The sequence below is a fragment of the Pseudoalteromonas sp. S4741 genome, from assembly GCF_005886135.1.
GTDB classification, from domain to species: domain Bacteria; phylum Pseudomonadota; class Gammaproteobacteria; order Enterobacterales; family Alteromonadaceae; genus Pseudoalteromonas; species Pseudoalteromonas tetraodonis.
This window is the reverse complement of the sequence record NZ_PNCN01000035.1, coordinates 1-49,764: the sequence shown is the minus strand read 5'-3', so window position 1 is coordinate 49,764 and position 49,764 is coordinate 1. Positions and strand designations below refer to the sequence as shown.

Genomic DNA, 49,764 nt, shown 5'->3' with positions numbered 1-49,764 from the left:
TAAAGGGTTAAAACTAAAAAGCCTAAAGTTATGCTATTTGCTTAACCTTTAACCTTTAACCTTTAACCTTTAACCTTTAACCCTAACTTTTTAACTTCTTCTTTCCTAAAACAATTATTACTATGATCGTTAACCATACCGCACGCCTGCATGTAGGCATACACTGTGGTTGGGCCTAAAAACTTAAAACCGCGCTTTTTTAAATCTTTTGCAAATAACGTTGATGCTTCAGTAACTGCAGGGTAGTCGGCCAGTGTTTCTAAATCGTTTACCTGAGGTTTATTGCCAACAAACCGCCACTGGTAATCACTAAAGCTGCCAAACTCTTTTTGAATATCAATAAAGCACTTTGCATTATTAATTGCTGCGGCTATTTTTAAGCGGTTGCGAACAATTCCCTCATTTTGCATTAATGTTTCTAGGTCCTGCTCAGTAAAGGCCGCTACTTTATTTACATCAAAGTTTGCAAAGGCGTTTTTATAATTAGCGCGCTTTTTTAATATGGTGTACCAACTTAACCCTGCTTGTGCCGATTCTAACGTTAAAAACTCAAAAAGTAGGTGATCGTCATACACAGGTACGCCCCATTCATGGTCATGATAAGCCACATAGTCTGGTTTTGAAGTATCTAACCATGGACAGCGACACTGAGCTTCTTCTTTCATGCTTATTCCTTAGCGCGTCATTTTTACGGCACGTATTTTAACTATTTAAATTGTTGATATTATTATGAAATAATTTTGGTACATATTGTGCATTAGCCAGTGTATCTACATTATTTTAGAGAGTTGATTATGGCCCTTGCAAGTGTGCTAAAACCTCAGTTTATTTCTGCTAATCAGTATAACCCATGTTTACTGCAAGAGGAGTATGTTGGTGAGTTGAGTGATTTGCGTCAACAAGCAAGTTGGCTCTCTCATCTGGTTGATACCATGCCTGCGGGCGTGATTGTACTCGATGGTAAAGGAATGATCGCTAAGGCAAACCAAATAGCTATCGATATGCTCGGCGAGCCATTAGAAGGAGAGAAGTGGTTTAGCGTTATTCAGCGCTCATTTCGTCCTCATCAAGATGATGGTCATGAAGTGTCGTTAAAAGATGGACGCTTAATAAAGCTCGATATTACTGCACTTGCGCCAGAGCCTGGGCAACTTATATTAATGACCGATTTAACCGAAACCCGACGCTTACAAAAGCGAGTCGCGCATATGCAGCGTTTAAGTGCCTTAGGTAAAATGGTGGCGTCTTTAGCTCATCAAGTACGCACACCGTTATCAGCGGCTATGTTGTATGCCGCAAATTTAGGCTCAAAACGCTTACCCGAAGCGTCTCGCGGCAGTTTTCATACTAAATTAATGTCACGTTTAAAAGATTTAGAAACCCAAGTAAACGACATGCTGTTATTTGCTAAAAGTGGTGATCAGCAAGTGGTTGAGCAAGTGTCGATGCAACAGCTACTAAGTGAAGTTAAAGCCGGTGCCGATGCTATGGTAGCGCTCAATGATAGCGAATTAAATGTGAGCTTACCTGAACCCGATATTGAAATTATGGGTAACAAAACAGCATTGGCAAGCGCAATTCAAAACCTAATTCATAATAGTATTCAAGTCATTGGCAGTGGTGCACAAGTACATCTTAGTGCTTTGCGTGATACGCAAGACCCTGATTATGTCCGCATTAGTGTTAGTGATAACGGCCCTGGGCTTGATTTAGCTCAAAGTGAAAAAATATTTGAACCCTTTTATACCACTAAAAGCCAAGGTACTGGTTTAGGACTTGCCGTTGTAAGTTCAGTGGCCAGTGCACATCAGGGACGTGTTGAAGCAAACAACAACCCACAAGGGGGAGCAATTTTTAGTATGTTGCTACCTATTAGTGTCACATCTAAATTAGGGGAGTCACAATGAGTAACACTATTTTAGTTGTAGAAGATGACGCCGGACTTCGTGAAGCATTAATTGATACGCTTGAAATGTCAGGTATAGCCTGTATGGCCGCCAATAGTGCCGAGCAAGCCATGGTGCTACTAAAAAAAGAAGTATTTTCATTGGTGGTCAGTGATGTACAAATGGGCGCAATGAGCGGCTTGGATTTATTACGTAGTATTAAATTAAATTACCCTGATTTACCCGTACTAATGATGACGGCCTACGCCACTATTGATGATGCTGTAGAGGCAATGCGTTTAGGCGCGATTGATTATATGGCTAAGCCATTTGCACCAGAAGTACTATTGAATATGGTGAGTCGTTACTTACCAGAAAAAGAAAAAGAAACAGACGGGCCCATTGTCGCCGACCCTAGTAGTATTCAATTACTCGAACTTGCTAATAAAGTTGCTCGATCAGATGCCAGTGTGATGGTGCTTGGCCCAAGTGGCTCTGGTAAAGAAGTACTGGCGCGTTATATTCATGATAAATCAAAACGCTGTAATGAACCGTTTGTTGCGATTAACTGTGCGGCTATTCCTGAAAATATGCTCGAAGCCACTTTATTTGGCTACGAAAAAGGCGCGTTTACCGGTGCTATTCAAGCTTGCCCTGGTAAGTTTGAACAAGCACAGGGCGGTACTATTTTACTTGATGAAATTACCGAAATGGATTTAGGCCTGCAAGCCAAGCTGTTACGTGTACTACAAGAGCGTGAAGTTGAGCGTTTAGGTGGTCGTAAAACCATTGCACTGGATGTACGTGTGCTTGCCACAAGTAACCGAGAGTTAAAAGAAGCGGTTGCTGAAAACCAGTTCCGCGAAGATTTATACTATCGACTCAATGTTTTCCCACTGCTGTGGCGACCACTGTGTGAGCGCCCAGGGGACATTATTGTGTTGGCTAAACATTTGATTGAACGTCACTTAAGTAAAAGCAAAGAGCCAATGGCGTATTTAGATAGCAGTGCAGAGCAAAAACTGCTTAGCCATAGTTGGCCCGGTAACGTACGCGAACTAGATAACGTTATTCAACGAGCATTAATTTTACGCAGTGGAAATAGTATTGATGAACATGCTATTTTTATCGAAAATCTAGCCCCAACGCATTTTGTAGCAGAAACTAAAGCTGACATTGAGCCTGTAAAAAGTAGTCTCAGTAACGCTTATTATGATGAAAAAGCAGCGCCTGTAGATGAGCAAAAAAATGATTTGTTAGCCGTCGATACCGGCAGTTACAAAGATGAGCTTAAAGATAAAGAACATCGCATAATTTTAGAAACCTTGGCACGCTGTCAAGGAAAGCGTAAAGAAGTAGCCGAAACCTTAGGTATTAGCCCACGTACTTTGCGTTACAAATTAGCACAAATGCGCGATTTAGGTATTTCCCTCCCAGCATAACCCCCATAAGCCCTAAGTTCAATCACTTGAATTTAGGGCTGTCAAAACTCTGACTGCTTAATTATTTTACTTAAAGCATTGTTTTAATTGGTTTTAATTTTTGGCATGTTTTGTGCTTTATTCTCTTTAAGAGTTTACTGCATTATCAGAGACAATTATGAAAATTCAAAACAGTGCTTTATTTCAAGAAATGCAATCAATGGCTGCAGAGGCCACACGTAGTAATCAAGTTAATAACTTGCCAACGCAAGTGCAATCAACCTCTACAGCACAGTTTGGTGACATGTTGAGTAATGCCCTTAATACAGTGCATGAACTTCAGCAAGACACAGGGCAAAAAGTAAAAGCGGTAGAGAATGGCGACAGAAGCGTATCACTTGCCGAGGCTATGATTGCTTCGCAAAAGTCTTCTGTGGCATTTGAAGCTACGGTACAGGTTCGTAATAAGCTTGTTGAATCTTATAAAGAAATTATGAATATGCCTGTTTAACTAGGTAGTGGAGAATTATAGTGGCGCAATCTAATCAATCTACAGATCTGGCACTTGCTGATGGCATGATGGAGCAAAGTGAAAACGAAGATCAACAAGAGCAAAAATCAGGCTATTTCAGTGCCCTTGGCGGTGTTGATGTTTTACGTCAAATTACCCTGATTGTTGCATTAGCTATTTGTTTAGCCATTGCTATTTTCGTTATTATTTGGGCTCGTCAGCCAGATATGCGCCCTTTAGGTAAAATGCAAACTGAAGAGTTAATAGAAACACTCGACTTTTTAGATGCACAAAAAATTGACTACCAACTTGATGGCAATGTGGTCTCGGTGGATGAAACTGAATATCAAAATATCAAGTTATTGATGACCCGTGAAGGTTTAGATCAAGGGCCTACATCAGGTAGCGACATTATTATGCAAGACATGGGGTTTGGGGTAAGCCAACGTTTAGAACGTGAGCGCCTTAAACATGGCCGTGAGCAACAACTTGCCCGTACTATAGAAGAGCTAAATAATGTTACTCGCGCCAAAGTATTGTTAGCGATTCCCAAAGAAAATGTATTTGCCCGTAGAGAGAAAAAACCCTCTGCGACTGTTGTACTTACTCTTAAACGCGGTCGCTCTCTAGATGGCGAAGAAGTTGACTCGGTTGTTGATATGATAGCTTCAGCAGTACAAGGGCTTGAGCCTTCGCGCGTTACTGTGACCGATCAAAATGGTCGTTTATTAAATTCAGGCTCGCAAACCTCTTTAGCTGCACGCTCACGTAAAGAATACGATATTGAACGTAAACGTGAGCAAGAATACCTAGAAAAAATCGACAGTATTTTGATCCCCGTGGTTGGATTAGGTAATTACACCGCACAAGTAGATTTAAGTATGGACTTTAGTGCGGTAGAAGAAACACAAAAACGTTACAACCCAGACTTACCTGCGGTAAGAAGTGAAACAACCTTTGAAGAAAATAATATTGGTGGTCTAGCGGTTGGTATTCCAGGCGCGCTGACTAATCAGCCACCAGTTAACTCAACTATTCCTGAAGATGCGATGGCGGGCGGTGCAGGCACTGCAACCTCACCGAGTAGAACTCACAAAGAAGCCACTCGTAACTATGAACTCGATACCACTATTTCACATAAGCGTCAGCAAACCGGTGTGATCCGCAGAATCAGTGTGTCTGTAGCGGTTGATTACCTGCCTACGGTGGGTGAAAATGGTGAAACAACTATGACGCCACGCTCGGTAGAAGCTTTGTCAAATATTCGTCGCTTGTTACAAGGTGGCGTAGGCTTTGATATGCAACGGGGTGATGCTCTTGAAGTAGTAACCGTACCATTTGTTCGTGAAGACTCAGCGCTTGATTTTGAATTGCCTTTATGGGAACAAGACTGGTTTATGAAAATGTTGCGCTTAGTGTTAGGTGCGCTGGTTATTATTGTACTGATATTAGCTGTTGTTAAACCTATGCTTAAACGCTTAATTTACCCAGATAATACACTTGAAGAATACGATGAAGACTCTCTTAGTTCAGGTGTTGACCTTGGTGACAGCACATTAGATATGCTAAATAATGACTTTGATTCTGCTTCTGTTGGCTTCTCTAGCGATGGTACACTACGCTTACCAGACCTACATGGCGACGAAGACTTGCTCAAAGCGGTTCGTGCGCTTGTAGCCAATGAACCAGAACTATCATCACAAGTAGTGAAAGCGTGGTTAACAGAAGATGACTGATCAAGAACAAAAACAACTACCAGCGGCGTTTGATGTTGATAAGCTCGATGGTGTAGATAAAGCGGCGATATTATTGCTGAGCTTATCTGAAGAAGATGCAGCGCAAATCCTAAAGCACTTAGAGCCAAAACAAGTGCAAAAGGTAGGTATGGCTATGGCGGCAATCGATGATTTGTCGCAAGCTAAAATTAGCGCAGTTCATAATTTATTTATTGAACAAATTCAGAGCTTTAGTACGATAGGTTTTCAGTCTGAAGATTTTATCAAAAAAGCACTTACTGCTGCATTAGGTGAAGATAAAGCCGCCAGCTTAATAGACCAAATTGTTATGGGCTCAGGCGCTAAAGGTCTTGATTCATTGAAATGGATGGACTCAAAGCAGGTAGCTAATATTATTCGTAATGAGCATCCGCAAATTCAAACAATTGTGCTTTCTTATTTAGAGCCTGAACAATCAGCTGAAATTTTAGCGCAATTTACTGAAAAAGTGCGCCTAGATTTAACCATGCGTATTGCCAATTTAGAAGAAGTACAACCAGCAGCTTTACAAGAATTAAACGAAATTATGGAAAAACAATTTGCTGGTCAAGCAGGCGCACAAGCTGCGAAGATGGGGGGCTTAAAAGCGGCTGCAGATATTATGAACTACCTCGATACCAATGTTGAAGGGCAGTTAATGGATTCTATCCGTGAGCATGACGAAGAAATGTCGCAACAAATTCAAGATTTAATGTTTGTCTTCGAAAACTTAATGGATGTAGACAACAGAGGCATTCAAGCAATCCTGCGTGAAGTGCCGCAAGATGTATTAATGAAAGCCATTAAAGGGACCGACGATGCCCTTAAAGAGAAAATTTTGGGTAACATGTCAAAACGTGCCGCTGAAATGCTCGCTGATGATTTAGAAGCTATGGCTCCTGTGCGCATTAGTGAAGTAGAAGCGGCGCAAAAAGAAATTTTATCAACAGCACGTCGCCTTTCTGATTCAGGTGAAATTATGCTTGGTGGTGGCGGTGGTGAGGAGTTCTTATAATCTATGAGTCACTCTAAAGGTCGCCCATTACATGCAGATGAAGCTGATGAGTTATTAAAAAATTGGCCAATTCCTGATGTTTCTCCCGATGAGCGTAGCTTTCGCAATCGCTCTACAGCTTATGGCACACCCTTAGCCGAGCTATACCGTAAAGAAATAGCAAAAGAACAAGTAGAAGAACCGGAAGAACCAGAGCTGCCTTCATTAACTATGGTAGAGCTGGAGCGTATTCGCCAAGATGCCTACGAAGAAGGCCTTAAACAAGGGCACGAACAAGGCTATATAGATGGCTTTGACAAAGGCGTAACTGAGGGTAAAGAGGCGGGTTACAAAGAAGGTGTAGAGCTGGGTAAAACACAAGGCCAAGAAGACGTTAAACCATTAATTGATGAGCAGTTGAGCAGCCTGCGTGGCTTACTAGATAGTTTAAGCGACCCGCTTAAAAAAGTGGACGAGCAAGCAGAAAGACAGCTGGTACAGCTAGCCACTATGCTCAGTGAAGCGATTATTTATCAAGAAGTAAAAACATCACCTGATATTATTTTACATACTTTGAAAAAAAGTATTGATGCACTCAATGCAGAACAACAGAAAGTTAAAATTCATCTTCATCCAGATGACTTAACGCTAATAAAAACCAGTTATGGTGAGCAAGCTATTGAAGATAATCATTGGCAACTAATTGCAGAACCCACTCTAGAGCGGGGCGGTTGTGAAGTTAAAACAACGTTATCATCTTTAGATATGACCTTGAAAACCCGTATCAAAGAAACATTGGATAGCTTTTTGCATAACAGTGGTATCTAACTTTTTATTGGCGTGTCATGTCTGTGAGCGATACTTCATTAAGCGAACGCTTATCTCAATACCAACGGCATATTAAAATTCCAACGCCTGCGGTTGCGGGCGTTTTAACCCGTGTGGTTGGTTTAACACTGGAAGCCAAAGGTTTGCGCGCTCCGGTAGGCAGCCAATGTAAAATTGAAACAATGAACGGCTTTGTTGACGCTGAAATTGTTGGTTTTAACGATCAAACTTTGTATTTAATGCCTAACGACCACATTTCAGGCGTACTGCCTGGTGCGCGAGTTATCCCCCAAGTTAATGACACAGGTTTGCCTGTTGGCATGAGTTTACTTGGTCGAGTGGTAGACGGCTTAGGCAGACCTTTAGATGGCTTAGGTAAAATTAATGCAGAACATACACTCAAATTTGCTCAAAATGCAATAAACCCACTGGCACGGCGCCCCATTAGTAAACCTATGGATGTGGGGGTGCGGGCTATTAACTCGGTAATTACGGTAGGCCAAGGTCAGCGTATGGGTTTATTTGCAGGCTCTGGTGTGGGTAAATCAGTATTATTAGGCATGATGACCCGAGGCAGTGAAGCCGATGTGATTGTGGTGGGTTTAGTCGGTGAGCGTGGTCGAGAAGTAAAAGAATTTATTGAAGAAATACTGGGTGTTGAAGGGCGTAAACGTTCAGTTGTTGTTGCAGCCCCCGCTGATGCCTCACCATTAATGCGATTAAAAGGCTGCGAAAGTGCGGTAACCATTGCAGAGTATTTTCGAGATCAAGGTTTAAACGTGTTGTTATTACTCGACTCGGTGACGCGTTATGCTATGGCACAGCGTGAAATCGCGCTGGCTGTGGGTGAGCCCCCTGCAACAAAAGGCTACCCACCTTCAGTATTTGCTAAATTACCTGCGCTGGTGGAAAGAGCGGGTAACGGCGGGGAAGGGCAAGGTTCTATTACTGCCTTTTTTACCGTACTGAGTGAAGGCGATGACATGCAAGACCCGATTGCTGATGCTGCACGTGCCATACTTGACGGGCATATTGTTTTATCGCGTGATTTAGCCGACAGCGGCCATTATCCTGCCATTGACATAGAAAAATCGATTTCTCGAGTTATGCCTCAAGTGGTGTCTGAATCGCACATGCAACAAGCTCGGGTGCTTAAGCAAGTGTATTCAATGTATCAACAGAACAAAGACATGATCACCTTGGGCGCTTATCAAAAAGGCAGTGATCAAATGCTCGATCAGGCAATAAACATGATGCCAAGAGTGAACGCATTTTTACAACAAGGGATGCGTGATGTGATTAGCTATGATGATGGCCTTCAAGGGCTAGCGCAATTATTAGGACAAGCATAATGGCAAAAAATAAACTGCATTTGTTGCTCAGGCTTGAAAACGAAAAAGAAGAAACGTTACGCATGAGCTACTTGCAAGCTAATCAAAATTTGCAAGTAAATCAGCAAAAGCTGCAGGGTTTAAATGACTTTCGACTTGAATACACGCAGCAACTTCATATTAAGGGGCAGTCGGGTTTATCAAGTGCCGGATTTAGTCAGTATCATGCATTTATTGCTAAGATTGAAGAAGCGATACGTCAACAAGCAAGCACTGTTAACACTGCAAAGCAGGTGGTTAGCCAGCGTAAAACCTTGTGGTTAAAGCAACAAGTAAAAGCAAAAGCGGTTGCTAAGTTAATTGAAAAACAACAGATAAAAGCGGATATGTTGGCCGCTAAAAGTGAGCAAAAAATGCTCGATGAATTTTCCTCTAATCAGTTTTATCAAAGGCATAAAGCACTATAAGGTAGGCATGCTAATTGCTTATATTCTACAAGAGCAATGATTTTTAGGATTGTGCGGTGGGCTGTTGCCGCTTTTATTAGGTGATTTATGGCGATAAATGATATTTCAATGTTAGCGGTATCTGAGCAAGACTCATACTTAGTTAAAAAAGACAGTGATAAAACAAAGCTAGATAGCAGTAATGATGCTGGCTTTTTTGATCAATTAGCCCTTGCTAACCAAGCTTCTGAAACACACAGTACGCAAGCTAAAGCGCCAAACAAACAATCAGCAGATGAACAATCCGATCTAAAAGGGCAAAGTAGCGAAGAAAAGCCTTTGAGCGGTGAAGATATGCTGGCGCAAATTAATGCGGCACAAGTCATCGATACCTCAGTAAAAAATAACCCCCATGGTGGTGCGCAGTTAATAGACAAAGACGCTGTTAAAATAAACGCTAAGCCTGAAGATAAGCTGGCACCTATTGTTATTAATTTACCAAGTGATGAAATTGTTGATGATACGGTCATTGTGCAGTCACAAAAGACTGTAGGTTCTGAATCAGCAAGCAAAACTGCAGCTGAGTCTTCACAGCTTGACACGAAACCTTTAGCTACAGCTGCCCCAACCGGACAGTATGAGGCTGTTACAAATGAACTCGCGGCTGCTAAACCATCGGATAAGCCGACCGAGACTATGAACATTAAAGCATCGCTAGATGCTTCCGTTTTGGCGCTGTTATCAAAAGATGATAATGCCATTAAAGCAGATAAATTATTGGCAAATTTAACACCTGCTCAGCAAGGTGAATTAGCTACTGAGCTTAATGCGATGAGCAAGCCAATTAATAAAGATAACCTAGCGGATTTAAAGCTATTACTCAGTAAGTATGTGAGTGAAAGTGAGAAGCCGCAAACACCTCAGCAGATCATTAATGCACAAATAAGTACGCTAACTACCCTAGAAAAACAGGCCTTACTCAATCAGTTGCAGGGTTACGTTAAAAATGAATCTTTATCAGCGAAAGAACTTACCTCACTAAAAGGAGTAATCAGTGATTTAGAAACCGCGATTAACGCGGATAGCTTGTTTAGTGCCAAAGATAAGCCACTATTTTCAAATAATGCTTTAGCGGGAGCAGTAACGGCAAAAGCACAGACTGGTACTGAATCAGCCAATGTAAAACCTGAGCTAAAATTAGAGAGTTCAAAATCGGTAGCTGATAACCCTGAAGAGCTTGCCAAACAGTTAGACGCATTACAAAAAGAGAGCATGCGCGGCACTAATGCTGAGCAAATGCCACCGCGTGCAGCACTAATTTTCTCTCAGATCATTAATATCTTTGACAAACAGTCGCTTAGTAGTCTCGCTAAATACGATACTTTAGGGTACGAACAAGCTATTATTGAAGCGCAAAGCTTGCAAGCAGGACAGTTACAAAGTACAGCACAAGCGAAACAAGTAAGCATTGATCCTGCCACGTTACAGGCTTTAAACATTATTAAAAGTGATGCGGCAAAAATGCTACAAGAGCGGGTTAGCTCAATGTTAAGTATTAATAATAAAGAAGCTGAAATTCGCCTAGATCCGCCAGAAATGGGCAGCATGCAAATTCGTATTAGAAGTGATGCTGAGCAAGCACAAATCAACTTTGTAGTGCAAAACCAGCAAGCCAAAGAAGCGCTGGAGCAGTCGTTACCTAGGCTTAGAGAAATGCTGATGCAGCAAGGTTTAGAACTAGGTGAAAGCAGTATTTCTTACGGTGATTCCTCAGGTGAGCAAGCACAGCAACAAGAAGGTGATGCACAAGGGCAAATGGCCAATAATCGCTCTACAGATGAGACAAATAGTGAGCAACCAGATAAGCAAATACAGGGTTCTGGACAACAAACGTCATCATCAATAGATTACTATGCCTAAGTCCTGCTATTATAATAGTTAAAACAAGCAAATACCTTTGCAAATAAAGGAAATACAATGGCTGAAGATACTAATTTAGAAATAGAAGAAGTAAGTAAAAGTAAAAGCAAACTCATAATAATTATTGCCGCTGTATTACTTATTGTTGGCGCTGTGGCAGGGTACTTTTTGTTATCAGGTGGTGATGGGCCAGTAGAAACCCTTGCAGGTGATGCTGCCAATGGTGAGGTAGCTGCTGCGCCAACAAGTTCTTCGGCAACGATTGGCAGTGCTTTATATGTTGCTATGCCTAGACCGTTTATTTTTAATGTGCCAGGGGCTAGTCGCGATAGAATTGTACAGATTAAAGTGCAATTATTAGTGCGCGGCGATGGTAATGAAGAAACGGCTAAAAAACACATTCCACTGATTGAAGGCACACTCCTGAGTGTATTTTCCATGACAACGGCTGATGAACTTAGCACCAGTGTAGGCAAAGAAACACTGCGTTTTACTGCACTTGATAAAGTACAGGCCGCTATGATGAATGTTGAAGGCAACAAAGTAATTGAGCGGGTACTATTTACCAGCTTTGTGATGCAATAAGGGGCCAGTGTGAGCGATTTATTATCCCAAGACGAAATTGATGCGCTATTACATGGTGTCGATGAAGTCGAAGAGGAAGATATACACGACGGTGAAGATGGTGAGGGAAGTACACTTCAGTACGACTTTTCTTCGCAAGATCGCATCGTGCGTGGTCGCATGCCGACACTTGAAATTGTTAACGAGCGATTTGCCCGTCATATGCGAATTAGCTTATTTAACATGATGCGCCGCACCGCTGAGGTGTCAATTAACGGCGTGCAAATGATCAAGTTCGGTGAGTACATACATACCTTGTTTGTACCAACGAGTTTGAATATGGTGCGTTTTCGCCCATTAAAAGGCACCGGCCTTATTACCATGGAAGCACGCTTAGTATTTATACTGGTAGACAACTTCTTTGGTGGCGATGGCCGTTATCATGCCAAAATTGAAGGACGTGAATTTACCCCAACAGAACGCCGAATCGTACAAATGCTGCTGAAAATAATCTTTGAAGATTACAAAGAAGCATGGGCACCGGTGATGGATGTGTCGTTCGAGTACCTCGATTCTGAGGTAAACCCTGCGATGGCTAATATTGTTAGCCCAACCGAAGTAGTGGTTATAAGCTCTTTTCACATTGAACTTGACGGCGGTGGTGGTGACTTCCATATTGCGCTGCCGTATTCAATGCTCGAACCTATCAGAGAGCTATTGGATGCGGGTGTTCAGTCTGATACTGAAGATACCGATTTACGTTGGAGTAAGGCGCTTCGTGACGAAATAATGGATGTAGAAGTCGATTTATCGACCCAGCTACTTGAAGTTGATTTAAGCTTAAGACAAATAATGGAGCTCAAAGCTGGGGATATAATTCCAGTTGAAATGCCTGAGCATATTACCGTATTTGTGGAAGAGTTACCTACATTTAGAGCTAAAATGGGTCGTTCACGCGATAACGTTGCGCTACAAATTAGTGAAAAAATTAAACGCCCTGATTCAGTTAAATCTGAGCTGCATGTCTTTACCAAAGGCGGCAAAAAAATTGATTCAGATGCAGAATTAGCAGAACTAGAAGATGATTTACACCTTTCAAACGGTGTAGACTTAGACTGGTAATTGATTAAAAGGTTAAAAGTATGAGCGATGATCAAGATACAATGGACGAATGGGCCGCAGCACTTGCTGAAGCTGAAGGCACTGACGATAGTTCTGAGGTCAAAGTAACCGAGCTTGATGAGCTTGATGATTCAAAGCATGAACTCAGCGGTGAAGAAAAACGTAAACTCGATACTATTTTAGATATTCCCGTTACTATTTCTATGGAAGTAGGGCGTTCTAAAATTAATATTCGTAATTTATTACAACTTAACCAAGGTTCGGTCGTTGAGCTTGACAGGGTTGCCGGAGAACCGCTTGACGTTTTAGTTAATGGTACTTTGATTGCGCATGGCGAAGTGGTTGTGGTGAACGATAAGTTCGGTATTCGTTTAACGGATGTAATTAGCCAGGTTGAACGGATCAAAAAGTTGCGATGATAGCACTAGCTAGTTTAAGCAATTCGGTGTTTGCAGCAACCGATGCTGCAACACCGACCACAGATATCGTATCCATGGTGTTATCTTTGGGTATGGTTGTGGTGTTAATTTTAGTGTTGGCTTTTTTTGTAAAAAAGCTCAATCCAAATTTAACCAATAACGATGAGTTTAAAGTGATCCGCAGTCTTCCGTTGGGATCACGTGAGCGCTTAATGGTGGTTGAAATAGATAATGCACAGCACCTATTAGGGGTTACTCCACACAGTATTAATTATCTACACAAGTTAGAAACACCCCTAACAGAAAAAGAGTTACCAGAATTAGCGAAGCGGTTTGGCAAAATGTTGAATCCGCAACTTAATCAAAATAAAAAGAACTAATATTATGACTAAATGGCTGCTTTTCCTATTTGCCATGGTGTTCGTCCCAGGGGTCAATGCCGAGGGGATTGACGCGCTGACGATCACCACTAATGCCGATGGCACCCAAGACTACTCAGTGACGCTACAAGTGTTGGCGATCATGACGGCTATGAGCTTTATTCCAGCCGCCATTATCATGATGACCTCTTTCACTCGAATTATTGTTGTTTTAGCTATTTTGCGCCAAGCCATTGGTTTGCAGCAAACGCCTTCGAACCAAGTATTACTAGGTATGTCGCTGTTTTTAAGTATTTTTATTATGGCGCCAATTTATGAGCAAATAAATGAGCGCGCTATCGAACCGTATTTAAGTGAACAAGTAACGTCACTTGAAGCACTTGATTTAGCCAAAGAGCCAATGAAAGCGTTTATGCTCTCACAGGTACGTATAAAAGATTTAGAAACCTTTGCTAAAATAGCAGGTTACGATCAGCTTGACTCGCCTGAAGCAACGCCAATGGTTGTGCTTATTCCTGCGTTTGTGACCAGTGAGCTACAAACTGCTTTTATTATTGGTTTTATGTTTTTTATTCCCTTTTTGATTGTCGATTTGGTGGTTGCATCGGTATTGATGGCCATGGGTATGATGATGTTATCGCCCATGATTGTGTCGCTACCGTTTAAGATTATGTTGTTTGTATTGGTTGATGGGTGGAGCTTGGTGATGGGTACACTCGCTAAAAGCTTTGGCTTGGGTACGTAGTTGTGCACTCTTCATTGAACCAACCACACTAGGAGTCGTCCATGGAACCTGAAGTATTTGTTGATATTTTAAGTGGAGCCCTATTTTTAGTGATTAAGCTGGTGTCTGCCATTGTGGTACCTGGCTTAATTATTGGGTTGGTTGTGGCTGTGTTTCAGGCAGCAACCTCAATTAACGAACAAACACTGAGTTTTTTACCGCGTTTATTAATCACCATCAGTGCCCTGATTGTGGGAGGACATTGGTTTACTCAAGAGCTAATGGACTTTTTTAATCGCTTAGTGCTGCTTATCCCCGAAATTGCAGGTTAACAATGGAATTTCCATTTTCCGTTGTCATTCAATGGTTAAGTGATTTTTTACTGCCCTTAGTGCGCATCAGCTCTATGATCATGATCATGGCGGGTATTGGCGCAAAAAACGTACCTGCTCGAATAAAAATGGGCTTGGCTGTTGTGGTCACCTTCTTAGTTGTTCCTGTTCTTCCTGCTGCTACATTTACTAATCTATTTTCTTTTGAAATGATTTTAGTGGTACTCCAACAAATGTTGATTGGTGTCGCAATTGGTTTTGCGTCCACACTATTACTCAATACGTTTGTGTTAGCCGGTCAAATTCTTGCTATGCAAACCGGTTTAGGTTTTGCGTCTGTTGTTGACCCCTCAAATGGAATGAGTGTGCCTGCTGTAGGGCAGTTCTACCTCATTTTAGCTACCTTGTTATTTTTTGTATTTAATGGCCACTTAATGATGATTCAAATGGTGGTACATAGTTTTCAGGTATTGCCCATTGATGGTAATTGGTGGGCGGTTGATCATTATTGGGACATAGTGACATGGGGTGGTTGGATGTTTACCACTGCACTAGTGCTTTCGTTAGCGCCATTAACGGCCATGCTTGTAATTAATATGTCATTTGGCATCATGACCCGTGCTGCCCCACAGTTAAATATATTCTCTATAGGCTTTCCGTTTACCTTAGTGGCAGGGCTCGTTATTATTTGGGCTACCCTCGGTAACTTTATCACTCAGTTTGAGTTCCAATGGCTAAAAATGGTTGAGCTAATGTGTACTCTAGTTGGTTGTTCCCCTTAGGAGAGTGTAATGGCTGAAGATTCAGGACAAGAAAAAACCGAAGAACCCACGCCCAAAAAAGTTGATGATGCCAAAAAGAAAGGCCAAATAGCGCGCTCTAAAGAGCTAGGTACTATGTTTGTACTTATTTTTTCTGCTATTTCTCTATTAATGTACGGCCCTGAAATTGGCAAAGGCTTGTACCGAATTATGGGCAGAATGCTTAGTCTTAATCGCAATGAAACCTACGACACCACAAAAATGTTTGCGGTGTGGGGGGAGGTGGCCGACGTACTGTTATTTCCTATGTCGATGTTTGTACTTATTATTGTACTCGCTGCGTTTATTGGTAACACCATGCTTGGCGGCTTTAATTTTAGCTGGCAGGCAGCTGCGCCCAAAGCCAGTAAAATGTCGCCAATGAAAGGTTTTACTCGGATGTTTGGCCCGCAAGCGGCTATTGAACTACTTAAGTCATTATTAAAGTTTGGCCTAGTGGCAACTTTCGCTATCTTTTTAATTAATGTTTATTTTGATGAAATATTACATTTAAGTATAGAAAGTGCGCCGGGCAATATCGTGCATGCTTTAGAAATATTAGCCTGGATGTTTTTAGGGTTATCTTGCACCTTAATTATTATTGCTGCTATTGACGCCCCATTTCAAAGCTATAGTCATAACAAACAGCTTAAAATGACTATGCAAGAGGTAAAAGACGAATATAAAAACTCAGAAGGTGATCCGCAGATTAAAGCGCGCATAAGGCAAACCCAACGTCAAATGTCGCAAAAGAGAATGATGCAGGATGTGCCAGACGCCGATGTTATTGTTACCAACCCTACTCACTATTCCGTAGCTTTAAAATACGATACAGAGCGAGCAGGCGCGCCTATTGTATTAGCCAAAGGTGTGGATGAGCTCGCCATGCAAATTCGTAAAATTGCATTGGGTAATGAAGTGCCTATTGTTGAGTCTCCAACTTTAACCCGAGCGCTTTATCATACTGCAGAAGTGGGTGAGCAAATCCCCGATCAGCTTTTTACTGCGGTTGCTCAAGTGCTTGCTTATGTGTTTCAGCTTAAACGGTTTAAAAAAGGCCGTGGAAAACGCCCTGTTGCCCTTAATAAAAAGCTGCCTATCCCCGATGAATTTAAGTATTAACTGCTAACCAACTAACTTGGAATAGTTATTGCAGCTTCAGCGTAGTGTCAATTTTTTGAAATTGTAGAGTTATGGAATTTAAAGCGGTATTACAACAACTTAATAAAGATAAAAAAGAATATGCGAAGGGCGTTGGTACACCGCTTTTGGTGTTGGCTGCGCTGGGCATGGTTATTTTACCACTGCCTCCATTCCTGCTTGATATATTATTTTCGTTTAATATCGCGCTTGCGTTAGTTGTATTACTGGTCACCGTATACACCATGAAGCCGCTTGAGTTTGGTATGTTCCCAGCGGTGCTGTTAATCGCAACCATAATGCGCTTAGCACTCAATGTGGCCAGTACCCGGGTGGTACTGCTTGAGGGCCATAACGGTGGGGATGCCGCAGGTAAAGTCATTGAAGCATTTGGTTCAGTGGTAATCGGTGGTAACTACGCCGTGGGCTTGGTGGTGTTTTTAATTCTGATCATCATTAACTTTGTGGTAATCACCAAAGGTGCTGGTCGTATTTCTGAAGTGTCAGCACGCTTTACCCTTGATGCCATGCCGGGTAAGCAAATGGCGATTGATGCAGATATGAATGCTGGCTTTATTAGTGCAGAGCAAGCCAGAGAGCGTCGTGAGGAAGTAACCCGTGAAGCCGACTTTTATGGTTCTATGGATGGTGCCAGTAAATTTGTAAAAGGCGATGCTATCGCGGGTATCGTCATTTTAGTGATCAATATTGTGGGTGGTTTATTTGTTGGCATGATCCAGCATGACTTGAGCTTTTCACGTGCTATGGAAGTGTACACACTATTAACCATTGGTGATGGCTTAGTCGCGCAATTACCTTCATTACTACTTTCAATTGGTACTGCGATTGTTGTAACGCGTCAAAATGAATCGCACAATATGGGCGATCAGTTTAAGCAGCAATTAGGTAACGAAAAGTCGTTATTTATTGCCTCAGGTATCCTTATTACTATGGGCTTAGTCCCAGGTATGCCACACCTTGCATTTTTAAGCTTAGGGGCGCTTTTAGGTTACCTTGCATACTATACTCAGCAAAATAAACTGAAATTAGCCGCTGCAGAAGCAGAAGAAGCCGAAAATGCCGCCTCAGGTACCGGAATTGCGGCTAAACAAGAGCAAAAAGAACTGGGTTGGGATGATGTTCAACAAGTTGATGTTATTGGTCTAGAAGTCGGTTACCGACTCATTCCTCTCGTTGACCAATCACAAGGTGGCGAGCTGTTAAACCGTATTAAAGGAGTGCGTAAAAAACTATCTCAAGAGCTGGGCTTTTTAGTGCCGCCGGTGCATATACGCGATAATCTAGAACTCGACCCAAATGCATACCGCATAACCATGATGGGTGTATCAAGTGGTGAGGGGGAACTTAAACATGGTGATGAATTAGCGATTAACCCAGGCCAAGTATTTGGCCCGCTAAAAGGAATTGAAACTAAAGATCCTGCGTTTGGTTTAGATGCAGTTTGGATAAAACCTGATCAAAAAGATGAAGCACAGTCTTTAGGTTACACGGTGGTTGATTCGGCGACCGTGGTGGCAACCCATATTAGTCAGTTACTCACCAATAGCGCCGCATTATTACTCGGACATGAAGAAGTACAAAACTTATTAGATATGTTAGGTAAGAGTCACCCTCGCTTAGTTGAAGGACTTGTACCTGAAGTATTACCGCTGACCACCATCGTGAAAGTACTACAAAATTTATTAAATGAAGGGGTAGCAATACGAGATATGCGCTCAATTGTTCAAACCCTTGTTGAGTATGGCCCTCGGAGCCAAGACCCAGATGTATTAACGGCTGCAGTGAGAATATCGTTGCGTAGATTAATCGTTCAAGATGCTGTTGGTATGTCTTCTGAAATCCCTGTCATAACCTTGGCGCCTGAGTTGGAACAGATGTTGCATCAGTCACTTCAAAATGCAGGTGATGAAGGTGCCGGAATAGAACCAGGGCTTGCTGATAGACTTCAAACATCATTGAATGAAGCGCATCAAAATCAAGAAATGGCCGGTGAACCTTCAATATTGCTAACGTCAGGAATGTTACGCACTGTGTTATCTCGATTTGTTAAATACACCATTCCAGGATTGCGGGTGATGTCTTATCAAGAGATACCAGATGAAAGACAGATCAAGATTGTCAGCTCTGTAGGCCAACAATAAGATTTTAAAGGGGTTTGAATTATGAAAATTAAACGTTTTTTTGCTAAAGACATGCGCACTGCACTAAAAGAAGTCAAAGAAGAGTTGGGTGTTGATGCGGTTATTATGTCAAATAAAAAACTAGCTAATGGCGTTGAAATTGTTGCTGCAGTTGATTACGACAAAGCAGCGACAAAACCGCCAGAGCAGCCTCAAAGTCAACCTGCTGCAAGCGCTTCATTTGCACATACTGAGCAAAGTTCACATAATTTTGTTAAACCAGAACCGCAACGCGCTCAACCTAAGCCACAAGCAAAGGTTGCAGATAGCTTACAAGCCTTATTAGAGCGTCAGTCTCCACGTCCTCGTTCAGCGGAGCTTGCTTCAATGTTTTCACACTCTGGTATTGACACATCTGGCCACTATCAAGAACAAGAGCTTGTGCAATCACGACCTAAAAATATGTTTGAACGTGAACAAAGCGCGCCAGTGCGTCCTCGCACTCAAGCCGATAGCTTAGGTTTTGACGACTTAGACAGTGGCTTTGACGATTTAGATTCACCTAGCGCACCGGGTCAGCAAACAATGCATAAAGAATCCAGTGACATCAGCACAATGCGTGAAGAAATGAACGCAATTCGTCAACTATTAGAGCACCAAGTATCAGGTTTAATGCAGCAAGATATGGCACGTCGCGATCCGACCCGTGCATGTATGATTGACCGCTTAGTCGGTATGGGGATAGAGAAAAATGTTGCTGAGCAAATGGCATGTTTTGTACCAGACGACGTGTCTCGCCAACAAGGCTGGAAAGCTTTATTGAACATAGTTGAAGATCAAATGCAAACCACGAACAACGAAATACTTCGCCAAGGCGGTGTTTTTGCGTTAGTCGGGCCTACTGGCGTGGGTAAAACCACCACAGTTGCAAAACTGGCAGCATTGGGTGCACAAAAATACGGTGCCGATAAAGTAGCGCTTATTACTACCGATACCTACCGTATTGGTGCTTATGAGCAGCTAGCAACGTATGGTCGTATTATAGGTTGTGGCGTTAAACAAGTTAAAGATGCAAATGAATTAGCAGAAGTTTTATATCATTTACGAAATAAACGTCTAGTTTTAATTGATACAGCGGGAATGAGTCAACGTGATTTACGCTTAACCGAGCAGTTAAACACCTTGATGCGTAATCAGCGTGTTGATATACGTAGTTATTTAGTATTAAGTGCGACAGCGCAAATTAATGTATTGCAAGAAACAGTAAGGCACTTTAAAAAAGTACAGCTAAGTGGATGTATTTTTACTAAACTTGATGAGTCATTGAGTTTAGGTGAGATTATTAGTATTGCGATTCAAAATCGTCTCCCAATAGGGTATCTTACTAACGGTCAGCGAGTACCAGAAGATATTAGAGTGGCAAATGCCGAAAAACTAGTAAAAAAAGCTGAGCAATTGTATTTAAAAAGAATAAAAGCACAACAATCACGACACCAATCAGTGGCGTCGAGCACAGTAGAGATGTATGATTAACACAGTTTTAGATCAAGCAAGCGGCCTTCGCAAAATGAGCAAGAATAATAATAACGGCGTAAAAGTTATCGCTGTCACCGGCGGCAAAGGTGGAGTGGGTAAAACGAACGTATCCCTTAATACAGCAATCGCGTTAGGCCAACAAGGCAAACGTGTGCTTGTACTAGATGCTGATTTAGGATTAGCGAATTGTGATGTGATGCTTGGACTGCGCGTTGAGCGTAATTTATCTCATGTTTTATCGGGCGAATGTGAACTTGATGATATTTTAGTCGAAGGTCCCGCAGGCATAAAAATAGTGCCTGCAACATCGGGTTCGCAAAGTATGGTTGAGTTATCACCCTCAGAGCACGCTGGACTTATTCGTGCATTTAGTGAACTTAACACCGACTTTGATATTTTAATTGTTGATACCGCTGCGGGTATTTCCGATATGGTGCTGAGTTTTTCTCGCGCAGCGCAAGATGTGCTTGTGGTGGTATGTGATGAGCCTACATCAATTACCGATGCCTATGCTTTAATTAAAGTACTTAGCCGTGAGCACGGCGTTTATAAATTTAAAATTGTTGCCAATATGGTGCGCAGTTTACGCGAAGGGCAGGAATTGTTTGCAAAACTTTCAAAGGTTACCGACCGATTTTTAGATATATCAATGGAGTTGGTTGCAACGGTTCCATATGATGAAAATATGCGCAAATCAACGCGCCGCCAAAAAGTAATTGTTGAGATTTTTCCTGGGTCGCCTGCTGCAATTGCTTTTAAAACACTGGCTACAAAAATTGCTAAGTGGCCAACACCTAGCCAAGCCTCGGGTCATTTAGAGTTTTTCATTGAGAAACTAGTTAGTAACTAACAATGACAATACCGGTGAATAGAGTTATGGGATATCAGTCAGCACAGAATTTAAATATGATTGTTGAAAAGCATGCCTCATTAGTCAAAAAAGTGGCGTGCCATTTAATTGCTCGTTTACCGGCCAGTGTGCAGCTAGATGATTTAATTCAATCGGGTATGATTGGTTTAATTGAAGCTTCAAAAAACTTTGATGCAAGCAAAGGTGCAAGTTTTGAAACCTTCGCCGGTATTCGTATTCGTGGTGCGATGATAGACGAAATGCGCCGAGGCGATTGGGTTCCACGTTCAGTTCACAGAAAAAGCCGTTTGGTTGCAGAGACTATTGTTGCGCTTGAGAACAGTTTAAACCGTGAACCTAAAGATAGTGAAGTTGCTGAAAAACTTGAAATTTCGCTAAATGAGTATCATCATATTTTAAACGATGTAAATGTAAGCAAAGTGTTAGGCATTGAAGACCTTGGTATAGATGACGATGTGATTACACCCCATGGCCAAGATTTAGCACTAGACAAACCGTTTAATAATGTTAAAAATGAACGGTTTAATGAGTCTTTACTCAGTGCAATAAAGTCGTTACCGGAGAAAGATGCAATGGTGCTTTCTTTGTACTATAACGATGAGATGAATTTAAAAGAAATTGGGCATATACTCGATGTAAGTGAATCGCGTGTAAGTCAGATACATGGTCAGGCGATGATTAAGCTTAAAGCAAAAATCAATGACTGGATAAACTAGAAGTAAGTAAATAAAGGTTCAGGCCTCACTGGAGGATGTTTTGGATAAAAACATTAAAATTCTTGTTGTTGATGATTTCTCAACAATGAGACGTATTATTAAAAATCTGTTGCGCGATTTAGGTTTTACCAATGTTCAAGAAGCAGATGACGGGTCAACTGCTTTGCCTATGTTGCAAAATCAAGCGTTTGATTTTGTTGTAACAGATTGGAATATGCCAGGCATGCAAGGTATTGATCTTTTAAGGGCAATTCGAGCGGATGAAAAATTAAAGCATATTCCTGTTTTAATGGTTACAGCAGAAGCTAAAAAAGAACAAATAATTGCTGCGGCCCAAGCAGGTGTTAATGGTTATATTGTTAAACCATTTACTGCAAGTACATTGAAAACTAAATTAGAAAAAGTGTTCGAACGCTTAGGTTAATGAGAGGGAGAGGCTTATGTCAGCACCTGCTGCGCCTCAGATTACTTTAGAACAAGCTCGCCAGTTAGTTGTTTTTTTAGAAAATGGTGAGCAAGATAAAGCGAATCAGTTAATTTTAGAAACAGCTTCACAAGAGCAATCACATTTATTTGCTGAGGTGGGAAAGTTGACTCGTCAACTGCACGAAGCTTTAAAAAGTTTCGAGTTAGACACGCGTTTAACAGACATTACCACTGATGCCATCCCTGACGCAAAAAAACGCCTTAACTATGTCATGGAAATGACAGAAAACGCAGCCAATAAGACAATGGATGCGGTTGAAGCAAGCTTACCATTAGCACAAGAAATCGCTGACGAAATAGCTGATATCAAGCCAACGTGGGATCGTTTAATGAACCGCGAAATAGAGCTTGGTGAGTTTAAATCACTTTGCCATAGTATTGATAAGTTTATGAGCAGTTCTCATCACAAAACCGATGAGTTACAAATGCTGATGACTAATGTGCTGATGGCTCAAGACTATCAAGATTTAACCGGTCAGGTTATTCGCCGTGTTATTGAACTTGTCCGTGAAGTTGAAGAAAGTTTAATTCACCTTTTAACTGCATTTGCAGCGCAAGGTGGTGAGGCTGAACCAACTGAACAACCAGAAAAAATAGAAGATCCCATTGTTGCACAAACACTAGCAGGTCCCGAAGGGCCTATTATTGATAAAGAATCGCGTAATGATGTTGTATCTGATCAAGATGAAGTTGATGATCTATTATCAAGTTTGGGCTTCTAATAGGGGAGTACTGCATGAGCTTTGAAGTCGATGAAGATATTTTACAAGACTTTTTAGTAGAGGCCGGAGAAATCCTTGAGCTTTTATCTGAACAGTTAGTAGAACTGGAAAACAACCCAGATGATACTGAGCTACTAAACGCAATATTTCGCGGTTTCCACACTGTAAAGGGTGGCGCTGGCTTTTTGGCTATGACAGAGCTTGTTGATGCATGTCATGGTGCTGAAAATGTGTTTGATTTACTGCGCCAAGGTGTAAGAACAGTTAACTCTGAATTAATGGATGTGATTTTACAAGCACTGGACACCATTAATGAAATGTTTGCCACGATTAAAAATCGTGACCAGCCAGAGCCTGCGGATCCAGAATTACTTGCTGTACTTCACAAACTTGGGCAGCCACCGACAGCAGAAGAGCTTGCCGGCGATTCTGTGGTTGAAGATATAGCTCCTGTGGAAACTCCATCGGTAGAGCCTGAACCAGTTGCAGAGCAACCGAGCAACGATGCTATAGAAGACCCGTTTGCTTTTGATGAATTATTTAGCGGCCCAGATAGCAGCAGTACTGAGTCTCAGGTTGATGAAATAACCGAAGACGAATTCGAAAGCCTACTTGATGAACTTCATGGAAAAGGGCAAGCCCCACAAGAAAAACAATCATCATCAAGTGACAATGATGTCAGTGGTGATATAACTGACGATGAATTCGAAAGCCTACTTGATGAACTTCATGGTGTAGGCAGCTTTGGCGAAGTGAGCCAAGCAACCTCAAGTACACCACAACAAACACCATCAGCTCCTGTGGCTCCACCAAGTAACGAGCAAAGCTCGGGCGATAATGAAATAAGTGACGACGAGTTTGAAGCGTTACTTGATGAGCTTCATGGTAAAGGTGCACCTAAATCGATAGAAACACCGGCTCCTGTAAGTAAACCAGAACCTGTAGTCGAGAATAAACCTGCGCCTGCTGCGACACCAAAGCCACAGCCTAAACCAGAGCCAGCTAAGCCGGCTTCTGCGGCACAAGCAGCTCCCGCTAAAAAAGCAGCGCCTCCACCGGCAGAAACAACGGTACGAGTTGATACCAAACGCTTAGACCAAATAATGAACATGGTAGGTGAACTGGTACTTGTGCGAAATCGTTTGGTAAGTCTAGCGACTAACTCTGATAGCGAGGCCATGGGTAAAGCAATTTCTAATTTAGATGTAGTGACAGCTGATATCCAAGGTGCGGTAATGCAAACACGAATGCAACCAATCAAAAAAGTATTTGGCCGCTTCCCACGTGTGGTACGTGATTTAGCTCGTTCATTGAATAAAGATATCAACTTGCAAATGGTAGGCGAGGACACTGATTTAGATAAAAACTTAGTGGAAGCGCTTGCTGATCCGTTAGTGCATTTAGTGCGCAATTCAGTGGATCATGGCATTGAAATGCCAGACGTTCGTGAAGCATCAGGTAAACCTAGAACCGGTACTGTTACTTTATCAGCGTCTCAACAAGGCGATCATATCTTGCTTACTATCCAAGATGATGGTGCTGGTATGGATGCTGAAAAGCTTAAAAAGATTGCCATTAACAAAGGGGTGCTTGATCACGACCAAGCGAGTCGTCTTTCTGATACCGAAGCTTATAACCTTATTTTTGCACCTGGGTTTTCAACTAAAGAAGAGATTTCAGATATTTCTGGCCGTGGCGTTGGTATGGATGTGGTTAAAACAAAAATCACTCAACTCAATGGCTCAGTAAATATTAAATCAGAGATGGGCGTAGGTACTACTTTAGAGATTAAAGTACCACTGACACTGGCAATACTGCCTACCTTAATGGTAGTGGTTGGCGAACAAACATTTGCTTTGCCGCTGGCGGGTGTTAGTGAAATATTCCACTTGGATTTAACAAAGACCAATGTGGTTGATGGTCAGCTTACTATAATAGTTCGTAAAAAATCGATTCCGTTATTCTACCTTGAACATTGGCTCATCAAAGGGGCTGATAGAGGTCAGCGAAAAGCACAAGGTCATGTGGTTATTGTGCAAATAGGAACTCAAAAAGTGGGTTTTGTTGTTGACTCGCTTATTGGTCAAGAGGAAGTGGTAATTAAGCCTTTAGACGCATTACTTCAAGGGACGCCTGGTATGGCAGGTGCAACAATCACCTCTGATGGTGGCATTGCACTGATATTAGATGTGCCAAGTATGTTAAAGCATTACGCTGGATAATTAAAAGTAGGCATATATTTTATGCCTACCCATTCATTGAATAAGAGAGCGAAATGGCTGTTAAAGTTTTAGTAGTTGATGATTCAAGCTTTTTTCGCCGCAGAGTGAGTGAAATTCTTGCACAAGACAGCGGCATTGAAGTTATAGGTTTCGCTGTAAATGGTCGAGAAGCTGTCGATAAAACAGCTCAATTACGACCTGACGTGATCACCATGGATGTTGAAATGCCGGTGCTTGATGGTATTAGTGCGGTTAAAGAGATCATGGCGAGTAACCCCACTCCTATTTTAATGTTCTCCTCGTTAACACGCGCAGGCGCATCTGCCACCTTAGATGCACTTGATGCCGGCGCGATGGATTTTTTACCGAAAAAGTTTGAAGATATTGCTCGTAATAACGACGACGCAATAAAGCTATTACAAAATAAAGTTAAAGAAATAGGCCGCCAGCGAAATGGTAGAATTATCAGAGCGCCTGCTGCTCCAAGTCTTAAACCAGCGCCAAGCACCTCTGAGCGCTTTGCTAATAAGCCTATAGTGCAACCTGATCGTAGCTTTAAAAGCGCAAGCCCAACGCCTTCTAGTAGCACATCAACGCGTGCTAGTGGTAAGCAATATCAATTAATTGCTATTGGCACATCAACAGGTGGACCAGTTGCACTGCAAACTATATTGACTCAGTTACCTGCTAATTTCCCACACCCAATACTACTCATACAACACATGCCAGCTGCATTTACACCTGCGTTTGCGACTCGATTAGATAGCTTGTGTAAAATTAAAGTAAAAGAAGCACAGCAAGGCGATAGACTGCAACCAGGCTGTGCTTATTTAGCGCCAGGCGGACAGCAAATGATGGTAGAAGGGCGAGGTTCAAACAGAACATTACGTGTATTTGAAGATAAAAATGAACGAGTTAGCTATAAGCCTAGTGTGGATATTACCTTTGCTAGTGTAGCAAAAGCGTATCAAGGCGATGTACTTGCCATTATTTTAACTGGTATGGGCGCAGATGGTCGTGACGGTGCTCGCATGCTTAAACAAACTGGCGCTACAATTTGGGCTCAAGATGAGAAAAGTTGTGTTGTCTATGGTATGCCGCAAGCAGTAGCTAGTGCTGGATTAGCAAATGAAAACATAGGCCTTCATGATGTGGCGGTGCGCTTAAAAAGAGAGGTTGGCTTTGGATAAGCTTTCTATTTTAGGGTTATTGGTTGCATTAGGTGCTATTGCAATAGGTTATTCTTTAGAGGGAGGTGTGGTATCTGCGCTGTTTAATGGGCCTGCACTAATTATTGTATTAGGCGGTACATTAGGTGCGGTGATGCTGCAAACATCAGCCAATACTTTTAAGAAAATGCTTAGTATTACACATTGGGTTTTTGTTACTGATGAGCACGATATTGAAGATGCTATTGAGCAAGTAAAACGCTGGTCGCATAAAGCTCGCCAAGAAGGCTACTTAGCGCTAGAAAACGAAGCGCTTACTCACTCTGACCCCTATGCCGCCAAAGGACTGAGTTTATTAGTTGATGGCTGTTCAGAGCAAAAACTACGCGATACCCTTGAAATAGATTTATTACTTGAACGAGAACGATTGCTTGAAGCTAGCCGTGTATATGAAGCGATGGGAGGTTACAGCCCGACTATCGGTATCCTAGGTGCTGTGCTTGGATTGATTCAAGCCATGTCATTTATTAATGATCCTGAGCAATTAGGGACGGGCATTGCTACTGCATTTATTGCTACTATATATGGCGTAGGTTTAGCTAATTTACTGTTTTTGCCCATGGCCAATAAATTAAAGCAACGTGTTGAGCAAAAAATGCTTTACCATGAAATGCTAGCTGAAGGCGTTATTGCCATTAGCCAAGGTGAGAGCCCTATTAATATAGAATTAAAGCTTGAAGCTTACCGCGTTGAACGTCCTATTTTACAGGCTAATTAGCGGTTATGTTGCGCCGTCGCTTACGTCATCACAACACTAAAAATCAACACACTGAGCGTTGGCTAGTTTCCTATGCAGATTACATGACCATTATGTTCGCATTTTTTGTTGTATTGTATGCCATTTCAATAAATAAAGAAGACAATATACAAGTACTATCTGATTCTCTGGAGCATGTTTTTGATAAGTCAACGAAACAATATTCTCAGCAGGGTAACGGGGTAAATGGTGATGCTTTATTGCTTGAAAGGGTGACCCCTGAGGCTGAAATACTCTATGGCGAAAGTATTCAAGAGCAAGAGCAAGGCCCAATGTTACTTGATGGTCAAAGTGACAATAGCAATATTAGTCAACGCCACTTAGGTAAGCCGCTGGATAGTTTATTGGCTAAATTACAATCGTCGCTGATTGATGAGATACGCAGTGGCGAGGCTAGCTTAGAACTAAGCCAAGACTGGTTGGTTATTGAGCTCAATTCCGGATTGTTGTTTGCCAGTGGTAGTGCTGTTGCATATAACAAGGCCAAAGAGATTGTAAAAAAAATTGAAGCAATCATTGCATCAGTCGATAACTATATAAGAGTACGCGGGTATACAGATAACGAAACCATACGAAATGAAATATTTCGTTCTAATTGGGAGTTATCAGTGGCGCGTGCAACCTCAATATTAGTTGAGCTAGAGCGTTTGGGCATTGAATCCGCGCGCATGGCCATTGAGGGGTATGGTCAATACTCGCCCTTTGCTGATAATGATACCGAAGCTGGGCGTGCCGAAAACCGTAAAGTCGTGATTGCACTTTCTAAATATGGTTTAGCACCAGAGCCCTCTGATGAACAAACGAAATCATCAATTTCAGTATCAGAGCAAAGTCAGCCAGAAATTGAGCTACCTGCCCAAGATGATACAATAAAAATAATCCGTTTACCGCATGGTGGCATCCGTGTTACAACGCGCAACGAATAGTAATTAGGATGTAATGTGAAAGTTTGGACAGTAGCCAATCAAAAAGGGGGAGTAGGCAAAACCACTACAGCGGTTAGCCTTGCAGGGATCCTTGCGCTTCAAGGCAAGCGCGTGTTATTGATTGATACAGATCCTCATGCTTCACTAACCTATTACTTTGGTATTGATTCAGAAGATTTAGAGGTCAGTGTTTACGATATTTTTACTCGCGGCTCGAGTATGAAAAGCGAAGAAATATTACAAGCATTATGCCCCTCAACAATTGAAAACCTTGATATTTTACCTGCAACTATGGCGATCGCGACACTTGACCGTAGCATGGGTAATAAAACGGGAATGGGCCTGATTTTAAAAAAAACACTGGCTAAAATTAGCGAGTATTACGATTACGCAATTTTAGATTGCCCACCTGTTTTAGGTGTGCTGATGGTCAATGCGCTTGCCGCCTGTGAAAGAGTGTTAGTGCCGGTGCAAACTGAGTTCTTGGCGCTTAAAGGGCTCGATAGAATGATGCGTACTATGGAATTAATGCAAACCTCTCAAGCGAAAAGCTATGAATATACTATAATTCCAACTATGTATGATAAACGAACCAAAGCATCGCTTGAGGCCTATAAAACACTACAAGAAACGTATAAAGAAAAAGTATGGCCAGGCGTTATTCCAGTTGATACTAAATTTAGAGATGCAAGTTTAGCGCAAAAAGTACCGGTAGATTTTTGCCCAAATGCGCGTGGAGTCTATGCTTATAAAGCATTACTTAAATATTTAATAAAACAAGGTTAATAAATGAGTAAGCAATTATTTGCTAATGAAAAAGTAGTCACTCAGTACTTAGGGGCGTTATTATCTGATGACGAACCAACAAAAGACCTTGAGCCTGTTGCTAAACTGCTTGAGCAGGTAACGTATGAAGAGCAAAAAGAACAACCAGTAATAGTTGAGCCTGTTGTTGAAGTTGAAAAGCTTAATAAGCAAGTATCGAATGTAGAAATTGACACTCTCCAAAAGCAACACGTCGTGCCTGAGCAAGAGGTGGCTGTAGGTGGTGAAGCTGACTACTTTGATGGTGAGTTTCAAGCGCTGTTTTTTGAAGTGGCAGGGCTTACTTTAGCGGTGCCGCTAAAAGCCTTAGGTGGCATTCATGAGCTTGGAGAAGTAAATCATTTATTTGGCAAGCCTAAGTGGTTTAAAGGGGTTATGATCAACCGAGAAGAAAAGCTCAATGTTGTTGATACCGCTCGCTGGGTTATGCCTGAAAAGTACGATGAGCAGTTAGAGGCATCTTTAAATTATCAATACCTCATCACTTTAGGTGATAGCCAATGGGGTTTATTAGCAGAAAAACTAATAAATAACATTACATTGAGTAAAGAAGATGTAAAATGGCGTACAAATAACAGTAAGCGCCCATGGCTTGCTGGAGTAATTAAAGAAAAAATGTGTGCTTTAATAGATGTTAATAATTTAAACGCACTATTAGAGAAAGGCTTAGATAGCCGTCACAAGTAATGACCATTACGAGGTAAGAGCATGAGTGAAGATAAATTACTGTCAGCTAAGAAAAATGCAGATAATAATGATGAGATTTTACAGTGGGTTACTTTCAAGCTAGAAGATGAAACTTATGGCGTAAATGTAATGCAAGTGCAAGAAATACTGCGTTACACTGAGATTGCTCCTGTACCAGGTGCGACTTCGTATGTGATTGGTATTATTAACTTACGTGGTAATGTTGTTACCGTTATTGATACTCGCTCTCGTTTTGGTTTACCTGATATTGAAGCGACGGATAATTCACGTATTTTAATTATTGAAGCTGAAGAGCAAGTGATTGGCATTTTAGCCGATAGCGTTTCTGAGGTTGTTTACCTACGTAGCTCTGAAATTGACAGTGCGCCAAATGTAGGTACAGAGGAAAGTGCTAAATTTATTCAAGGTGTATGTAACCGCGACAATGAGTTACTTATTCTGGTTGATTTAAATAAACTACTTAGTGATGACGAATGGGATGAGTTAAGCGATATATAAGCTTCTCTACATAAAACTATGTTATTACTTGGTATTGCTATTGCGGGTTTAGTTTTTGGGCTACTCTCGCTGCTTTTAATTGTGATGTTTAAAAAGCGCTATGCGAGTGAGCTTGGCGCGCAATTACAACAGTTTAAAGATTCATCAGAGCAGATTAATATTTTACGTAGCGAAGTGTCAGAGTTGCGAACCGGTTTACTGAGTATTGGTAAGCGTTTGCTTGAGGTAGAACAACAAAACCAAGAGCTGATACAGCAACAAGCAGCTCAAAAATACGATGACCCCGATGCTAAAATATACTCTCGTGCAGTAAAAATGGTTGAGTTAGGTGCTGATTTAGATGAGGTTATTCGCGAATGTGAATTACCCCGCGCCGAGGCTGAACTGTTGTTTTCATTACACAAACAAAAAGGCGCTTAGCGCCTTTTTTGCTTTTATAACACTGCGTTATGCTTTTATATTTAGCTTTCCCTGAAAGTCTTGCCAACCAGGCGGAAACTTTCCTCTAACCACATATGAAAACGCAATGAGCTCAGCAATAACAAAGTACAACTCTTTGGGGATCTCTTCTGCGAGGTCTAGTTTCGATAGTGTATTTGCAAGTGCTTCATCTTGATGGATTAAAATTCCTTTTTCTTTGGCTAGGGCAATAATTTCATCCGCCAGTTCACCAAACCCTTTAGCACTTACAATGGGTGAATGTCCCGCCTCGTAGAGTAGTCCAATTGCTGAATTGCTTTTTGATGACTCAGTCATGACTAAACCTTAATATTAATAATGGCATGGGATTGGTAAAATGCTTGATGGTTGTCATCTGCTCGTTTTAGTTTAAGTTCACCCACTTGTAAGCCTTGTTTTGCCAGTTTTGAGCGTAAATTATCAAGATGTGGATGAGCTAAAGCGCTCACCGCTTGGGTTGAGGCTAACAACTGACAATCTAAAGCTTTATCCATGAGCTCTGCGATTATTTGTAGCTTACCCAGCTCGGCATAATCAAAGTTGAGCCTGACAAACCAGACATTTTTATCCGCTAGTTTACCGCTACTGTGCTTTTTATACTGCCCTAAAGTTATTTCTGTTTGCGCCGCTTCAGCAGGTAACTTCATCGGTAATAAAAATTGCACCAAGGTGTTTGTGTCAGGTTGTTGACTAATAGCAGACGTTTGTACTTGGCTTAATGTGTTCTTAATTTGGGTTAATTCACCTGCTAATGCTTGTACTTGTGGTTGCTGTAATTGTTCCAACAATTTATTGGCGCTATTACCCACTTTAAACGTCGGTAATAAAACCTGCAGTAAAGCTTCTAAACCCGTTTGATTATTAATACTCACTGCACTTGGATTTTGGTTAATGATAGGCGCGGCTAAAATGCTCAATGAAAGCTGTTCAACACCTCTATTAAACGAGCTCTGTAAAATGTCGCTTTGAAGTTGTGTGGGCTTTATGGTGCTGAGTATTTCGCGCTGTATGGTTGCTGGGTGTAAATTAGTATCTGACAACATGCGATTAAAAGCCTGATTAACTAAACGGTTTAAATCGGTTCCTTGATCAGTCAGTTTGCTTGTAATGGTATTAAGTTGGCTGCTTACTATTTGCTTTGTCGCATCTTTTTGTTCTATTGAGGTACTTGGACTTTGTTTTACAACCGTCGCTAATAAGAGTCTTTCTAAAGGCTGTAAGCTCTGATCTAATGTAGCCGCGTTAGTTGATGGGGATGAAAAAGGAGTCACTAAAGGAGATAAAGCGTGTGCTAATAACGGTTGTTGTTGCCACATAGAAACGCTTGATTTTATTTGCTGGGTAAATTGCATTAGGGGCGGCGCTAAATTTGACACGTTTTTTAATTGTGTCATGTCAATTTTTTGCATTGGAGTGAGCCATTTTTGCTGAGCATTGCCTGTAAATTCTGGTTTTTGAGATGAGCTTACCGAGGTCGTAAATGGCTTGCTTTCAAAGTACTTTACCGCATCTAAAATACGCGTTTTAAAATCAGCAAAACTGCTTTTCAACCATGATTGTATCGGACTATTTATCGTGCTGAGCGGATGCTGTTTACTTGGCGAGTGATCAATTAGGCCTTGCGATTGTTGCAAAGAGAGCATCTCATTAAACGGTTTACTAAATGAGTTTTTAAGGCTCACAGTCATATTATGATAAGCGGTTTTGATCAGTAATTTATCTGCTTGGTGAGTAATGTTTACCTTAGTCGGGATGGTAGGTAGTTCACTTAATTGTCGGTGACTTAGGTTAATAGTTAATGAGTCTTTAAAAGAGTTTGGGCTTAATACCGCAAACTTAGGCATAGCATGAAGCTGAGCTGGGCTTAAATTACTGGCAAGCAACTGTGTTAGTTTGGCTTGGTTTATTGGCTGTGAGTGCACTATATCAGTAAAACGGTTAATAATATTAAGTCGTGTACCTTTGCTATCCGTTTCAATCATCCCCTTTATTAAAGGCTCATCTGCGAGTAATTGTGCAACGTGTTTATTAATAGCAATACTGGCATTAAATTTTTCAATGACCAACTTTGGTGTTGGTTGTAATACCACCTGAAGTGATAGTGGACTGTTTTGAATATCACTTTGGGTGTTTATAAAATTTAAAAATCGTTGCAACTGAGCCGGTTGTTTAATTGTAAAAGTTGTATTGTTAGGGATGATGGTTAAGCTTTTACCATCTGCACTTAACTGTATGTTAGCGCTTGCTATTTTTTCAACGTTTACGGGTGTCTCAGTTGTACCAAGGCGAATCGTTTGCCAATGCTTATTTATAAACACATCAAGCGTGACTGAATCTTTAGAAAACTGAATATTTTTTGCCGTCAGCACTTCAGGTGGCAGTGTTGCTAACGCAGCCTTACCAGAATCAGTTGTTTGATTACTAACCTGTGGGTTAGACAATGTGATGTGCGTTGGTGTATTCATTATTTTATATCAAGTTTTCTGTATTTTAAGTAAATCGATTCTAAAGCAATATTCGTATTACCCTATCATTATGGTAGACTTACCGCTAATTTTTGGCAGAGAGAATCGTCATCTTGTTACACATTAAGTCCGTTACTTGTATCAAGCAAGAGCGTTGTTTGTTTGATGAACTTAATTTTAGCCTTAAAAGCGGTCAAATCATGCAGTTAGCTGGTCCTAATGGGGCTGGTAAAACATCATTATTGCGCATTATTGCTGGTTTTTCGCTGCCGGATGAAGGTGATATTTTATACCTAAATCAATCTATCAAAAAATATTATGACGAATATGCCAGAGACTTATTATTTATAGGCCATAAAACCGGTGTTAACGTACAACTTAGTGCACTTGAAAATGTAGCACATTGGTTGGCTATTAATGGTTATGTTGATACTCCTGACTTATACCCTTTATTAAGTAAATTAGGTTTAGTAGGGCTGGAAGATGTGCCTGTAAGAACGTTATCTGCGGGTCAACAGCGGCGAGTGGCTCTCGTTCGATTATGGTTATCTGAGGCCAAATTATGGGTTTTAGATGAACCTTTCACGGCGCTAGATAAAAGCGGGGTTGCCTTTTTACAGCAACGTTTTACTGAGCACTTATCAAAGGGGGGCGCTATTTTGCTAACAACACACCAAGATTTAACCACCCACTTTAGTGACTTACAAACGTTGACTTTGGAGTACCGCCACTAATGACACGACAGCACTCATATTGGCAGTTATTTGTCGCGGTATTTAGCAAAGACGTTAAGCTCGCTTTTCGTCAGCGCGCTGAAATAGTTAATCCTATCTTGTTTTTTTTAATTGTTATCTCACTGTTTCCATTAGCCATAGGGCCTGAGCCAGGCTTGTTATCAAGGATGGCACCGGGCATTATTTGGGTGGCGGCTTTACTCTCGACCATGCTTGGCCTTGATAAACTGTTTAGAGATGATTACCACGATGGCTCTTTGGAGCAGCTCATTGCTTCGTCATACCCCTTATCATTAACGGTGCTGGGCAAAGTAGCCGCACACTGGGTGATCACCGGCCTCCCGTTAGTGCTAATGACCCCTTTATTTGCTTTACTACTAAATTTAGAAACGACTGCCTTAGTGGCAACGTTATTAACGCTATTATTGGGCACGCCTTTATTGAGCTTCATTGGCGCAATAGGGGCGGGTTTGACTGTGGGATTACAAAAAGGCGGCATTTTAATGAGTCTGCTCGTTTTGCCTTTGTATATTCCGGTTTTAATTTTTGCAACTTCCGCTATTGATACCAGCACTATGTCGCTGGATTACAGTGGTCAGCTTGCAATCCTTGGTGCGATGTTAGTCGTTGCGACTATCAGTGCGCCAATTGCCATATCATCAGCATTAAAAGTGAGTGTAAGTTAATATGTGGAAGTGGTTACATCCGTATGCGAAAGCAGAGCGAGCATATCAATTATGCAATACTCTACTGCCATATTTTGCAGTAGTAACGGTTATTAGTATGGTTGTTGGTTGGGTCTGGGGATTAGGTTTTGCTCCTGCCGATTACCAACAAAAAGACAGTTACCGTATTATTTTTATTCACGTGCCCTCCGCTATTTTATCTATGGGCGCTTATTCATCAATGGCGATTGCAGCCATTGTTGCGCTTGTATGGCAATTACGCAATGCAGAGCTTGCGGTGATTGCAATAGCACCCGTAGGTGCCTGCATGACCGCAATAGCCTTAATCACCGGTGCTGCGTGGGGTAAACCTATGTGGGGTGCTTGGTGGGTATGGGATGCACGACTGACCTCTGAACTCATTTTGTTATTTTTATATCTAGGGGTGTTGTCTTTGTACCATGCCTTTGAAGATAAAAAATCAGCCGGTCGCGCCGCGTCTATTTTAGCTATTGTTGGGGTTATTAACTTGCCTATCATTCACTTTTCGGTGGAATGGTGGAATACCCTGCATCAAGGGGCAAGCATCACTAAGTTTAACCGCGACGCGGTAGATCCAAGTATGTTTTGGCCGTTAATGATTAATATTTTAGCCTTTGCCGCGTTTGTTGGTACTGTGACTTTAATTCGTCTTAAAAATGAAATTTTACACCGTGAAAAGCACCGCCCATGGGTGCGACAGTTGTTAACTAAGGGGTAATTATGCAGTTTGACTCGTTTTCAGATTTTATTGCAATGGGAGGCTATGGCTTTTATGTATGGCTTTCTTTTGGTACATGCGCATTAATTTTATTAGGCATTTTATTTAGCTCGTTACGCGACAAAAAACAAATTTTAGCGTCGGTAGAGCAGCAAATTGCGCGTGAAACTCGAATTAAAAATTCTAAGCAGGAGCAAACCTCGTGAACCCTAGACGTAAAAAACGCCTTTTGGTTATTATTGCCGTACTCTTTGGTATTGGTGGATCAATTGGTTTAGTGTTGTACGCCTTACAAGAAAACATTAATTTGTTTTACACCCCCAGTGAATTAATTGATGGTAAAGGCCCGAATAAAGAAAAGCCTCATATAGGACAAAAGCTCCGCATTGGCGGTATGGTTGTCCCTGGTACAGTGCAAAGAAATGAGCAAAGCTTACAGGTAAGCTTTAAGCTGATTGATACTGGCCCATTGGTCACGGTGCGTTATCAAGGAATTTTGCCTGATCTATTTCGTGAAGGGCAAGGGATTGTTGCGCAAGGTGTGTTAGTAGAGCCTAACGTGATTGAAGCATTTGAAGTGTTGGCCAAGCATGATGAAGAATATATGCCAGCCGAGGTTGCCGAGGCAGTAAAAGGAATTAAGCACGAGAAACCAAAATACAATTTAGATAGCGGGAGCTAATATGATCCCAGAACTTGGTTATTTTTCCCTAACATTGGCCATGGTACTCAGTGTGCTGTTGTGTATTTTCCCACTTTGGGGTGCACACACAGGAAACCTTCGTTTGATGCGCGCTGCGCCATCACTTGCTATTGGTCAGTTTGCATTTGTTGCTTTGTCTTTTGCTGCGCTTATTTATGCCAGCTTAACCGATGATTTTACCGTATCTTATGTAGCGTATCACTCAAGTAGCACCTTGCCTTGGTATTATAAAATAACCTCAACATGGGGTGGCCATGAAGGCGCTATTTTACTGTGGTTATTAATGCAGGCCGGTTGGACCGCCGTTGTTGCTTTGCGTTCAAAGTCACTGCCTTGGGTACTTCGTGCTCGCGTATTAGGTGTGCTTGGCTTTTTAGGTGTCGGATTTATGATGTACACCTTGCTACTTTCAAGTCCGTTTGAACGTTTACTGCCCTATTTCCCTGTTGAGGGACGCGATTTAAATCCATTATTACAAGACCCAGGGATGATCATTCACCCTCCATTACTTTATATGGGGTATGTCGGTCTTTCTGTTGCTTTTGCCTTTGCTATTGCCGCGTTGTTAACCGGCAAGCTTGATAACACCTGGGCAAAATGGTCACGCCCATGGACAATGACGGCATGGGGCTTTTTAACCTTAGGTATCACTATAGGTAGTTGGTGGGCCTATTCAGAGCTAGGCTGGGGCGGCTGGTGGTTCTGGGATCCTGTTGAAAATGCATCACTCATGCCATGGTTAGTTGCAACCGCGTTACTGCACTCTTTAAGTGTGACTGAAAAACGTGGCGTATTTAAATCATGGACAGTGTTACTGGCTATTGCGGCATTCTCATTAAGTTTACTAGGCACCTTTATCGTTCGCTCAGGAATTATTGTTTCGGTGCATGCCTTTGCAACAGACCCTGATCGTGGCTTATTTATCCTTGGCTTTTTGGCCGTAGTTGTTGGCGGCGGTTTAGCGTTATATGGCTTGCGTGTCTCACAAGTTAAAAGTGAAGGGCGTTATAAATTTGTATCGCGTGAAGTGGCACTTTGGTTAAACAATATTTTCTTAGTGGTTGCTACATTAATTGTACTGTTAGGTACATTATTACCTATGGTTCACAAGGAAATGGGGCTAGGCAGTATTTCAATTGGCGAACCTTTCTTTAATAAAATGTTTGCTATTTTACTGGTGCCATTTGCTATTTTAATGGGCATTGGACCTTTCCTGCGTTGGAAGCAAAATAAGTGGGCCTTTTTACAAAATAAAATATTTGTAGGCGCATTAGTCAGTATTATCATTACCTGTGCGTGGTTATTTAGTAGCTATGAGGTAGTGACTCCATTAACACTTTTAGCAACCACGCTAGGTGTATGGATATTTATTGCCACTTTTATTGATTTATATACCAAAGCAGCGGTTCATGGCTCGGTTAAACTCGGTATAAAGCGTTTAGGTTTAAGCTATTGGGCAATGGTGCTGGGGCATGTTGGTTTAGCCTTTGTTATAGCGGGCATTACACTCACCTCGGCATATTCAGTTGAGCGTGATGTATCGATGAAGCAAGGCGATATCGTGCAGCTTAACCAGTATCAATACCGCTTTGAAGGTGTGAAGACGATTCGTGGTGCAAACTACAGTGGTCATGCTGGTGTCGTGACGGTATTAAAAGGGAATGACACTGTAACGCGTTTATATGCAGAAAAGCGTCGTTACGATATTGGTATGCAATTTATGACCGAAGCCGCTATTGATGCCGGATTCACTCGTGATTTATATCTTGCGCTTGGTGAGCAACTAAGTGAAGGGGCATGGTCATTACGCATTTACCATAAGCCGTTTGTACGTTGGATGTGGATTGGCGGTATTCTGATCTCACTCGCTGGTTTTGTGATTTTATTCGATAAGCGCTATCGCGCCTCACCGCGAAAAGATGAAATAGAGGGGGCAGTATGAACCGTAAACTTATCGCAATTGCCCCTTTATTAATTTTTATCTTTATTTGTGTGTTTTTATACCAAGGGTTGTTTGCCAACCCGCGGGAAATACAAACAGGGCGCATTGGTCAAATGGTGCCTGCGTTTAATTTACCTGATTTAATGCAAGACGATAAACGTTGGACTGATGAGCAGCTAAAGGGTGACGTGTATTTACTAAACGTATGGGGCACATGGTGTCCAACGTGTTTAGCTGAGCTTGGTTATTTAACTAAGCTACGCGAGCAAGGGGTTAAAATTATCGGCTTGTATTATGTACAAAGTTACGACGCCGATTTTGATGGCCCGTTTGATATGCAAGCACTGCGTGACGATGTGAGTAATATGCTTTCACGTGCGGGCGACCCTTATCAATTTAATATTTTAGATTTAGAACGTTCATTGTCTTTAGATTTAGGGGTGTCCGGTGCACCAGAGACATTTTTAGTTGATAAAAATGGCACTATTTTGTTACACCACACCGGTGATATAAACCCTCGAGTTTGGCGCGCTAAGTTTGCGCCTCTTATGCAGGAGCTGCAGCCATGAGATTGTTTTTATTAACCCTTAGCTTATTTATTAGTTTAGCTGCGTTTGCTCAGCAAGATCGTTATCAGTTTGATAGCAACGAACAAGCGGTTCGTTTTGAAGAGCTAACAAAAGAATTACGTTGCCCTAAATGTCAAAACCAGAATATTGCTGACTCTGATGCCGTTGTCGCAAAAGACTTGCGCGAGCGAGTGCTGGCGTTGGTAAAAGATGGTAAAAGCAAAGATGAAGTCATTGACTATATGATTGACCGCTATGGCTACTTTGTTCATTACGATCCACCGGTAACGCCGGCTACGTTAATACTGTGGGTACTTCCGGTACTCATTGTAATAATTGGGTTTGGCTTTATTGTGATTCGCCAACGTAAAGCGTCGGTAAAACAAACCTGGAGTGACGCTGATGAAGTGATGCTCAATAAGCTGATTAAACAAAATAAACATCAGGAGCAAAGTTAAATGATTTTAATGTGGGCGTCTTTTGCTTTACTCACACTTATTGCATTGCTGTTTATTATTGTGCCTTTTTTAAAAAAAGAGCGCGTAGTAACCATCACCCATAACGCCAATGCACAGCTTATCAGCATTTATGAACAGCGTTTAGTTGAATTACAGGCAGATTTAGATAATCAACGTATAGACTCGCAAAATCACAGCGAAGCTATTATTGAATTAAAACGCCGTTTACTTAATGAATTATCGCCGGAGAAGTCACTAAATAGCCGTGGTGACAATCGTATATTTGCTTTAACAGGCGCGGCGTTTTTAATTGCATTAGCAGGTATTTTCTATGCAATGACAGGCAGCCAGCAACAAATTGCAGCTTGGCATGATGCAATGGATAACTTGGCCGATTATGGTCAGCGCGCCGTAATGCAAAAGGGCGAGCCATTAACTAAAAATGAGTTACAAGCGTTTGCCCTAGCACTGCGTACTAAATTAAGTCAAAGCGGTGATGATGAAGTGGCTTGGATGTTGTTAGGACGTGTTGCTTTAATGCTAAATGAATTTGATATGGCGAAACAGTCATTCGATAAAACATTAAAAATAAACCCTGATAATATGCAAGCGCTTGTTAGCTACTCTCAGGTGCTATTACTTGAGGGCAGTGAAGAGAACATGACTCGTGCAGCGGGTATGCTTTCTAAAGTACTGCAAGCTCAACCAAATAACCTTGATGCGATTTCGTTACTTGCACTGATTGCCTTTGAGAGAAAAGACTGGCTACAGGCAAAGGCAGCGTTTGAGGTGCTACTTGCAAGTATGGATGAGTCTGATACGCGCTATGCTATGATCAACCAACGTATTAGCGAAATCGATCTACAAATTGCTCAGCAAAACGTGGCAACCAGTGGCGAGCAGTTAGCGGCTCAAAGTATTCAAGTTACCGTTGATATCGATAGCCAACTTGCAGACAAACAGCCCAATAACGGTATTTTGTTTGTGTTTGCTAAAGCGGCTAAGGGATCACCGATGCCTTTAGCCGTGGTCAAACTAACAGACTATAGCTTTCCAATTACGGTTGAGCTGAGCGATGCTAATGCCATGATGGCAGGGCTAAATTTATCCAGTGCTAATGAAATTGTTATTTCTGCGCGTATTTCTAATGATGATTCAGTGATGCCAAGTACTGGTGAGCTTGAAGGGCATTCTCAAGTGCTTGCTTCTAAAGAGGTGCGACAAGTGCAACTGAACATTGATACATCAATACCTTAAGGATTTGAGATGTTAAAACAAGGCTTACTTTTATTATGTTTACTCACTTTATCGGGCTGTGTTCAAGTACCCGAGAGTAAATATGATGAGCGCGATCCCTTACAAAGCGTAAATAGACCTATTTATGACTTTAATATGGACGTACTCGACACCTATATTTTAAGGCCAGCAGCTGTGGGTTACATCACTGTTACACCACAGCCTGTTCGTCGCAGTATTGTACATTTTACCGATAATATTACAGCACCGGTTGATATTATTAATGCGGGTCTGCAAGGAAAGCCAAGCAGTGCCGGAATTAATTTTGCGCGCTTTTTAGTGAATTCTACGGTGGGAGTGTTTGGCTTATTTGACGTTGCAAGTTCGTTAGGGCTTGAAGTAACTGATGAAGATTTTGGCCAAACCTTAGGTGTGTGGGGAGTAGGCGATGGTGCCTATTTAATGATCCCGGCAATGGGGCCATCAACTGCACGTAACTTAACCGGTGATGTTGTTGATAATGTGGTTTTACCTAAAATTGCACTGACTACACCACAAACTATTTTAGTGTTTGCACTAAAAGCAGTTGAAGCACGTGCGTCATTAATGGCTCAGGAAGGTTTATTGAATGATTCGTTAGACCCCTACTTGTTTATTAAAGACATTTACTTTCAGCGTCAATTATACGAGCTATTTGATGGTAATCCGCCAATAAAAGAAGAGCCTGAAGATTTTGATGAAGATTTCTTAGAAAGTCTTTAATTAAAACAAAAACGCCAGCAAATGCTGGCGTTTTTTCTTAATTAGTAATAATTTATTTAGCTATCAATCATCACCTGCATTTGCTCACTAACCCAGTTGAGAGCTTCGTGATATGCATCAGGCACTTCATCACCTAAGTTTAGTTGCTGAGCTTTGTCGTTCGCAGCTTGCCAATCACCATGCTCATACAGAGTGACCAAGTTTAAGTATTCAGCAAGTAGTCCTTCATTTTTTAACAGCGCTGTTTTTATCTCATTAGACAGAGGCAATTTAAGCATTATGCTGTCCATTTCTTCATCTAATATCGCATCCATAAGCGACATCATGCCGGTTAAGAACGCCATACCTGTATCTTTAAGTTTGCTATGTGAAATAGCTAACAACTCACAAAAACGTGCCCGTGTTAGCGACAGTCTAATAAGCTCTAATGGCTTATCTGCAGATACTTGTGCTGCAAATAGCAAAGATAGTAGTTTTTTGATTTCATTGGCACCTAAGACAATCAGTGCTTGTTTAATAGTATCTATTTCAGAGCGGCGGGTAAATGCTGCTGAGTTTGAATAGCGCAAGAGCTTGTAAGATAAGTTAACATCACGCTCAAATACATCGGTGATCTTCTTAAGATCCATTTCTACACTGGATGTTTCATAGAGTAGTTCAGCCAGTGCCATGCCAGATGGTGGTAAGGTTTTACTTTGCACCATCTCGGGTTTTGAAAAGAAAAAGCCTTGAAAGTACTCAAAGCCGAGCTCAAAAGCTTGGTTGTAAAGCTCGTAAGTTTCAACTTTTTCTGCAAGTAATTTGATATGTGGGTAAGGTTTTAAGTCCTTAATGATCGTTTTAACGGTTTCCATATCGCACGTTAAAAAGTCAACTTTAATGATATCAATAAACGGATAAAAGTGACGCCATACCGGTTGATGGACATAGTCATCTAGGGCGAGTGTGTACCCTTTCTCTTTTAGGTCTTTAACTATTGCTAGCAGACGTTTTCCTGGCTGAACGGACTCTAGTATTTCAATCACAACTCCATTTTTGCCTAACAGCGTGGGGTAGCCTTTTAATAAGGTGTCTAAAGTAAAGTTAATATAAGCGGGTTTATTATCGGTGAAATCTTCAAGACCAAAATTAAACTGGCTGCCCTCAATCAGTCGAGACGTTGCTTCGTCGCCGTCAATGTTCGGAAATACGTTATCTACTCCATCACGAAATAAAAGCTCGTAGCCAATTAGTTCCTTATTGCGATCTAAAATAGGTTGGCGAGCAGCGTAAAAATACATACAAGATTCCGAAACAGTAGAAATTGATTAACATTGTAATAATATATTGGAAAACATTCAAAATAGCATCGGTAAAATGAATTATTATTAATAAAATATCATGGCTTAGGTGATTTTTATTAATCTAAACTCATTGTTTTTAATTCTATTTGTTTTAAAAGCGAGCGAATAGATGGTTTTTTATCTACTTAAATTAGCGGGTTGGAGTTATTAGCAATTACCGTGTTATAGTTGGCTAGAAAGCTTTTATTCCAATACTGTCTTAATTATAAAATCTCAAGAGTCATTATTTGGATTACAAGCCTGTTATTACTTTTTTAAGTGGAGGCGAATTTGGAAACAGGAATGATTATTTCACTGGCATTGTACTTTATTGTAATGCTAGGAATAGGGCTATACGCATATAAGCAATCTACCAGTGATATTTCAGGGTATATGCTAGGTGGTCGTAATTTAGCCCCCAGTGTTGCGGCCTTATCAGCGGGTGCATCAGACATGAGTGGTTGGTTATTAATGGGCCTACCTGGTGCAATGTATTTATTTGGGTTGAGTAAAGTTTGGATTGCAATTGGTTTAGTATTAGGTGCATGGGCAAACTATTTTCTGGTCGCCCCAAGGCTGCGTGTTTATACTGAAAAAGCCAATGACTCCATTACTATTCCTGATTACTTTGCAAACCGTTTTGATGACAACAAAAATATACTACGTGTTATCTCTGCAATAGTAATTATTGTTTTCTTTACCTTATACACTTCATCGGGTGTTGTTGCCGGTGGTAAGTTATTTGAAAACTCATTTCAAATGAGCTACGAAATGGGCTTATACATCACCACAGGTGTGGTAGTAGTTTATACCTTATTTGGTGGTTTTTTAGCGGTTAGCCTTACAGACTTTGTGCAAGGCTGTATCATGTTTATTTCGTTGTTAGCAGTGCCAATTGCCACTTATATGATGCTTGACCAACCATTTCTGGATACCTTAGCAAATGCAAATTATCAGCAGTTACTAAGCTCGCCTAAAGCAAGCGAAATTCATTCTTTAAGTATGCTTGACTGGTTTGCTGGTGGTTCTACCATTGCTATTATTTCTGCAATGGCATGGGGTTTAGGTTACTTTGGTCAGCCTCATATTATTGTTCGTTTCATGTCTGTTCGTTCAGTAAAAGAAATGCCAACCATGCGTCGTATTGGTATGTCTTGGATGACCTTATCTGCCATTGGTGCAGTATTTACCGGTTTATTCGGTGCTGCATATATGATTGAAAATCAAATGCCAATTGCCGATAAAGAAACAATTTTCTTGGTATTGGCTGAATTAATTTTCCACCCGTTAATTGCAGGTTTCCTACTGGCTGCTATTTTAGCTGCGATTATGAGTACGATTTCATCGCAATTATTGGTGTGTTCAAGTTCGTTAACTGAAGACTTCTACAAGATTTACTTAAACCGTGATGCCTCGCAAACTGAGCTGGTATTAGTAGGGCGTATTAGCGTAATACTGGTTGCGTTATTTGCTATTTACCTAGCGTATGACCGTAATAGTTCAATACTTGATTTAGTTAGCAACGCGTGGGCTGGTTTTGGTGCTGCATTTGGTCCACTTGTCTTATTTAGCCTTTACTGGAAACGTATGAACTTAAAAGGGGCTATTAGCGGTATGGTTATTGGTGCTTTAACAGTGCTTGTATGGATTTATGCGCCTATTACCATTAATGGTGAGAGCTTAAGCAGTGTAATTTACGAAATCGTCCCAGGCTTCATTTTAGCGAGTATTGCTATTGTGGTAGGAAGCCTTGTGACAGCTGAACCGAAAAAAGAAATTACTGATCTGTTTGATGAAGTTGAATCGTCATTGTAAGTGATTAGCTAACGTAAAGTTTTGGTTTAAAAAAATGCCAACCAGTTTAACTGGTTGGCATTTTTTATTGACTGACTTGTAACAATAGCAAATTGTGATGTCTTACTCGCTTCTTGTTATTATTACTTAAAGGCATAAAAAAACTGAATACGAATCACGAATTCAGTTTCATAAATTAGTAGTGCGGCTTATAAGCTGCATACTATTTTTTAGATTAGCTCGCTGCTTTATCTTTTATATCAGCAACGTTATCTGACTTTGCTTTTTTAGCTTTTGCAGGTACTTCTTTAGCCCCCTTAAGTACCGCCATAAAGTCGTCTTTACTTTTCGCAATCTCAAGTGCAAGCGACTCAACTTGTTGTTCACTTAGTGGCACATCTACTTTTTCAAGCATGAGTTCTAGTGACTCGGCAATATCGAGCATTTTGTCATAGGCATCAGCTTCTTTTTTAGTAGTAAACGTCATGCGCTCGACTCCGTTTCGTTCTACAACATATTTAACAACAACAGCCATGATTTCTCCTGCTTACTTACGTGGCAATATGATTATTTTAAATCATTAGATTACTGTTTTTATATACAGTACAAGCTTGCGCGCGGTTTTGCAAGCTTTAGCCTTAGTTTATCTGCAGCTTGGTTGACAATAAAGAGTAACTCTACTTTATTTATTAAGTCACTTTATAACGCGTTGCAGTAAAGGAGTCGCAAGGAGTGATTGTTACCGTTAGTACTTAGTAACCACAACGTTATTTAAAAGTGCTGGGTGTAAGTAATCAATGAATGTTCATGTAGGAACGCAAAAGGAAATAGTATGAAATTAATTAAAATAATCTCGTTAGCAGCTGCTTTATGTTTATTACCTATGGGTACCACCTTTGCGCAAAGCGATATGCTATCAGAGCAGATGCAATCAGAGCAGATGCAATCAGCCATGGTTAATATTAATACTGCTGATTTAAAACAGTTAATCAAGTTACCAGGTGTCGGTAAGAAAAAGGCACAGGCAATTATCGATTATAGAGAAGCTAATGGTGATTTCGCATCACTTGAAGATCTAGCTAAAGTAAAAGGGGTGGGTAAAAAAATGCTAGCCAAACTTAATGGAAAGGTGGCGTTTTAACTTAAAAGGGCGCTATGCGCCCTGATCAAACTGTTTTAAGGCAGCACCAAGGTGCTTTTTAGCAAAATTAACATCTACGGGGGCGGTTAGTAGCGGGTAGCTTAAACCAGCCACAATTAAAAAGGGCACTAGTAGCCATCCTTCAAAAAGGGTAAATATTAAAAAAAATGGGCTTAGTAGCATAAGCTTCACAATACGCATTAACACTCTGTCACTAGGAGAGAGCATACTTAACGAGATCGCTATAACAGTTTGTCGTTGACGAACTTTTAAGTGTTTAAGCTCATCAACTTGGCTTGAAAAAAAAGTAAACATATTAAAGTGACTTTTTAGTAATTAATCGACTGGCCACTAATATAAACAGTGTGGCGGTAAAGAGTACAAAAATAATTTCCATCCATGCTGGCATACTTAAGCTAGCAAATTGCCAATCTATGTTTCCGCAATCACCGGTTGCCTCAAAAAATTGCGGTATCCAATGATGTAATGGCATAAACTCTGGAAAATTCGGCTCAAACTCACAGCTAAATGCAAAGGGGTCAGTGGTTGTTTGCATTTCAATGTGTTCACGAGCTATTAGTAACCCCCATACACTTGAAATCCCCCATGTTGTATAGGCAACAATACGTACTGCGAGATTGTTTGGTTTACTGGCGCCAATAATACCCGCAAAAAGTAGACCTAATACTGCGGTGCGCTGGTAAATACACATAATACATGGCGCTAACCCCATGTTGTATTGAAAGAAAAGTGCAGTAACTTCAAGTAGAAAAACAATCCCACTGAATAATAACCAAGGTGTACGTTGAGTACTTAGATTAGCAAGCCAGTTCATAACAAATCCGTATTTAAATAAGGGCTTAGATTATGACGTAGGATAAACAGCGGAGCAAGTAAAAGGGAGGAGCTATGAAATTTCCTAGCTCCTCAAAGTCGGGGAAGTTCTTAATGCCCAGAATTCGCTACAGGGATGTGGTGTTGTATTATCCCCCAGTCATAAAACAAACTGGTTATTTCACTCAAGCCAAAATAAGTCGCGCTTAACCCAACAAAGGTAAGCACAAAAGTGTAAGGTAAAGCCATATACACCATTCGACCGTAAGATAGGCGTAACACGGGAGCTAGTGTTGATGTCAGTAAGAATAAGAAAGCAGCTTGACCATTAGGGGTGGCCACGCTGGGTAAGTTTGTGCCGGTGTTTATCGCCACTGCAAGTAAATCAAATTGGTCTCGAGTTATTTGACCAGCTTTCAGAGCTGCAGCAACTTCATTTATATATACAGTGCCGACAAATACATTATCACTGACCATTGAAAGCAATCCGTTAGCGATAAAAAACATCACCAATTGTAAGTGCCCTTCAAATGTTAGTACCCAAGTAATCACAGGAGTAAAGAGTTGTTGATCGATGATTACTGCAACCACACTAAAAAATACACAAAGTAGTGCCGTGAAGGGGAGGGCTTCTTCAAAGGCTTTACCGAGTTGGTGCTCTTCTATTATGCCGGCCGACGACGTGGCTAAAATAATGACCGATAAACCAATTAAGCCCACGGTTGCTAAATGTAACGCTAAGCCAGTAATTAACCAGATAGCGATAAGTGCTTGAATTGTGAGGTTAACTCTATCGCGTTTGGTGCGTTTTTTATCAAGTGTTTGTGCATGGTTTTTTAAAATAGCATGAATGGTTTCTGGCAGTTTTGCCCCATAGCCAAAGGTTTTTGTTTTTTCTAATAAAAAGGTTGTTAATAAGCCCGCAAAAAGCACGGGTAAAGAAACGGGCAGCATTCTTAAAAAGAACTCACCAAATAGCCAACTTGCTCGCTCTGCAATAATTAAGTTTTGTGGTTCACCAACCATAGTACACACGCCGCCAAGTGCGGTCCCAATCGAGGCATGCATGAGTAAATTACGTAAAAAAGCACGAAACTCTTCAAGCTCTTGACGGTTTACCTCTTTTACTTGGTTATCATCGTTAATATCGTGCTCACTGATAAAATCTTTTCCTGAAGCCACCTTGTGATAAATACTATAAAAGCCCATGGCCACCGCAATAACAACCGCCATTACAGTCAGGGCATCCAAAAAAGCTGATAAAAACGCAGCAGCTATTGCAAAGGCAAGCGATAAAACGGTCTTACTTCTTACTGAAACCACTAACTTGGTAAAAATATACAGCAGCAGATCTTTCATGAAATAAATACCGGCAACCATAAAAATAAGTAATAAAAGCACATCTAGGTTTTGTGCTATTTCATGTTCAACTTGCATGGTTGATGTCATACCAATTAATAGTGCCTCAATGGCAAGTAGACCACCAGGTTGCAGTGGGTAACACTTGAGCGCCATGGCCAGTGTAAAAATAAACTCAATAACCAGTACCCAGCCAGACAAATAAGGGTTTAATTGAAACAGCAGCGGGTTAATTATTAAAAATGCAATAATGGTGTATTTATACCATTGAGGTGCTTTACCTAAAAAATTTATAAATATTGCAGATGGGACACTCTGTTGCATGATTCTTCCCTAGGAAGGCGTTTAATAGTCTGGTTAATGTCATTAACTTAGTCCAGCTTATAGAGGGTGTAAACAACTAAATAATAATAGTCAAAGTGTTTGGTATGAATAATAGGTTGGCATTCATATTGTGTTTAAAACCTATCGGTAAAACTAGCGAATCATACAAGTAAAGTTGCCTTTTTAATCACATACCTAGGTAATTTAACTTACTTTACTTGTTAGTTGTGGCTTGTCTGGTACAATCAGTCAGTTAATCGTATGTAGCGATGTGATGTGAATTAATTCGAGTAGGAATTGAATGAGAATTTTTAAAGCGAAAAGCCCAGCAGGATTTGCTGAGGAATACATAGTAGAGTCAATCTGGAATGGTGATTTCCCTCCAGGTTCAATTCTGCCAGCTGAGCGTGAACTCTCGGAGTTAATTGGTGTTACTAGAACCACATTACGAGAAGTATTACAGCGATTAGCCAGAGACGGTTGGTTAACAATACAACATGGTAAACCTACTCGCGTTAATAACTTTTGGGAAACCTCAGGATTAAATATCCTTGAAACACTGGCACGTTTAGATGAAGATAAAATGCCAGAGCTAACCGATCAGTTACTCTCAGCACGTACTAATATCAGCGCAATTTATACCCGTGCAGCTATAAAACTTGCACCAGAGCGTGTTATCGAAATTTTATCACAAAGCGATGAATTAGAAGACAGCGCGCAAGCGTTTGCAGATTATGATTATAAAGTTCATCATGAATTAGCTGTTGCCGGTAACAATCGCATTTATGTGCTCATCCTTAATGGCTTTAAAGGTTTTTATTCTAAGATTGGCTGTCATTACTTTTCAGATCCTCGCACTCGCGAGCTTGCACGCCAGTTTTATAAAGACTTAACTAAGCTTGCTGAGAATAAAGAGCACGATGGTGCAATATTCATGATGCGTAAATATGGTCATCAAACCGGTGAAATATGGCAACATATTCGCGGTGATATGCCTAGCGATATTATGGATTAGTAAAAAGAACCTGCTTAAAGCAGGTTTTTTTATGATTAAAAATCAGTCCATTTATCAAGCGTTCGCTATTTTAGAACGGTGCTATCTATAAATACGATTGTTAATTTATTTTTGATAGCCATAGAATAATGTTTAATTAAATATGGTTGCTATTGTAATTTTAAAATTAGTGCCCATATTAGTAATCAGTATTGCGTAAGCAATTGACAATAAACTCAAAATATTTGGAGAATAAAATGGGTGTATTAGTAGGCCGTCAGGCACCAGACTTTACCGCTGCAGCTGTTCTAGGTAACGGTGAGATTGTAGATAGCTATAACCTTCACGAAAAAATCAAAGGTAAAAAAGCAGTAATCTTTTTCTACCCTCTAGATTTCACATTTGTATGTCCTTCTGAGCTTATTGCTTTTGATAAGCGTTATGCAGAATTCCAAAAACGTGGTGTAGAAGTAATTGGTGTTTCAATCGATTCACAGTTCTCACACAACGCATGGCGTAACACGGCTGTAGCAGACGGCGGTATTGGTAAAGTTCAATACGCACTAGTTGCAGACGTTAAACACGAAATCTGTAAAGCATACGACGTTGAGCACCCAGAAGCGGGCGTTGCATTTCGTGGTTCTTTCCTAATCGATGAAGAAGGTAACGTACGTCACCAAGTAGTGAACGACTTACCACTGGGTCGTAACATCGACGAAATGATCCGTATGGTTGATGCACTAGCATTCCACAGCGAGCACGGCGAAGTATGTCCTGCTGGTTGGACTGAAGGTAAAAAAGGAATGGACGCAAGCCCTGAAGGCGTAGCTAAATTCTTATCTGAAAACGAAGGCGAGCTATAATTTAGCTCTTTAGTTTAAGATAAAAAAAACCGCCATATTGGCTAATGCCAGTCAGTTAAGAACTGACTGGCATTTTCTTTTATAGGGGTACTTATTCGGCTTCTTTCTTATCTCCCTTGGATAATGCCTATCTGGTAACCTATCGGGTAAAATAAACAATCTAAGTGTTGT

At 41.0% G+C, this 49,764-nt stretch carries 53 protein-coding genes; 45 read left to right on the top strand and 8 right to left on the bottom strand.

The window, feature by feature from the left end; genetic code table 11:
* Positions 1–62: 62 nt before the first annotated feature.
* Positions 63–665 carry a DNA-3-methyladenine glycosylase I gene (locus CWC30_RS06870; RefSeq protein WP_138626718.1) on the bottom strand — a complete coding sequence of 201 codons (603 nt, stop codon included), beginning with the start codon at positions 663–665 and terminating at the stop codon, positions 63–65.
* A 129-nt stretch (positions 666–794) separates the two neighbouring features.
* Here CWC30_RS06870 and CWC30_RS06865 point away from each other — a divergent pair, with 129 nt between their 5' ends.
* The 31 genes from CWC30_RS06865 to CWC30_RS06715 all read left to right on the top strand — a co-directional run bounded on the left by CWC30_RS06865 (position 795) and on the right by CWC30_RS06715 (position 30,629).
* Positions 795–1,907 (top strand): sensor histidine kinase, encoded by a 1,113-nt coding sequence (locus CWC30_RS06865; protein ID WP_069438714.1) that lies wholly within the window; start codon positions 795–797, stop codon positions 1,905–1,907.
* On the top strand, positions 1,904–3,328 hold the full coding sequence (locus tag CWC30_RS06860) for a sigma-54-dependent transcriptional regulator (RefSeq protein WP_138626717.1): 1,425 nt from the start codon (positions 1,904–1,906) through the stop codon (positions 3,326–3,328). Before CWC30_RS06865 ends, CWC30_RS06860 begins: the two co-directional genes overlap by 4 nt.
* 157 nt (positions 3,329–3,485) lie before the next feature.
* Positions 3,486–3,818 carry a flagellar hook-basal body complex protein FliE gene (gene fliE / locus CWC30_RS06855; RefSeq protein ID WP_016899229.1) on the top strand — a complete coding sequence of 111 codons (333 nt, stop codon included), beginning with the start codon at positions 3,486–3,488 and terminating at the stop codon, positions 3,816–3,818.
* A 20-nt stretch (positions 3,819–3,838) separates the two neighbouring features.
* Positions 3,839–5,554: a flagellar basal-body MS-ring/collar protein FliF gene (gene fliF / locus CWC30_RS06850; RefSeq protein ID WP_069438712.1), complete on the top strand. Its 1,716-nt coding sequence runs from the start codon at positions 3,839–3,841 to the stop codon at positions 5,552–5,554.
* Complete coding sequence (gene fliG, locus CWC30_RS06845) at positions 5,547–6,587, top strand: flagellar motor switch protein FliG (RefSeq protein ID WP_036981734.1); 1,041 nt, start codon at positions 5,547–5,549, stop codon at positions 6,585–6,587. Before fliF ends, fliG begins: the two co-directional genes overlap by 8 nt.
* 3 nt (positions 6,588–6,590) lie before the next feature.
* Complete coding sequence (gene fliH / locus CWC30_RS06840; protein WP_036981737.1) at positions 6,591–7,394, top strand: flagellar assembly protein FliH; 804 nt, start codon at positions 6,591–6,593, stop codon at positions 7,392–7,394.
* A gap of 17 nt (positions 7,395–7,411) precedes the next feature.
* A complete protein-coding gene (gene fliI, locus CWC30_RS06835) occupies positions 7,412–8,746 on the top strand; it encodes a flagellar protein export ATPase FliI (protein ID WP_076920613.1) in 1,335 nt (444 codons plus the stop codon).
* Positions 8,746–9,192 carry a flagellar export protein FliJ gene (gene fliJ, locus CWC30_RS06830; RefSeq protein ID WP_008112186.1) on the top strand — a complete coding sequence of 149 codons (447 nt, stop codon included), beginning with the start codon at positions 8,746–8,748 and terminating at the stop codon, positions 9,190–9,192. Before fliI ends, fliJ begins: the two co-directional genes overlap by 1 nt.
* A gap of 87 nt (positions 9,193–9,279) precedes the next feature.
* Positions 9,280–11,091, top strand: a complete 1,812-nt coding sequence (locus CWC30_RS06825) for a flagellar hook-length control protein FliK (RefSeq protein ID WP_138626716.1) — start codon at positions 9,280–9,282, stop codon at positions 11,089–11,091.
* A gap of 57 nt (positions 11,092–11,148) precedes the next feature.
* On the top strand, positions 11,149–11,676 hold the full coding sequence (gene fliL, locus CWC30_RS06820; RefSeq protein WP_036981745.1) for a flagellar basal body-associated protein FliL: 528 nt from the start codon (positions 11,149–11,151) through the stop codon (positions 11,674–11,676).
* Between the two features lie 9 nt (positions 11,677–11,685).
* Entirely contained in the window at positions 11,686–12,777 is a 1,092-nt protein-coding gene (fliM, locus tag CWC30_RS06815) for a flagellar motor switch protein FliM (protein WP_036981747.1), read from the top strand.
* A 20-nt stretch (positions 12,778–12,797) separates the two neighbouring features.
* Positions 12,798–13,196, top strand: a complete 399-nt coding sequence (gene fliN / locus CWC30_RS06810; RefSeq protein ID WP_036981749.1) for a flagellar motor switch protein FliN — start codon at positions 12,798–12,800, stop codon at positions 13,194–13,196.
* Entirely contained in the window at positions 13,193–13,576 is a 384-nt protein-coding gene (fliO, locus tag CWC30_RS06805) for a flagellar biosynthetic protein FliO (protein ID WP_024602027.1), read from the top strand. The genes fliN and fliO overlap by 4 nt, the downstream gene beginning before the upstream one ends.
* Positions 13,577–13,580: 4 nt before the next feature.
* The gene (gene fliP / locus CWC30_RS06800; RefSeq protein WP_013465552.1) at positions 13,581–14,321 is read left to right on the top strand and encodes a flagellar type III secretion system pore protein FliP; all 741 of its coding nucleotides are present in this window, start codon (positions 13,581–13,583) and stop codon (positions 14,319–14,321) included.
* A gap of 41 nt (positions 14,322–14,362) precedes the next feature.
* Positions 14,363–14,632, top strand: coding sequence for a flagellar biosynthetic protein FliQ (locus CWC30_RS06795; protein ID WP_010387922.1), 270 nt, complete (start codon positions 14,363–14,365; stop codon positions 14,630–14,632).
* Between the two features lie 2 nt (positions 14,633–14,634).
* Positions 14,635–15,414: a flagellar biosynthetic protein FliR gene (gene fliR / locus CWC30_RS06790; RefSeq protein ID WP_138626715.1), complete on the top strand. Its 780-nt coding sequence runs from the start codon at positions 14,635–14,637 to the stop codon at positions 15,412–15,414.
* A 9-nt stretch (positions 15,415–15,423) separates the two neighbouring features.
* Complete coding sequence (gene flhB / locus CWC30_RS06785; RefSeq protein WP_036981753.1) at positions 15,424–16,554, top strand: flagellar biosynthesis protein FlhB; 1,131 nt, start codon at positions 15,424–15,426, stop codon at positions 16,552–16,554.
* Between the two features lie 71 nt (positions 16,555–16,625).
* On the top strand, positions 16,626–18,734 hold the full coding sequence (gene flhA, locus CWC30_RS06780; protein ID WP_076918267.1) for a flagellar biosynthesis protein FlhA: 2,109 nt from the start codon (positions 16,626–16,628) through the stop codon (positions 18,732–18,734).
* A 21-nt stretch (positions 18,735–18,755) separates the two neighbouring features.
* A complete protein-coding gene (gene flhF / locus CWC30_RS06775; RefSeq protein WP_138626714.1) occupies positions 18,756–20,246 on the top strand; it encodes a flagellar biosynthesis GTPase FlhF in 1,491 nt (496 codons plus the stop codon).
* Positions 20,239–21,099, top strand: a complete 861-nt coding sequence (locus tag CWC30_RS06770) for a MinD/ParA family ATP-binding protein (protein ID WP_036981759.1) — start codon at positions 20,239–20,241, stop codon at positions 21,097–21,099. Before flhF ends, CWC30_RS06770 begins: the two co-directional genes overlap by 8 nt.
* Before the next feature lie 26 nt (positions 21,100–21,125).
* Positions 21,126–21,836, top strand: a complete 711-nt coding sequence (locus CWC30_RS06765; protein WP_138626713.1) for an RNA polymerase sigma factor FliA — start codon at positions 21,126–21,128, stop codon at positions 21,834–21,836.
* 40 nt (positions 21,837–21,876) lie between these two features.
* Positions 21,877–22,260, top strand: coding sequence for a chemotaxis response regulator CheY (cheY, locus tag CWC30_RS06760; RefSeq protein ID WP_036981761.1), 384 nt, complete (start codon positions 21,877–21,879; stop codon positions 22,258–22,260).
* Between the two features lie 16 nt (positions 22,261–22,276).
* Positions 22,277–23,044, top strand: coding sequence for a protein phosphatase CheZ (locus CWC30_RS06755; protein WP_036981764.1), 768 nt, complete (start codon positions 22,277–22,279; stop codon positions 23,042–23,044).
* Positions 23,045–23,058: 14 nt separating this feature from the next.
* Positions 23,059–25,266, top strand: a complete 2,208-nt coding sequence (locus CWC30_RS06750; protein WP_138626712.1) for a chemotaxis protein CheA — start codon at positions 23,059–23,061, stop codon at positions 25,264–25,266.
* A gap of 53 nt (positions 25,267–25,319) precedes the next feature.
* On the top strand, positions 25,320–26,456 hold the full coding sequence (locus CWC30_RS06745) for a protein-glutamate methylesterase/protein-glutamine glutaminase (RefSeq protein ID WP_069438700.1): 1,137 nt from the start codon (positions 25,320–25,322) through the stop codon (positions 26,454–26,456).
* Positions 26,449–27,213, top strand: coding sequence for a flagellar motor protein (locus CWC30_RS06740; RefSeq protein ID WP_036981768.1), 765 nt, complete (start codon positions 26,449–26,451; stop codon positions 27,211–27,213). Before CWC30_RS06745 ends, CWC30_RS06740 begins: the two co-directional genes overlap by 8 nt.
* Positions 27,214–27,218: 5 nt before the next feature.
* Positions 27,219–28,178 (top strand): flagellar motor protein MotB, encoded by a 960-nt coding sequence (locus CWC30_RS06735; RefSeq protein ID WP_138626711.1) that lies wholly within the window; start codon positions 27,219–27,221, stop codon positions 28,176–28,178.
* A gap of 15 nt (positions 28,179–28,193) precedes the next feature.
* Positions 28,194–28,964: a ParA family protein gene (locus CWC30_RS06730; RefSeq protein WP_008112222.1), complete on the top strand. Its 771-nt coding sequence runs from the start codon at positions 28,194–28,196 to the stop codon at positions 28,962–28,964.
* Between the two features lie 3 nt (positions 28,965–28,967).
* Positions 28,968–29,690, top strand: coding sequence for a chemotaxis protein CheW (locus tag CWC30_RS06725; protein ID WP_138626710.1), 723 nt, complete (start codon positions 28,968–28,970; stop codon positions 29,688–29,690).
* A 21-nt stretch (positions 29,691–29,711) separates the two neighbouring features.
* Positions 29,712–30,209 carry a chemotaxis protein CheW gene (locus CWC30_RS06720; protein WP_138626709.1) on the top strand — a complete coding sequence of 166 codons (498 nt, stop codon included), beginning with the start codon at positions 29,712–29,714 and terminating at the stop codon, positions 30,207–30,209.
* A gap of 18 nt (positions 30,210–30,227) precedes the next feature.
* Entirely contained in the window at positions 30,228–30,629 is a 402-nt protein-coding gene (locus tag CWC30_RS06715; protein WP_036981774.1) for a DUF2802 domain-containing protein, read from the top strand.
* 27 nt (positions 30,630–30,656) lie between these two features.
* Here CWC30_RS06715 and CWC30_RS06710 read toward each other — a convergent pair whose 3' ends face one another.
* Both CWC30_RS06710 and fliK read right to left on the bottom strand, forming a co-directional pair.
* Positions 30,657–30,965 (bottom strand): EscU/YscU/HrcU family type III secretion system export apparatus switch protein, encoded by a 309-nt coding sequence (locus CWC30_RS06710; protein WP_010387940.1) that lies wholly within the window; start codon positions 30,963–30,965, stop codon positions 30,657–30,659.
* Positions 30,966–30,967: 2 nt separating this feature from the next.
* Positions 30,968–33,133, bottom strand: coding sequence for a flagellar hook-length control protein FliK (fliK, locus tag CWC30_RS06705; protein WP_138626708.1), 2,166 nt, complete (start codon positions 33,131–33,133; stop codon positions 30,968–30,970).
* Between the two features lie 113 nt (positions 33,134–33,246).
* Between fliK and ccmA the strand changes: the two genes are divergently transcribed.
* Genes ccmA through CWC30_RS06655 form a run of 10 tightly spaced genes read left to right on the top strand, consistent with a single transcriptional unit; the run spans position 33,247 to position 40,962 of the window.
* Positions 33,247–33,867 carry a cytochrome c biogenesis heme-transporting ATPase CcmA gene (gene ccmA / locus CWC30_RS06700; RefSeq protein ID WP_138626707.1) on the top strand — a complete coding sequence of 207 codons (621 nt, stop codon included), beginning with the start codon at positions 33,247–33,249 and terminating at the stop codon, positions 33,865–33,867.
* Positions 33,867–34,553 carry a heme exporter protein CcmB gene (ccmB, locus tag CWC30_RS06695; protein ID WP_028833998.1) on the top strand — a complete coding sequence of 229 codons (687 nt, stop codon included), beginning with the start codon at positions 33,867–33,869 and terminating at the stop codon, positions 34,551–34,553. Before ccmA ends, ccmB begins: the two co-directional genes overlap by 1 nt.
* Position 34,554: 1 nt before the next feature.
* Complete coding sequence (locus CWC30_RS06690; protein ID WP_010387946.1) at positions 34,555–35,292, top strand: heme ABC transporter permease; 738 nt, start codon at positions 34,555–34,557, stop codon at positions 35,290–35,292.
* Between the two features lie 2 nt (positions 35,293–35,294).
* Complete coding sequence (ccmD, locus tag CWC30_RS06685; RefSeq protein WP_008112240.1) at positions 35,295–35,498, top strand: heme exporter protein CcmD; 204 nt, start codon at positions 35,295–35,297, stop codon at positions 35,496–35,498.
* Positions 35,495–35,974 (top strand): cytochrome c maturation protein CcmE, encoded by a 480-nt coding sequence (ccmE, locus tag CWC30_RS06680; protein WP_008465420.1) that lies wholly within the window; start codon positions 35,495–35,497, stop codon positions 35,972–35,974. Before ccmD ends, ccmE begins: the two co-directional genes overlap by 4 nt.
* Before the next feature lies 1 nt (position 35,975).
* Positions 35,976–37,937, top strand: a complete 1,962-nt coding sequence (locus CWC30_RS06675; protein WP_138626706.1) for a heme lyase CcmF/NrfE family subunit — start codon at positions 35,976–35,978, stop codon at positions 37,935–37,937.
* Entirely contained in the window at positions 37,934–38,506 is a 573-nt protein-coding gene (locus CWC30_RS06670; RefSeq protein ID WP_036981784.1) for a DsbE family thiol:disulfide interchange protein, read from the top strand. The genes CWC30_RS06675 and CWC30_RS06670 overlap by 4 nt, the downstream gene beginning before the upstream one ends.
* Entirely contained in the window at positions 38,503–38,964 is a 462-nt protein-coding gene (locus CWC30_RS06665) for a cytochrome c-type biogenesis protein (protein ID WP_036981786.1), read from the top strand. The genes CWC30_RS06670 and CWC30_RS06665 overlap by 4 nt, the downstream gene beginning before the upstream one ends.
* On the top strand, positions 38,965–40,221 hold the full coding sequence (gene ccmI / locus CWC30_RS06660; protein ID WP_138626705.1) for a c-type cytochrome biogenesis protein CcmI: 1,257 nt from the start codon (positions 38,965–38,967) through the stop codon (positions 40,219–40,221). It begins immediately after the preceding gene.
* A 9-nt stretch (positions 40,222–40,230) separates the two neighbouring features.
* Positions 40,231–40,962 (top strand): MlaA family lipoprotein, encoded by a 732-nt coding sequence (locus CWC30_RS06655; protein ID WP_138626704.1) that lies wholly within the window; start codon positions 40,231–40,233, stop codon positions 40,960–40,962.
* A gap of 56 nt (positions 40,963–41,018) precedes the next feature.
* On the opposite strand, the gene CWC30_RS06650 is transcribed toward CWC30_RS06655, so the two are convergent.
* On the bottom strand, positions 41,019–42,242 hold the full coding sequence (locus CWC30_RS06650) for an EAL and HDOD domain-containing protein (protein WP_138626703.1): 1,224 nt from the start codon (positions 42,240–42,242) through the stop codon (positions 41,019–41,021).
* A gap of 345 nt (positions 42,243–42,587) precedes the next feature.
* Here CWC30_RS06650 and putP point away from each other — a divergent pair, with 345 nt between their 5' ends.
* A complete protein-coding gene (gene putP / locus CWC30_RS06645; RefSeq protein ID WP_138626702.1) occupies positions 42,588–44,099 on the top strand; it encodes a sodium/proline symporter PutP in 1,512 nt (503 codons plus the stop codon).
* Between the two features lie 214 nt (positions 44,100–44,313).
* On the opposite strand, the gene CWC30_RS06640 is transcribed toward putP, so the two are convergent.
* Positions 44,314–44,613: a YebG family protein gene (locus CWC30_RS06640; RefSeq protein ID WP_036981796.1), complete on the bottom strand. Its 300-nt coding sequence runs from the start codon at positions 44,611–44,613 to the stop codon at positions 44,314–44,316.
* 297 nt (positions 44,614–44,910) lie between these two features.
* On the opposite strand from CWC30_RS06640, the gene CWC30_RS06635 reads away from it, so the two are divergent.
* Entirely contained in the window at positions 44,911–45,219 is a 309-nt protein-coding gene (locus CWC30_RS06635; RefSeq protein WP_036981798.1) for a ComEA family DNA-binding protein, read from the top strand.
* Between the two features lie 12 nt (positions 45,220–45,231).
* Here the strand turns inward: CWC30_RS06635 and CWC30_RS06630 are convergent, their stop codons facing one another.
* From CWC30_RS06630 to nhaB, 3 genes are all read right to left on the bottom strand, one after another.
* A complete protein-coding gene (locus CWC30_RS06630; RefSeq protein ID WP_138626701.1) occupies positions 45,232–45,534 on the bottom strand; it encodes a DUF6170 family protein in 303 nt (100 codons plus the stop codon).
* 1 nt (position 45,535) lies between these two features.
* On the bottom strand, positions 45,536–46,054 hold the full coding sequence (dsbB, locus tag CWC30_RS06625; protein WP_010387961.1) for a disulfide bond formation protein DsbB: 519 nt from the start codon (positions 46,052–46,054) through the stop codon (positions 45,536–45,538).
* A 110-nt stretch (positions 46,055–46,164) separates the two neighbouring features.
* Positions 46,165–47,736: a sodium/proton antiporter NhaB gene (gene nhaB, locus CWC30_RS06620; RefSeq protein WP_138626700.1), complete on the bottom strand. Its 1,572-nt coding sequence runs from the start codon at positions 47,734–47,736 to the stop codon at positions 46,165–46,167.
* A 301-nt stretch (positions 47,737–48,037) separates the two neighbouring features.
* On the opposite strand from nhaB, the gene fadR reads away from it, so the two are divergent.
* Positions 48,038–48,751 carry a fatty acid metabolism transcriptional regulator FadR gene (gene fadR, locus CWC30_RS06615; protein WP_008109093.1) on the top strand — a complete coding sequence of 238 codons (714 nt, stop codon included), beginning with the start codon at positions 48,038–48,040 and terminating at the stop codon, positions 48,749–48,751.
* A 236-nt stretch (positions 48,752–48,987) separates the two neighbouring features.
* On the top strand, positions 48,988–49,593 hold the full coding sequence (locus CWC30_RS06610; RefSeq protein ID WP_008109095.1) for a peroxiredoxin: 606 nt from the start codon (positions 48,988–48,990) through the stop codon (positions 49,591–49,593).
* Positions 49,594–49,764: the final 171 nt, after the last annotated feature.

What these genes read in the sequence shown, in the direction of transcription:
- fliJ (WP_008112186.1), top strand. Translation starts at nt 8,746, where the DNA reads ATGGCAAAAAATAAACTGCATTTGTTGCTCAGGCTTGAAAACGAAAAA.
- fliK (WP_138626708.1), bottom strand. Translation starts at nt 33,133, where the DNA reads ATGAATACACCAACGCACATCACATTGTCTAACCCACAGGTTAGTAAT.
- CWC30_RS06755 (WP_036981764.1), top strand. Translation starts at nt 22,277, where the DNA reads ATGTCAGCACCTGCTGCGCCTCAGATTACTTTAGAACAAGCTCGCCAG.
- flhB (WP_036981753.1), top strand. Translation starts at nt 15,424, where the DNA reads ATGGCTGAAGATTCAGGACAAGAAAAAACCGAAGAACCCACGCCCAAA.
- putP (WP_138626702.1), top strand. Translation starts at nt 42,588, where the DNA reads ATGATTATTTCACTGGCATTGTACTTTATTGTAATGCTAGGAATAGGG.
- CWC30_RS06640 (WP_036981796.1), bottom strand. Translation starts at nt 44,613, where the DNA reads ATGGCTGTTGTTGTTAAATATGTTGTAGAACGAAACGGAGTCGAGCGC.
- CWC30_RS06630 (WP_138626701.1), bottom strand. Translation starts at nt 45,534, where the DNA reads ATGTTTACTTTTTTTTCAAGCCAAGTTGATGAGCTTAAACACTTAAAA.
- CWC30_RS06765 (WP_138626713.1), top strand. Translation starts at nt 21,126, where the DNA reads ATGGGATATCAGTCAGCACAGAATTTAAATATGATTGTTGAAAAGCAT.
- CWC30_RS06675 (WP_138626706.1), top strand. Translation starts at nt 35,976, where the DNA reads ATGATCCCAGAACTTGGTTATTTTTCCCTAACATTGGCCATGGTACTC.
- CWC30_RS06655 (WP_138626704.1), top strand. Translation starts at nt 40,231, where the DNA reads ATGTTAAAACAAGGCTTACTTTTATTATGTTTACTCACTTTATCGGGC.
- CWC30_RS06710 (WP_010387940.1), bottom strand. Translation starts at nt 30,965, where the DNA reads ATGACTGAGTCATCAAAAAGCAATTCAGCAATTGGACTACTCTACGAG.
- CWC30_RS06635 (WP_036981798.1), top strand. Translation starts at nt 44,911, where the DNA reads ATGAAATTAATTAAAATAATCTCGTTAGCAGCTGCTTTATGTTTATTA.
- CWC30_RS06750 (WP_138626712.1), top strand. Translation starts at nt 23,059, where the DNA reads ATGAGCTTTGAAGTCGATGAAGATATTTTACAAGACTTTTTAGTAGAG.
- fliN (WP_036981749.1), top strand. Translation starts at nt 12,798, where the DNA reads ATGAGCGATGATCAAGATACAATGGACGAATGGGCCGCAGCACTTGCT.
- fliO (WP_024602027.1), top strand. Translation starts at nt 13,193, where the DNA reads ATGATAGCACTAGCTAGTTTAAGCAATTCGGTGTTTGCAGCAACCGAT.
- fliL (WP_036981745.1), top strand. Translation starts at nt 11,149, where the DNA reads ATGGCTGAAGATACTAATTTAGAAATAGAAGAAGTAAGTAAAAGTAAA.
- fadR (WP_008109093.1), top strand. Translation starts at nt 48,038, where the DNA reads ATGAGAATTTTTAAAGCGAAAAGCCCAGCAGGATTTGCTGAGGAATAC.
- dsbB (WP_010387961.1), bottom strand. Translation starts at nt 46,054, where the DNA reads ATGAACTGGCTTGCTAATCTAAGTACTCAACGTACACCTTGGTTATTA.
- CWC30_RS06825 (WP_138626716.1), top strand. Translation starts at nt 9,280, where the DNA reads ATGGCGATAAATGATATTTCAATGTTAGCGGTATCTGAGCAAGACTCA.
- flhA (WP_076918267.1), top strand. Translation starts at nt 16,626, where the DNA reads ATGGAATTTAAAGCGGTATTACAACAACTTAATAAAGATAAAAAAGAA.
- CWC30_RS06610 (WP_008109095.1), top strand. Translation starts at nt 48,988, where the DNA reads ATGGGTGTATTAGTAGGCCGTCAGGCACCAGACTTTACCGCTGCAGCT.
- flhF (WP_138626714.1), top strand. Translation starts at nt 18,756, where the DNA reads ATGAAAATTAAACGTTTTTTTGCTAAAGACATGCGCACTGCACTAAAA.
- ccmI (WP_138626705.1), top strand. Translation starts at nt 38,965, where the DNA reads ATGATTTTAATGTGGGCGTCTTTTGCTTTACTCACACTTATTGCATTG.
- fliR (WP_138626715.1), top strand. Translation starts at nt 14,635, where the DNA reads ATGGAATTTCCATTTTCCGTTGTCATTCAATGGTTAAGTGATTTTTTA.
- CWC30_RS06870 (WP_138626718.1), bottom strand. Translation starts at nt 665, where the DNA reads ATGAAAGAAGAAGCTCAGTGTCGCTGTCCATGGTTAGATACTTCAAAA.
- nhaB (WP_138626700.1), bottom strand. Translation starts at nt 47,736, where the DNA reads ATGCAACAGAGTGTCCCATCTGCAATATTTATAAATTTTTTAGGTAAA.
- CWC30_RS06745 (WP_069438700.1), top strand. Translation starts at nt 25,320, where the DNA reads ATGGCTGTTAAAGTTTTAGTAGTTGATGATTCAAGCTTTTTTCGCCGC.
- fliI (WP_076920613.1), top strand. Translation starts at nt 7,412, where the DNA reads ATGTCTGTGAGCGATACTTCATTAAGCGAACGCTTATCTCAATACCAA.
- CWC30_RS06665 (WP_036981786.1), top strand. Translation starts at nt 38,503, where the DNA reads ATGAGATTGTTTTTATTAACCCTTAGCTTATTTATTAGTTTAGCTGCG.
- CWC30_RS06690 (WP_010387946.1), top strand. Translation starts at nt 34,555, where the DNA reads ATGTGGAAGTGGTTACATCCGTATGCGAAAGCAGAGCGAGCATATCAA.
- CWC30_RS06720 (WP_138626709.1), top strand. Translation starts at nt 29,712, where the DNA reads ATGAGTGAAGATAAATTACTGTCAGCTAAGAAAAATGCAGATAATAAT.
- fliE (WP_016899229.1), top strand. Translation starts at nt 3,486, where the DNA reads ATGAAAATTCAAAACAGTGCTTTATTTCAAGAAATGCAATCAATGGCT.
- CWC30_RS06650 (WP_138626703.1), bottom strand. Translation starts at nt 42,242, where the DNA reads ATGTATTTTTACGCTGCTCGCCAACCTATTTTAGATCGCAATAAGGAA.
- CWC30_RS06770 (WP_036981759.1), top strand. Translation starts at nt 20,239, where the DNA reads ATGATTAACACAGTTTTAGATCAAGCAAGCGGCCTTCGCAAAATGAGC.
- fliG (WP_036981734.1), top strand. Translation starts at nt 5,547, where the DNA reads ATGACTGATCAAGAACAAAAACAACTACCAGCGGCGTTTGATGTTGAT.
- CWC30_RS06670 (WP_036981784.1), top strand. Translation starts at nt 37,934, where the DNA reads ATGAACCGTAAACTTATCGCAATTGCCCCTTTATTAATTTTTATCTTT.
- CWC30_RS06715 (WP_036981774.1), top strand. Translation starts at nt 30,228, where the DNA reads ATGTTATTACTTGGTATTGCTATTGCGGGTTTAGTTTTTGGGCTACTC.
- CWC30_RS06865 (WP_069438714.1), top strand. Translation starts at nt 795, where the DNA reads ATGGCCCTTGCAAGTGTGCTAAAACCTCAGTTTATTTCTGCTAATCAG.
- fliP (WP_013465552.1), top strand. Translation starts at nt 13,581, where the DNA reads ATGACTAAATGGCTGCTTTTCCTATTTGCCATGGTGTTCGTCCCAGGG.
- ccmB (WP_028833998.1), top strand. Translation starts at nt 33,867, where the DNA reads ATGACACGACAGCACTCATATTGGCAGTTATTTGTCGCGGTATTTAGC.
- CWC30_RS06725 (WP_138626710.1), top strand. Translation starts at nt 28,968, where the DNA reads ATGAGTAAGCAATTATTTGCTAATGAAAAAGTAGTCACTCAGTACTTA.
- fliH (WP_036981737.1), top strand. Translation starts at nt 6,591, where the DNA reads ATGAGTCACTCTAAAGGTCGCCCATTACATGCAGATGAAGCTGATGAG.
- ccmD (WP_008112240.1), top strand. Translation starts at nt 35,295, where the DNA reads ATGCAGTTTGACTCGTTTTCAGATTTTATTGCAATGGGAGGCTATGGC.
- CWC30_RS06860 (WP_138626717.1), top strand. Translation starts at nt 1,904, where the DNA reads ATGAGTAACACTATTTTAGTTGTAGAAGATGACGCCGGACTTCGTGAA.
- CWC30_RS06735 (WP_138626711.1), top strand. Translation starts at nt 27,219, where the DNA reads ATGTTGCGCCGTCGCTTACGTCATCACAACACTAAAAATCAACACACT.
- CWC30_RS06795 (WP_010387922.1), top strand. Translation starts at nt 14,363, where the DNA reads ATGGAACCTGAAGTATTTGTTGATATTTTAAGTGGAGCCCTATTTTTA.